General features: G+C 68.3%; 51 protein-coding genes and 1 CRISPR repeat array (2 of these 52 running past the window's edge). Of the genes, 17 read left to right on the top strand and 34 right to left on the bottom strand.

What is annotated here, in order from left to right; genetic code table 11:
• A CRISPR array of direct repeats spans window positions 1–2,134; the repeat unit is 36 nt; unit sequence GATGAGCAGCAGACCCGATGAAAAGGGGATCAAGAC (it extends 893 nt beyond the left edge of the window).
• A 328-nt stretch (window positions 2,135–2,462) separates the two neighbouring features.
• Window positions 2,463–2,882 (top strand): hypothetical protein, encoded by a 420-nt coding sequence (locus tag FHP25_RS03035; RefSeq protein WP_147845405.1) that lies wholly within the window; start codon window positions 2,463–2,465, stop codon window positions 2,880–2,882.
• A gap of 327 nt (window positions 2,883–3,209) precedes the next feature.
• Here the strand turns inward: FHP25_RS03035 and FHP25_RS03030 are convergent, their stop codons facing one another.
• The 12 genes from FHP25_RS03030 to FHP25_RS02975 all read right to left on the bottom strand — a co-directional run bounded on the left by FHP25_RS03030 (window position 3,210) and on the right by FHP25_RS02975 (window position 15,660).
• A complete protein-coding gene (locus FHP25_RS03030; protein ID WP_147845404.1) occupies window positions 3,210–4,223 on the bottom strand; it encodes a branched-chain amino acid ABC transporter permease in 1,014 nt (337 codons plus the stop codon).
• Window positions 4,224–4,228: 5 nt separating this feature from the next.
• Window positions 4,229–5,098, bottom strand: a complete 870-nt coding sequence (locus FHP25_RS03025) for a branched-chain amino acid ABC transporter permease (RefSeq protein ID WP_147845403.1) — start codon at window positions 5,096–5,098, stop codon at window positions 4,229–4,231.
• 300 nt (window positions 5,099–5,398) lie between these two features.
• Window positions 5,399–6,103 (bottom strand): ABC transporter ATP-binding protein, encoded by a 705-nt coding sequence (locus FHP25_RS03020; RefSeq protein ID WP_147845402.1) that lies wholly within the window; start codon window positions 6,101–6,103, stop codon window positions 5,399–5,401.
• Entirely contained in the window at window positions 6,100–6,831 is a 732-nt protein-coding gene (locus FHP25_RS03015; protein WP_147845401.1) for an ABC transporter ATP-binding protein, read from the bottom strand. Before FHP25_RS03015 ends, FHP25_RS03020 begins: the two co-directional genes overlap by 4 nt.
• A gap of 138 nt (window positions 6,832–6,969) precedes the next feature.
• Window positions 6,970–8,238: an ABC transporter substrate-binding protein gene (locus FHP25_RS03010; RefSeq protein ID WP_147845400.1), complete on the bottom strand. Its 1,269-nt coding sequence runs from the start codon at window positions 8,236–8,238 to the stop codon at window positions 6,970–6,972.
• Window positions 8,239–8,265: 27 nt separating this feature from the next.
• Entirely contained in the window at window positions 8,266–9,330 is a 1,065-nt protein-coding gene (locus tag FHP25_RS03005) for a maleylacetate reductase (RefSeq protein ID WP_218578142.1), read from the bottom strand.
• A gap of 118 nt (window positions 9,331–9,448) precedes the next feature.
• Entirely contained in the window at window positions 9,449–10,918 is a 1,470-nt protein-coding gene (locus FHP25_RS03000; protein ID WP_147845399.1) for an aldehyde dehydrogenase family protein, read from the bottom strand.
• Window positions 10,919–11,086: 168 nt separating this feature from the next.
• On the bottom strand, window positions 11,087–12,070 hold the full coding sequence (locus FHP25_RS02995) for a hydroxyquinol 1,2-dioxygenase (RefSeq protein ID WP_147845398.1): 984 nt from the start codon (window positions 12,068–12,070) through the stop codon (window positions 11,087–11,089).
• Between the two features lie 12 nt (window positions 12,071–12,082).
• Window positions 12,083–12,589 (bottom strand): cupin domain-containing protein, encoded by a 507-nt coding sequence (locus FHP25_RS02990; RefSeq protein ID WP_147845397.1) that lies wholly within the window; start codon window positions 12,587–12,589, stop codon window positions 12,083–12,085.
• Window positions 12,590–12,734: 145 nt separating this feature from the next.
• On the bottom strand, window positions 12,735–13,619 hold the full coding sequence (locus FHP25_RS02985; RefSeq protein ID WP_147845396.1) for an AraC family transcriptional regulator: 885 nt from the start codon (window positions 13,617–13,619) through the stop codon (window positions 12,735–12,737).
• Window positions 13,620–13,703: 84 nt separating this feature from the next.
• Window positions 13,704–14,468 (bottom strand): alpha/beta fold hydrolase, encoded by a 765-nt coding sequence (locus FHP25_RS02980; RefSeq protein WP_147845395.1) that lies wholly within the window; start codon window positions 14,466–14,468, stop codon window positions 13,704–13,706.
• 10 nt (window positions 14,469–14,478) lie between these two features.
• Entirely contained in the window at window positions 14,479–15,660 is a 1,182-nt protein-coding gene (locus FHP25_RS02975; protein WP_178133237.1) for an LLM class flavin-dependent oxidoreductase, read from the bottom strand.
• Between the two features lie 149 nt (window positions 15,661–15,809).
• Between FHP25_RS02975 and FHP25_RS02970 the strand changes: the two genes are divergently transcribed.
• The 9 genes from FHP25_RS02970 (at window position 15,810) to FHP25_RS02930 (ending at window position 24,563) form a co-directional block, all read left to right on the top strand.
• A complete protein-coding gene (locus FHP25_RS02970) occupies window positions 15,810–16,670 on the top strand; it encodes an IclR family transcriptional regulator domain-containing protein (protein ID WP_178133236.1) in 861 nt (286 codons plus the stop codon).
• A 229-nt stretch (window positions 16,671–16,899) separates the two neighbouring features.
• The gene (locus FHP25_RS02965; protein ID WP_178133235.1) at window positions 16,900–18,108 is read left to right on the top strand and encodes an amino acid ABC transporter substrate-binding protein; all 1,209 of its coding nucleotides are present in this window, start codon (window positions 16,900–16,902) and stop codon (window positions 18,106–18,108) included.
• Between the two features lie 273 nt (window positions 18,109–18,381).
• Complete coding sequence (locus FHP25_RS02960; protein WP_178133234.1) at window positions 18,382–19,251, top strand: branched-chain amino acid ABC transporter permease; 870 nt, start codon at window positions 18,382–18,384, stop codon at window positions 19,249–19,251.
• Complete coding sequence (locus FHP25_RS02955) at window positions 19,244–20,146, top strand: branched-chain amino acid ABC transporter permease (protein ID WP_147845391.1); 903 nt, start codon at window positions 19,244–19,246, stop codon at window positions 20,144–20,146. Before FHP25_RS02960 ends, FHP25_RS02955 begins: the two co-directional genes overlap by 8 nt.
• On the top strand, window positions 20,143–20,877 hold the full coding sequence (locus FHP25_RS02950) for an ABC transporter ATP-binding protein (protein WP_147845390.1): 735 nt from the start codon (window positions 20,143–20,145) through the stop codon (window positions 20,875–20,877). The genes FHP25_RS02955 and FHP25_RS02950 overlap by 4 nt, the downstream gene beginning before the upstream one ends.
• Window positions 20,870–21,577: an ABC transporter ATP-binding protein gene (locus tag FHP25_RS02945; RefSeq protein WP_147845389.1), complete on the top strand. Its 708-nt coding sequence runs from the start codon at window positions 20,870–20,872 to the stop codon at window positions 21,575–21,577. The genes FHP25_RS02950 and FHP25_RS02945 overlap by 8 nt, the downstream gene beginning before the upstream one ends.
• Window positions 21,578–21,671: 94 nt before the next feature.
• Window positions 21,672–22,730: a TauD/TfdA family dioxygenase gene (locus FHP25_RS02940; protein WP_231712188.1), complete on the top strand. Its 1,059-nt coding sequence runs from the start codon at window positions 21,672–21,674 to the stop codon at window positions 22,728–22,730.
• A 221-nt stretch (window positions 22,731–22,951) separates the two neighbouring features.
• On the top strand, window positions 22,952–24,181 hold the full coding sequence (locus FHP25_RS02935) for an MFS transporter (RefSeq protein ID WP_178133233.1): 1,230 nt from the start codon (window positions 22,952–22,954) through the stop codon (window positions 24,179–24,181).
• 157 nt (window positions 24,182–24,338) lie between these two features.
• Window positions 24,339–24,563 (top strand): hypothetical protein, encoded by a 225-nt coding sequence (locus FHP25_RS02930; protein ID WP_147845386.1) that lies wholly within the window; start codon window positions 24,339–24,341, stop codon window positions 24,561–24,563.
• Window positions 24,564–24,687: 124 nt separating this feature from the next.
• Here FHP25_RS02930 and FHP25_RS02925 read toward each other — a convergent pair whose 3' ends face one another.
• Both FHP25_RS02925 and acs read right to left on the bottom strand, forming a co-directional pair.
• Window positions 24,688–25,674, bottom strand: a complete 987-nt coding sequence (locus tag FHP25_RS02925; RefSeq protein WP_178133232.1) for a CPBP family intramembrane glutamic endopeptidase — start codon at window positions 25,672–25,674, stop codon at window positions 24,688–24,690.
• 119 nt (window positions 25,675–25,793) lie between these two features.
• The gene (acs, locus tag FHP25_RS02920) at window positions 25,794–27,734 is read right to left on the bottom strand and encodes an acetate--CoA ligase (RefSeq protein ID WP_147845384.1); all 1,941 of its coding nucleotides are present in this window, start codon (window positions 27,732–27,734) and stop codon (window positions 25,794–25,796) included.
• 703 nt (window positions 27,735–28,437) lie between these two features.
• On the opposite strand from acs, the gene FHP25_RS02915 reads away from it, so the two are divergent.
• Complete coding sequence (locus FHP25_RS02915; RefSeq protein WP_147845383.1) at window positions 28,438–29,310, top strand: hypothetical protein; 873 nt, start codon at window positions 28,438–28,440, stop codon at window positions 29,308–29,310.
• A gap of 26 nt (window positions 29,311–29,336) precedes the next feature.
• Here FHP25_RS02915 and FHP25_RS02910 read toward each other — a convergent pair whose 3' ends face one another.
• The 7 genes from FHP25_RS02910 to FHP25_RS02880 form a co-directional block, all read right to left on the bottom strand.
• Window positions 29,337–30,143, bottom strand: coding sequence for a heme ABC transporter ATP-binding protein (locus FHP25_RS02910; protein ID WP_147845382.1), 807 nt, complete (start codon window positions 30,141–30,143; stop codon window positions 29,337–29,339).
• Window positions 30,140–31,219, bottom strand: a complete 1,080-nt coding sequence (locus tag FHP25_RS02905; protein ID WP_147845381.1) for a FecCD family ABC transporter permease — start codon at window positions 31,217–31,219, stop codon at window positions 30,140–30,142. Before FHP25_RS02905 ends, FHP25_RS02910 begins: the two co-directional genes overlap by 4 nt.
• A gap of 130 nt (window positions 31,220–31,349) precedes the next feature.
• Entirely contained in the window at window positions 31,350–32,288 is a 939-nt protein-coding gene (locus FHP25_RS02900; RefSeq protein WP_147845380.1) for a heme/hemin ABC transporter substrate-binding protein, read from the bottom strand.
• A 127-nt stretch (window positions 32,289–32,415) separates the two neighbouring features.
• Window positions 32,416–33,453: a hemin-degrading factor gene (locus FHP25_RS02895; protein WP_147845379.1), complete on the bottom strand. Its 1,038-nt coding sequence runs from the start codon at window positions 33,451–33,453 to the stop codon at window positions 32,416–32,418.
• A 122-nt stretch (window positions 33,454–33,575) separates the two neighbouring features.
• Window positions 33,576–33,776 carry a hemin uptake protein HemP gene (locus tag FHP25_RS02890; protein WP_231712187.1) on the bottom strand — a complete coding sequence of 67 codons (201 nt, stop codon included), beginning with the start codon at window positions 33,774–33,776 and terminating at the stop codon, window positions 33,576–33,578.
• A 115-nt stretch (window positions 33,777–33,891) separates the two neighbouring features.
• Window positions 33,892–35,916, bottom strand: a complete 2,025-nt coding sequence (locus FHP25_RS02885; RefSeq protein ID WP_147845378.1) for a TonB-dependent hemoglobin/transferrin/lactoferrin family receptor — start codon at window positions 35,914–35,916, stop codon at window positions 33,892–33,894.
• A 196-nt stretch (window positions 35,917–36,112) separates the two neighbouring features.
• On the bottom strand, window positions 36,113–37,507 hold the full coding sequence (locus FHP25_RS02880; RefSeq protein WP_147845377.1) for an alpha/beta fold hydrolase: 1,395 nt from the start codon (window positions 37,505–37,507) through the stop codon (window positions 36,113–36,115).
• 63 nt (window positions 37,508–37,570) lie between these two features.
• On the opposite strand from FHP25_RS02880, the gene FHP25_RS02875 reads away from it, so the two are divergent.
• Entirely contained in the window at window positions 37,571–38,104 is a 534-nt protein-coding gene (locus FHP25_RS02875; RefSeq protein WP_147845376.1) for a methylated-DNA--[protein]-cysteine S-methyltransferase, read from the top strand.
• A gap of 8 nt (window positions 38,105–38,112) precedes the next feature.
• Here FHP25_RS02875 and FHP25_RS02870 read toward each other — a convergent pair whose 3' ends face one another.
• The 4 genes from FHP25_RS02870 to FHP25_RS02855 form a co-directional block, all read right to left on the bottom strand.
• Complete coding sequence (locus tag FHP25_RS02870) at window positions 38,113–39,009, bottom strand: hypothetical protein (protein WP_147845375.1); 897 nt, start codon at window positions 39,007–39,009, stop codon at window positions 38,113–38,115.
• Window positions 39,010–39,016: 7 nt separating this feature from the next.
• Window positions 39,017–40,198, bottom strand: a complete 1,182-nt coding sequence (locus FHP25_RS02865; RefSeq protein WP_147845374.1) for an alpha/beta hydrolase — start codon at window positions 40,196–40,198, stop codon at window positions 39,017–39,019.
• A gap of 6 nt (window positions 40,199–40,204) precedes the next feature.
• Entirely contained in the window at window positions 40,205–42,880 is a 2,676-nt protein-coding gene (locus FHP25_RS02860; RefSeq protein WP_178133231.1) for a hypothetical protein, read from the bottom strand.
• 288 nt (window positions 42,881–43,168) lie between these two features.
• A complete protein-coding gene (locus FHP25_RS02855) occupies window positions 43,169–43,930 on the bottom strand; it encodes a protein-L-isoaspartate O-methyltransferase family protein (protein WP_218578141.1) in 762 nt (253 codons plus the stop codon).
• A 362-nt stretch (window positions 43,931–44,292) separates the two neighbouring features.
• On the opposite strand from FHP25_RS02855, the gene FHP25_RS02850 reads away from it, so the two are divergent.
• Window positions 44,293–45,297 (top strand): Bug family tripartite tricarboxylate transporter substrate binding protein, encoded by a 1,005-nt coding sequence (locus FHP25_RS02850; protein ID WP_147845373.1) that lies wholly within the window; start codon window positions 44,293–44,295, stop codon window positions 45,295–45,297.
• A 12-nt stretch (window positions 45,298–45,309) separates the two neighbouring features.
• On the opposite strand, the gene FHP25_RS02845 is transcribed toward FHP25_RS02850, so the two are convergent.
• Together FHP25_RS02845 and FHP25_RS02840 are read right to left on the bottom strand one after the other, a co-directional pair.
• Window positions 45,310–46,137 (bottom strand): SDR family NAD(P)-dependent oxidoreductase, encoded by an 828-nt coding sequence (locus FHP25_RS02845; protein WP_147845372.1) that lies wholly within the window; start codon window positions 46,135–46,137, stop codon window positions 45,310–45,312.
• A 316-nt stretch (window positions 46,138–46,453) separates the two neighbouring features.
• Window positions 46,454–47,689 carry a phenylacetate--CoA ligase family protein gene (locus FHP25_RS02840; RefSeq protein ID WP_147845371.1) on the bottom strand — a complete coding sequence of 412 codons (1,236 nt, stop codon included), beginning with the start codon at window positions 47,687–47,689 and terminating at the stop codon, window positions 46,454–46,456.
• Between the two features lie 214 nt (window positions 47,690–47,903).
• Here FHP25_RS02840 and FHP25_RS02835 point away from each other — a divergent pair, with 214 nt between their 5' ends.
• The 3 genes from FHP25_RS02835 to FHP25_RS02825 are packed head-to-tail and all read left to right on the top strand — an operon-like array spanning window position 47,904 to window position 48,742.
• Window positions 47,904–48,272, top strand: a complete 369-nt coding sequence (locus FHP25_RS02835) for a DUF883 family protein (protein WP_147845370.1) — start codon at window positions 47,904–47,906, stop codon at window positions 48,270–48,272.
• A gap of 15 nt (window positions 48,273–48,287) precedes the next feature.
• A complete protein-coding gene (locus tag FHP25_RS02830; RefSeq protein WP_147845369.1) occupies window positions 48,288–48,554 on the top strand; it encodes a hypothetical protein in 267 nt (88 codons plus the stop codon).
• Window positions 48,555–48,577: 23 nt separating this feature from the next.
• Window positions 48,578–48,742, top strand: a complete 165-nt coding sequence (locus FHP25_RS02825; RefSeq protein WP_147845368.1) for a DUF1328 domain-containing protein — start codon at window positions 48,578–48,580, stop codon at window positions 48,740–48,742.
• Here FHP25_RS02825 and FHP25_RS02820 read toward each other — a convergent pair.
• Window positions 48,739–49,920: an AraC family transcriptional regulator gene (locus FHP25_RS02820; protein ID WP_218578140.1), complete on the bottom strand. Its 1,182-nt coding sequence runs from the start codon at window positions 49,918–49,920 to the stop codon at window positions 48,739–48,741. The two genes, FHP25_RS02825 and FHP25_RS02820, sit on opposite strands and share 4 nt — an antisense overlap.
• Here FHP25_RS02820 and FHP25_RS41265 point away from each other — a divergent pair.
• On the top strand, window positions 49,891–50,982 hold the full coding sequence (locus FHP25_RS41265; RefSeq protein ID WP_218578139.1) for a DUF3047 domain-containing protein: 1,092 nt from the start codon (window positions 49,891–49,893) through the stop codon (window positions 50,980–50,982). The genes FHP25_RS02820 and FHP25_RS41265 overlap by 30 nt on opposite strands.
• A 22-nt stretch (window positions 50,983–51,004) precedes the next feature.
• Here FHP25_RS41265 and FHP25_RS02810 read toward each other — a convergent pair whose 3' ends face one another.
• The 6 genes from FHP25_RS02810 to FHP25_RS02785 all read right to left on the bottom strand — a co-directional run.
• On the bottom strand, window positions 51,005–51,841 hold the full coding sequence (locus tag FHP25_RS02810) for an ABC transporter ATP-binding protein (RefSeq protein WP_147845367.1): 837 nt from the start codon (window positions 51,839–51,841) through the stop codon (window positions 51,005–51,007).
• A 173-nt stretch (window positions 51,842–52,014) separates the two neighbouring features.
• Window positions 52,015–53,337: an ABC transporter substrate-binding protein gene (locus FHP25_RS02805; RefSeq protein WP_147845366.1), complete on the bottom strand. Its 1,323-nt coding sequence runs from the start codon at window positions 53,335–53,337 to the stop codon at window positions 52,015–52,017.
• A 142-nt stretch (window positions 53,338–53,479) separates the two neighbouring features.
• On the bottom strand, window positions 53,480–54,565 hold the full coding sequence (locus FHP25_RS02800; RefSeq protein ID WP_147845365.1) for a branched-chain amino acid ABC transporter permease: 1,086 nt from the start codon (window positions 54,563–54,565) through the stop codon (window positions 53,480–53,482).
• A gap of 16 nt (window positions 54,566–54,581) precedes the next feature.
• Entirely contained in the window at window positions 54,582–55,730 is a 1,149-nt protein-coding gene (locus tag FHP25_RS41260; protein ID WP_231712191.1) for a branched-chain amino acid ABC transporter permease, read from the bottom strand.
• Window positions 55,731–55,791: 61 nt separating this feature from the next.
• Window positions 55,792–56,583, bottom strand: a complete 792-nt coding sequence (locus FHP25_RS02790; protein WP_147845364.1) for an ABC transporter ATP-binding protein — start codon at window positions 56,581–56,583, stop codon at window positions 55,792–55,794.
• 5 nt (window positions 56,584–56,588) lie between these two features.
• Window positions 56,589–56,712: the final stretch of an AMP-binding protein gene (locus tag FHP25_RS02785; protein WP_147845363.1), read on the bottom strand. The gene runs 1,838 nt beyond the window's last position; the window shows 124 of its 1,962 coding nt (coding positions 1,839–1,962); its start codon lies beyond the right edge, outside the window; its stop codon occupies window positions 56,589–56,591.

The raw sequence follows: 56,712 nt of genomic DNA, 5'->3' as shown, positions 1-56,712 counted from the left end.
GGTCGGCGCGGTTGGGGATGAGCAGCAGACCCGATGAAAAGGGGATCAAGACCGCCCACTTGGGCGCAATGCCGATTCGGAAGTGGATGAGCAGCAGACCCGATGAAAAGGGGATCAAGACGTCAGCGATTACGCCATGCCTCAATCGCTACCGATGAGCAGCAGACCCGATGAAAAGGGGATCAAGACCACGGTAGCGCCATGGCCTATGCCTCCTGCCCCGATGAGCAGCAGACCCGATGAAAAGGGGATCAAGACGCCAAGCGTCGTACGGAGAAAGTTTCCACGTACGGATGAGCAGCAGACCCGATGAAAAGGGGATCAAGACCCGGACAGAGCGAACATGTCCGCGGCGAGCGATGAGCAGCAGACCCGATGAAAAGGGGATCAAGACGCTTGTGGTCACCGCGTGCGATGGCGCGGAGATGAGCAGCAGACCCGATGAAAAGGGGATCAAGACCCCAGCCATTGTCCACGAATTGGTGGATCGACAACGATGAGCAGCAGACCCGATGAAAAGGGGATCAAGACTGAAGGTGGGCATGGTCATCACTCCGCTGCCGATGAGCAGCAGACCCGATGAAAAGGGGATCAAGACGGCAGGCGAGGCCGCGCATGCTCTGCTTGGGATAGGATGAGCAGCAGACCCGATGAAAAGGGGATCAAGACTCCGCGGACTCCGCAACGACCTCGACCCAAGGCGCCGATGAGCAGCAGACCCGATGAAAAGGGGATCAAGACCCCAGACAGGGCGAACATGCTCGCTGCGAGCTTGGATGAGCAGCAGACCCGATGAAAAGGGGATCAAGACCGCGCGACCCTACGCGTCGTCGTCGACTTGCTCGAGATGAGCAGCAGACCCGATGAAAAGGGGATCAAGACGCCGTCGCGAATGTTGTATGTGTAGCCTCCCAAGATGAGCAGCAGACCCGATGAAAAGGGGATCAAGACGCCTCACGATACCCCATGCTACTCCTGCGGTGAGATGAGCAGCAGACCCGATGAAAAGGGGATCAAGACGCCGTCGCGAATGTTGTATGTGTAGCCTCCCAAGATGAGCAGCAGACCCGATGAAAAGGGGATCAAGACTTTTCTCGCCGTTGTAGCGAATTTCGTCCGCAAGGATGAGCAGCAGACCCGATGAAAAGGGGATCAAGACGCGGGTTAGGCGAACGTCGCGTGTTGCCCCGCCGATGAGCAGCAGACCCGATGAAAAGGGGATCAAGACATCGTGCCGAGGCACATACAGTCTAGTCATGTTGGATGAGCAGCAGACCCGATGAAAAGGGGATCAAGACCTGGTGAGCGGCGTGCAGCCGATGGGTGCCCTCAGATGAGCAGCAGACCCGATGAAAAGGGGATCAAGACGCATTCACGTCTGGCTGGACCTTCGCCTCCGGATGAGCAGCAGACCCGATGAAAAGGGGATCAAGACGTCAGTACTGCCCGGCATCGAACCGGATGCAGGATGAGCAGCAGACCCGATGAAAAGGGGATCAAGACTCCCGAAGCCGAAGGACGGCGAGCCGGGTAAGGATGAGCAGCAGACCCGATGAAAAGGGGATCAAGACTCAATGTACTGACGCACCTTCGCAACCATGGGGTGGGATGAGCAGCAGACCCGATGAAAAGGGGATCAAGACCCAACCAGCGCGGTCGCCAGTGCAACGCCACCACCGATGAGCAGCAGACCCGATGAAAAGGGGATCAAGACCTGACCCTGATCTTGAGGGTGGGGCCGCAGGTGCGATGAGCAGCAGACCCGATGAAAAGGGGATCAAGACGGATCGCTTGCCGGGCATGGCACTGGAGCGCCAGATGAGCAGCAGACCCGATGAAAAGGGGATCAAGACATGTGGTGGCGGGCAAGGGACTTGAACCCTTGATGAGCAGCAGACCCGATGAAAAGGGGATCAAGACTAGAGCGGTCCGAATGGGCTGTCGTAGCTCACGAAGATGAGCAGCAGACCCGATGAAAAGGGGATCAAGACTGTAGCGGCCTCCAGGAGGCAGTAGATCTCCGGGCGATGAGCAGCAGACCCGATGAAAAGGGGATCAAGACTACGGGTCAGACGGGACTTCTTAGGGTCAACCGACTGATGAGCAGCAGACCCGACGAAAAGGGGATCCAGACTGTGCGATATCCGCGATCTTGTCGAGCGTGTACACGGATGAGCAGCAGACCCGATGAAAAAGGGGATCAAGACGTCCGGGCCGTAGCCCTTGAAGATCACGTTCTGGATGAACAGCAGACCCGATGAAAAGGGGATGGACGCCCGCCAAGGGAGCGGTTCTGATAGGTGACGAAGTTCGTCCACAAGCTTGTGGCCGTTCCCACGTGAGAGGCGGACCCGATAAAAGGATGCCTCGATTCATGCCCGTCGGTCGGCTCAACCACCGGCATGAATCCCAACCCTGCGTTCGCCGCCAAGAACCGCCCGTGCTTTCGACGATGGTGCGAGATGAGCTTGTTCGACTGGTTCCGGAGAAGGAAGCCGACGGCCTGGGAGGCGCTGCAGCAGAATCCAATTTTCCAGGAGCAACGGCAACTGTTTGAGATGTTGAGCCGCCTCTGCGAGGCGGTCGGTGTCGACGCCGATGAATTGCCGAACGGCCACGGTGAATTTGGCCTAAGCCCTTCCAACCCCATCCCGTGCAAAACGGTCTTTGGCAGCATCGCGTATCTTGCTCGTCTTCGAGCCGCAGACGGAGGCAAGGTCGTCTATGAGCGTGCCTTTTCTGTCGTGTCCGACACGGTTGCATATCCGGTGGATGCCTACGAGATATCTCATCCGAACGGCGGGAAGCTAGCGACGCTGTACATATCACCCTATCAAAAGCGCATCTCGGGCAAGGCACCGTCTGGTTTCAAGCTGGTCTGAGATATGACCGTCGCGCCGGCCTGCGAAAGCTCGCGCGGCTCCGCATGCCCGGGCAGGTGCGTTCCTGTCGTTCCGAGAGGACGAATCGGAATGTGATTGCCCTGCTCATTGCGATGTCTTGTCTTGACTTTTTCTTGAATTCGTGACAAAAGAAGCGATCCTCACCACAGTCGAATCCGTCGTCGGCGCAGTCATCGCGCCGGCCAGTCTGTGCATGCTCACATCGTTACACGCGAGGAGGAGCCGAATTTCCGTATTTTCCGACGTTTGCGTCACGCCTTCCCGAGGGTGAAAATCCGTATGTGCCTGAAATACCGACATCTTTTCTTACGGGGTCGGCCCGCGCACCAGGCGGCGCACCGGGAAGAAGTCGAGGTCGAAGCGGTCGGCGACCAGGCCCCACAGGCCCTGCGGCGCCTTGAGCATGACCACGACCGCGACCGCCCCCAGCACGATCATGTACCAGGTGCCGTAATCGGCCAGCAGCGCGCGCAGCGCGAAGAAGACGAGGGTGCCGACGATCGGTCCTTCGATGCGGCCGATGCCGCCGATCACCACGATGAAGATCACGTTCGCCGTCCAGTCGCCGACGCTGAAGGCGGCATCGGGCGAGATCCGCAGCTTCTGCAGGAAGATCAGTGCGCCGATCATGCCGGTGCCCAGCGCCGCCACGATGTAGACCCACAGCCGCGTGCGGAAGCTGTCGACGCCCAGGCTCTCGGCCGCGCCTTCGGCGTCGCGCAGCGCCGTCAGCGCCAGGCCGTGGCGCGAGCGCAGCAGCAGGAACACCAGCGCCGTGGCGCCGACCGCCAGCGCGATGCCGGTGAAGTAGATCAGCCGGTCGCGGCCCTCGGCGCTGGCGGCGATGGCCCGCACGATCGCCGCCGGCAGGCTCTGGCCGGTGCCGCCGCCCAGCGCCGTCACCTGCGCCAGGCTGAGGCGGAACACCTCGGCCACGACCCAGGTGCCGATGGCGAAGTAGGCGCCGCGCAGGCGGAACACCACGAACGCCGTCGGCACCGCCACCAGCGCCGCGATCAGGCCGGCCAGGGGCAGCGCCAGCAGCGGCGGCACGCCACCATGCATGGCCAGCGCGAACAGCGCGTAGCCGCCGATGCCGACATAGGCCTGCTGGCCGATCGAGACCAGGCCGGCATAGCCCGCCATCAGGTTCCACATCTGCGCCAGCGCCAGGAAGCAGGCCATCTCGACGATCAGGCGCATGTCGGCGCGGCCGGCCCAGAACGGCACGCTCAGCAGGCCCAGCAGGGTCGCCGCGCCGAGCAGGGCGCCGAGCCGGCCGGCGCGCGTGCCGGCATGCACCGTGTGCGGGCTCGCCATCGCCTTCAATCCACCGCGCGCGGGAAGAGGCCGCGTGGCCGCATCACCAGAACCAGCAGGAACGCGACATGACCGGCCAGCAGCTGCCAGGCCGGATCGATGCGGGCACCGACGCTCTGCGCCACGCCCAGGATGATGCCGCCGGCGAGCGTGCCCCACAGGCTGCCCAGGCCGCCGATGATCACCGCCTCGAAGGCGAACAGCAGCCGCGCCGGCCCGACGGCGGGATCGAAGTTGGTGCGCACCGCCAGGAACACCGCCGCGATCGACACGACCGCCAGCGCCAGCGCCATGGCCAGCGCGAACAGGTGCCGGTTGTCGACGCCGTAGAAGCGGGCCGCCTCGGGATCGTCCGACACGGCGCGGAAGGCGCGGCCCAGCCGGGTGCGGTAGAGCAGCGCCTGCAGGCCGGCGATCACCGCCACGGCCGTCACGAAGATCAGGAGCGGGAACCACCCGACGGCGAGGTCGGCGCCGAGCCGCAGGCTCGCGGTCTCGAAGGCGCCGGCCTGCAGCTTGCGGCTGTCGGCGGAGAAGCCTTCCAGCAGCACGTTCTGGATGATGATCGACAGGCCGAAGGTGACCAGCAGCGGCGGCAGGATGCCGCGATCCAAGGTCAGGTTCAGCAGCCCGCGCTGCAGGACATAGCCGATCGCGAACATGACAGGCACCACGACCGCCAGGCTCTCGATCGGCCCGATGCCGGTGGCCTGCACCACCACCAGCGCGATGTAGGCCGCCAGCACGATCAGGTCGCCATGCGCGATGTTGACCAGGCGCATGATGCCGAAGATCAGGCTCAGCCCGGCCGCGAACAGGGCATAAAGCCCGCCCAGTAGCGCGCCCTGCAGCACCGTGTCGATCGCCGCGGTCATGGGTTTCGTCTCCTCCGTGTCGTTCTGAGCGCAGCGAAGGACCTTGCGGTGCGTCGATCGAACGCGCTGGTGCGTTTGAGAGAGGAAGGCTTCACCACAGAGACACAGAGGTCACCGAGGTACACAGAGAGAAGAAATGATTGCGCGCCGCAGGCGCGCGACAAGCCGTTCTCTGTGTCGCTCTGTGACCTCTGTGTCTCTGTGGTGGAGTCTTTCAACGGTGCTTCACCCGCACCACCGCGGACAGTTGGCGCACCGCAAGGTCCTTCGCTTCGCTCAGGACAACAGAGAGTCACAACGCTACATCCCGAAATAGGCGGCGCGGATCTGCTCGCGCGACAGCTCTTTGGGCGTGCCGCTCAACGTCACGCGCCCTTCCATGAAGCAGTAGACCCGGTCGGCCACCTGCAGCGCCTGGTTGATGTCCTGCTCGACCACGACGATCGCCGTGCCCTCGGCGCGGATCGCGGGCAGGGCGGCGTACAGGTCGCGGATCACGACCGGCGCCAGGCCCAGCGAGACCTCGTCGCACAGCAGCAGCTCGGGGTTGGTCATCAGCGCCCGGCCGATCGCGGCCATCTGCTGCTGGCCACCCGACAGCGACGTGGGCGCGGCGCGGCGCCGCTCGGCCAGCACCGGGAACAGGCGGTAGAGCCGCTCCAGCGACCATGGTCCCTGGCGGCCGACATCGGCGCCGATCCGCAGATTCTCCTCGACGCTGAGCGAGCTGAAAAGCCGGCGCCCCTCGGGCACCATGGCGATGCCGCGGGCCACGATCCGGTCGGGCGGCATGCCGCCGATCGCGCTGCCGCGATGGCGGATGCGGCCGGGCTCGGCGGCGAGCACGCCGCAGACGGCGCGCAGGAAGGTCGACTTGCCGGCGCCGTTGGCGCCGATGATGGCGATGGTCTCGCCCGGCGCGATCGCGACATCGATGCCGAACAGCGCCTGGAAGTCGCCGTAGAAGGCTTCCAGCCCATGCGTCTCCAGCAGTGCCGCCCTCACGCCGCCGCCTCGTCGATGCCCATGTACACCGACTGCACGCGCGCATCGTTCATCACCGCCTGCGGCTCGCCGTCGGCCAGCAGCCGGCCGAAATTGATCACCACCAGGCGGCTGGCCACCGACAGCAGCGCATGCACGACGTGCTCGATCCAGATCAGCGACACGCCGCTGCGGTGCACGGCGCGGATGGTCTCGACCAGCGCCTGGCATTCGCCCTCGGTGAGGCCGCCGGCGATCTCGTCCAGCAGCAGCACCTTGGGGCCGATCGAGAGCGCGCGCGCCAGCTCCAGGCGCTTGCGCTCCAGCAGGGTGAGCGAGCCGGCCAGCCGGTTGGCCTTGCCCAGCAGGCCCGTTGTCTGCAGCACCGCGATGCACGAGTCGTGGCAGTGCCGCTCGGGCCGCCCGCCGCCGAACGTGGCGCCGACCAGCACGTTCTCGAACACCGTCATGCCGGCGAACGGCTGCGGGATCTGGTACGAGCGGCCGATGCCCAGCCGGCAGCGCGCCGGCGGCGCCAGCCGCGTGATGTCGCGGTCCGCGAACAGGATGCGTCCGGCGCCCGGCGCCACGCCGCCGGTGATCAGGTTGAACATCGTGCTCTTGCCGGCGCCGTTGGGCCCGATCACGCCCAGCGCCTCGCCTTGCGCCAGGCTGATCGACAGATCGTCGATCACCTTGAGCGCACCGAACGATTTGGAGACGCCGTCAAGCCGCAGGATCGTGGTCATGGCTTTCTTCCTCCCCAGCTTTGCTGGGGAGGTGCCCCGAAGGGGCGGAGGGAAGCCAAGGTGATCTTGGTTGCAGAGATCACGTCGGATCCCCCTCCGGCCTTCGGCCACCTCCCCCAACTTCGTTGGGGGAGGGATTCACCCGATCGCTTCCATCTTGCCCGCGATCGGGATGTTGGGCGCGGTCTGGTTGTCGGTGATCACCAGGTCGTACTTGAAGGTGCCGCCGCGGCGCCATTGGCCGCCTACCAGCGGCGTCTTGGCGACGTTCTTCACCGGTCCCGCGCCCCAGGCGATGGGGCCGACAATGGTGTCGAGCCTGGTCTTGGCGGCGGCGTCCAGCACGCTGGCGCGCTCGCCGGCGCCCTTGGAGCGCTTCATCACGTCGACCGCGACCTCGAACAGCGCATGCACGAAGCCGATCGGCTGCGTCCACTGCTTCTTGCTCGCCTGGGTGTAGCCGTCGGCGAGCTGCTGGGCGCGGGCGCCGGTCAGCGACGACTTGAACGGATGGTGCGGCGTCCACCACACCTCGGTCGAGAGGTTGTGCCCGGCATTGCCCAGGCCCTCGAGCACGACCGGGAACAGCAGCGCCTTGCCGATCGACACGGCCTTGGGCTTGAAGCCCTGCTGCTGCGCCTGGTTCCAGAACGTGGTGAGGTCGGGCGGGATCACGACGCCGGTGACGACCTCGACATTGGCCGCCTTGAAGGCCGAGATCTGGGCCGAGAAATTGTCGTTGAGGTTCTGGAAGCGGCCGGGATCGGTGAGCTTGTAGCCCAGCTTGCCCAGCACCGGCGGGAAGCCGCGCTCCTTGTCGCCCCAGGCGTTGCCGTCGCCGTCGTTGGGGAACAGCCCGCCGACCGACTTGTTGGTCGGCACCTGGCCCCACATGTTGGTGTAGACCGCGATCACGTCCTCCAGGCCCCAGAAGAAGTGATAGGTGTACTTGAAGCCGGTGTCGGGCTTGCCGCCGCGCGCGAAGAACCAGGGCTGCCACGGCGCCACCGACGACACGCACGGCACCTCGTTGACCTCGCACTGGTCGCATACCGGGTTGGTGGTCTCCGGTGTCGAGGCCACCAGCATCAGGTCGACCTCGTCCTTCAGGATCAGGTCGCTCGCCACCTCGGCGGCACGGTTGGGGTTGGACTGGCTGTCCTTGACCAGGATCTCGAACGGCTGGTTGCGGCCGCCGATCGACAGCCCCGCCTTGGTCGCCTCGCGCACGCCCGCGATCACGAAGTTGTCGGCCTCGGCGAACGGCGCCAGCGGCCCGGTCTGCGGGCTGACATAGCCGATCTTGATGCGCCTGGCCTGGGCGATCGCCGGCGCGCCGATGACGCCGGCCGCGGCAAGGCCGGCGGCGGAGCCTTTGAGCGCCCCGCGGCGTGTGATCTCCCTCATCGTGTCCTCCCTTGTTATGTACGTTTCTCAGGCAGACGGCGGCGCGCCCGACCAGGCGTCCTGCAGCAGCGCCCGGATGGCGGCGCGATCGATCGGGCGCGGGTTGGGGTAGGGCTCGCGGCTGGCGATGTCGGCGGCGCGGTCGAGGTCGGCTTCCTGCACGCCCAGGGTGCGCAGCGCCGTCGGCGCGCCCAGCCGCTGCGCCAGCGCGTGCAATCCCAGCGCCGCGTCATCGGCGCCCAGGGCGTGCGCGATGCGGGCCATCGCCTCGGGCGCCGCGTCGCGGTTGTAGGCCGTGGCATGCGGCAGCACGATCGTGTGCGTCTCGGCGTGCGGCAGGTTGAAGGTGCCGCCCAGCGTGTGGCACAGCTTGTGGTGCAGCGCCATGCTGACCGCACCCAGCGAGGCGCCGGCCAGCCAGGCGCCATAGAGCGCATCCGAGCGGGCGGCAAGATCGTCCGGCCTGGCCATGATGGCGGGCAGCGCGGCGGCCAACGCGCGAATGCCCTCCGCCGCCCACATCGACACAATCGGATTGGCGTCGACGGCGTAGAGCGCCTCCACGCAATGGGCGATGGCGTTCATGCCGCTGGTGGCCGACAGCGCCGCCGGCAGGCTCAAGGTCAATGTCGGATCGTAGATCACGGTGCGCGGCAGTACGCGCGGATCGCGGCCAGTCTTCTTCAGGCCACCCTCGGTGAGGCCCCAGATCGGCGTCATCTCCGAGCCGGCGTAGGTGGTGGGCACCGCGATGATCGGCAGGCCACTGTCGAGCGCGATCGCCTTGCCCAGCCCGGTGGTCGAGCCGCCGCCGACAGCGATGGCGCAGTCGGCGTTCAGGCGCCGCGCCTCGGCACGCGCTTCACGCGCCGTCTCGATCGGCACATGCATGACGGCCTTGGGGAAGATTCCGGCGCTGCGCGCGCCGAGATGGCGAGCGACGTTCTGCGCCACGGCGGTCTGCTCGGGCGTCGACAGCACGATGGCGCGCTCGGCGCCCAGGCGCACGACCTCGTCCGGCAGGCACGCAAGCGTGCCGGCGCCGAACACCACCCGGCCGGGCAGCTGGTCATAGGTGAAGGGACGGATCATGGTTGATTCAATCCATCATGCCAGCTGTGCAAACTGTCATCCCGAGCGCAGCGAGGGATCTCCTGCGAAGCGAGACCCCACTCGCGGGAGATCCCTCGCTGCGCTCGGGATGACGGGATCATCGCGGGTACCAGGGCGGCAGGCGGGCGTCGACGTTGACCCACACCGACTTGGCATCGGTGTAGTCGTGCATCGCCTCGAAGCCCATCTCGCGGCCGTAGCCCGAGGCCTTGACGCCGCCGAACGGCGAGCCCGGATTCACGCGCTTGTACGAGTTGATCCACACCATGCCCGCCTGCATGGCGCCGGCGACGCGGTGGGCGCGCTGCAGGTTGGCCGTCCACAGGCCGCCGCCCAGCCCGTAGTCGGTGCTGTTGGCGATGCGGATCACCTCGTCCTCGTCCTTGAAGCGTGTGACGCTGACGAACGGGCCGAACACCTCCTCCATGCAGATCCGGTCCTGCGGCTGTGCCGTCACCACGGTGGGCTTGACGTAGTAGCCCTTGCTCAGCGCCGCATCCGCCGGTGGCCCGCCGCCGGTGAGGATCTCGCTGCCGGCCTGGTGCGCGATCTTGCAGTAGGCCAGCACCCGGTCGCGATGGCCGGCCGAGGTCAGCGGGCCCATCTCCGTCGCCGGGTCGAGCGGATCGCCCACGCGTATGGAGCTGGCGAGCTTCACGAAGCCGTCGAGGAACTGATCGGCGATCTTCTCGTGCAGCAGCAGGCGGGAGCCGGCGATGCAGGCCTGGCCCTGGTTGTGGAAGATCGCGAAGGCCGAGCCGCCGATCGCCGCCTGCAGGTCGGCGTCGTCGAACACGATGTTGGCGCCCTTGCCGCCCAACTCGAGCTGCACGCGCTTGAGATTGCCGGCCGACGCTTCGACGATCCGCCGGCCGGTGACGGTCGAGCCGGTGAAGGCGATCTTGGCGACGGCCGGATGCTCGGCCAGGCGCTGCCCGGCCGTGGCGCCGTAGCCGGGCACGATGTTCACCACGCCCTCGGGGAAGCCGACCTCGGCCATCAGCTCGGCGATGCGCAGGGTCGACAGCGGCGTCAGCTCGGCGGGCTTGAGCACCACCGTGTTGCCCGCGGCTAGCGCCGGGCCCATCTTCCAGCTCGTGAACATCAGCGGGAAGTTCCAGGGCACGATCTGGCCCACCACGCCCAGAGGCTCGCGCTGCACGTAGTTCAGGAACCCCGCCTCGACCGGCACCACCGAGCCCTGGACCTTGTCGGCCATGCCGCCGAAATAGCGGAAGGTCGCGGCCGTGCGCGGCACGTCCAGCACGTGCGCGTCCTTCAGGGGGTGGCCGGTGTCGATCGCCTCCAGCCGCGCCAGCGCGTCGACATTCTCCTCGATCTTGTCGGCCAGCTTCAGCAGCAGCCGGCCGCGATCGGCCGCCGGCATGTCGCGCCAGGCCGGGAATGCCTTGCGCGCCGCCGCGACGGCGCGGTCGACATCGGCGGCCTTCGCTTCCGCCACCTCGGCGATCACCGACCCGTCATGCGGGTTGAGCGTCGGGAACGTGGCGCCATCGAGCGCCGGCACGAAGTCGCCGCCGATGAAGAGCCTGGTCTGGTAGCCCATCGCGTTTTCTCACTCTTGATCTCCTCTCCCGCAAGCGGGAGAGGAAGGGGCCCATCGCGTCAGCGATGGGAAGGTGAGGGCGTCACACGGGGGTGCCGTGCGTGAAGCCCTCACCCGCCGCGCTTCGCGCGCCAACCTCTCCCGCTTGCGGGAGAGGTTGGGAACGGCTCAGAACTTCACCGGCGTGACCGGCGCCTTGCCGCTGGCGATCAGCTCGGGGATCTTGCCGGAGTTGTTCTCCCACACCAGCAGCATCGAGCGCTTGGCCGAATAGCCCTGGTGGCGGATGTCGGCCGGCATGGCGGCGATGTCGCCCGCCCGCATGGTGACGTTGGCGCGCGGCGCGCCGGTCTCCTTGTCCTTGACCACCCAGGTGATCTCGTCGGACATCTGCAGGAACCATTCGACGCGGTCGTTGCCATGCTCGACCGGCAGGATGAACTCCTCCGAGGTCGGGCAGTACAGGCTCTCGCGCACGACGGAGCAGACGCTGGGGTTCCAGGTCACGTCCGAGCGCGAGAGGTAGCCGAACAGGTTGAAGGCCCGCACCTCGTCCTCGAAGCCCTGCTCGGCATGGATCTCGGGCTGGTCCTGCGGCACGTCGGCGAAATGCCGGTTCACGGGATAGCCGTTGGCGTCGGTGCGGACCGGCGTGTCGCCGGCGCAACCCACCATGCGCTGCGCCGTCACGCGCTGGCGGCTGATGGCGTCGACGTTGCTGCCGTTCTTGCGGCCGTAAGGGTTGGCCGTCTCCTCCGGCGCCGCGAACGGGTCGTAGCCCTTGTTGGTCCAGTCGTCGAGGACGGCCTTGAACGTGGCCATCAGGTCGTCCGACGAGAACGTCTCGACGTAGTCGAGGCCGGCATTGCGGTAGGCGTCGTTGAAGCGGCCGGCGAACATGTCGACCGTGCCGTAGTGGTTCAGCGTGCCGAAGACATGGTCGAAGTTGACCGTGCCGTAGAAGAAGTTCCAGGCCACGTCGCGCTGCAGGGCGCGCAGGAAGACGTCGGCCGGCATCAGGTGGCTGCCCTTGGGCCACTTCACCTTCACGAAATACTCGTCGCGGCTGAACTCGAACTTGCCCTTCTTGAAGCTGCGATAGCCGTAGTAGTTGTCCGGCTCGGAGGCCTGGACGGCGATGGCGCTCGACATCTCGGATCTCCTTCAGATCGACCTGGTCTCGCAGATCTCGGCCCAGCGCTCGATGGTGAGCGGGCCGTGCACGGTCTGGATGGTGATGACGCCCGGCGCGTCGGCGTGGAACTGGTAGGCGGCGCCCTTGGGCAGCAGCGCCATGTGGCCGCGCCGGCAGACCATGCGTCCCATCCGGGGGCCGCCCGGCGCGTCCTTCATCTGGATCGCGCCGTCGCTGCCGGCCGGCGCCGCCTGGCCGGCACCCGGCTTCTGCAGCCGCACCTCCACGGTGCCGTCCATGACCAGGGCGAACTCGTCATGGTCGCAGGTGAACCAGGGCGAGGTGCCCTCGGCGCGCAGGCACTCGATCACGTACTCGAAGTTCTTGCCGACGGCGATCCGCTCGTAGGGCCTGGCCTTCGACGCCACCTCGAAGACGTTGGAGAACACATAGTTCCGGGGGTCATCGTTGATGACCTGGATGCCGCCCTTCTGGTAATCCGCCAGAGAGCCGAAGACGGTCTTCACATCGGGCATGGTTTCCTCGTGGGCTCTTGTTCTTGAACGCCATGCTATCCGGACGGCGGCCGTGCGGCCTGCACGAAACCCGGACGGTTCTGCACGAAATCGAGAAAACGTTGCGCCAACCCCACCTGCCATCCCGAGCGCGGCGAAGAGCGCCTCAGCTGCCGTCGCGCCGATAGCGGCCGGGTGTGCTGCCTGTGAAGCGGCGGAACATCCGGCTCAGGTGCTCCTGGTGCGAGAACCCGCAGCGCGCGGCGATGTCGGCCAGGCTCGAGCCGGCCTCCTCGGTCAGCAGCCGCTTGGCCCGCTCGACGCGGCGGGTGAGGACGTACTGGTACGGCGAGACGCCGGCGGTGGCCTTGAACGTGCGCAGGAAATGATCGGGGCTGACGCCGCAGGTCCGGGCCATGGCGTCGAGACGGATGTCGGCGCCGATATTGGCCTCGACGAAGTCGTGCACGCGGCGCAGCTGCCGGCCGGTCAGCTGGTAGCGCCGGCGCGGCTCGGCCGGGCGCTGCCTGAAGTTCATGTCGATGAAGCGCCCGGCAAGCGCGGTGGCGATCGGGTCGACCGCCAGCGAGGGGGCCGCTTCGGCGATGATCGTGCCGACCGCCCCGGCCAGATGCTCCAGGACGGGATCGCGCTCGCCCAGCAGCGGTGCCAGGCCCGTCAGGGCGGCGATCGGTCCGTTCTCGCGCTCGAACAGCGACGCGCGCAGGTAGATATGCGTGGTGTCGAGCGGGCCGCGCAGGTGGACATGGCACTCCTGTCCCGCCGGCAGGAAGAAGACGCCGCCTTTGGGGATGTGCCGGGACACGGCGTGGCGTCCCGTGTTGTAGATCATGTCGACGGGACCGCCGCGATGCAGGACCATCAGGCAGTCGGCATGGGCGTGGAAGCGCGCTTCGAAGGGCTGCTCGCGCTGCGTCGACGCGAACGCGGATGTCCACCCCAGCCCGTCGCTGGAGGCGCTCACCTGCGCGCCGACCTGCTGCAGGATTCCGTGCGTTTCACCTGCCCCGAAGACCGACCTTGCTTGCATCGTGTCTGACCATGATGAGACAGACGATGGTCGCCCAGTGAACTCCAAAGCCCCGGTCAATTCAATCGCCGTGTCGGAAGGTTGTCACTGCAGGAACTGCTGCACCGCCTTCACCGCCTCCGGCTTCTCGTCGAGGACCAGGTGGCCCGCCTCGGGGAAGGTCCTGACCGTGGCGCCCGGGATCAGCCTGGCCCAGTGCGGGCCCTGCGCCGCCGGCACGATACGGTCCTGCTCGCCGTAGACCAGCATGGTGGGCACGGTCACCCGGTGCAGCCAGCGCGGCAGCTTGGGGTCATGTGACCGCTCCCAGGCCACGCGCGCCACGGTCGTGATCTCGCGGAAGCGGTCGACCGTAAAGTCGACGTCGAAGCCGGCCGGGAGGTGCGGCTTGATGACGTCGAAATTGTGCACCAGCATGGCCGGGACCTGCTCGCCGGGGATGCGGAAGAGGTCGGCCGTGGGCGCCTCCTTGACGCGCAGCCCGGCGGGCGCCACCAGCACCAGCTTGCGGATCCGCCGCGTGTGCTGGGTGGCGAAGCTCGCCGCCAGCCAGCCGCCCAGCGAGAAGCCAACCAGGTTCACCTTGTCCAGGCCGAGCTGGTCCAGCAGCTCGATGTAGTGCATCACGTAGTCCTGCATGGACGACAGCCCGGGATCGTCGTCCGATTCGCCGAAACCGGGGTGGTAGGGCAGCAGGACACGGAAATGCTCGGCCCAGGGCTTGGCGAACTCGAAGCCGTGGAACGTGCCACCGCCATGGAGGAAGAGCAGCGGCTCGCCCTTGCCGGCCGTCAGGTAGACGGTCTTGACGCCGCCGACGGTGATTTCCTCGCGCGTGAAAGCGGTCATGGCGGCGCTCCTACTCGGCGGCCTGCGGCAGGGACTGGCGCATGTCGGGCGCCTTGCTGCGCAGCCTGGGGATCACCTCCTCGGCGAACAGCGTCATGTTCTTGACCGTCATCCAGTGCGGCATGGTGCCGAGGTGAAGGAAGCAGTTGATGCGGCTGGAGTGGGCCTGCTCGGACCAGGCCGCGATCGATTCGGCCACCATGTCGGGCGTGCCGCAGACCACGAAGAACTGCTCGGTGAGCCCCTCCCAGGTCAGCTCGCCATGCAGGTTGGGGCCGGAGATGCGCTTGCGGAACTCGGCCGGCGTCACGTAGCCGGGCGGCACGAGATAGCGCGGCGTGGTGCGCAGCGCGTCCTTGAAGAAGAAGAACAGGTGCTCCATCCACTCCTGCTCGGCCTTCTCCTTGGTCTCGGCGACATAGGCCATGATGCCGATGATCGCCTTGTCGCGCGTGAAGGTGTGGCCGTATGACGGCGAGCGCTCGCGCAGCTCGGCGAAGGCCTGCATCTGCTTGCTGATCGGCACGAACACCGACGAGTAGCCCAGGCCCAGCTCGGCCGCGAGCTGCACCGTCTCGGGGCTGCCGGTGCCCACCAGGTACATCTTGGGATGCGGCTTCTGGTAGGGCTTGGGCCAGACGTTGAGGTAGCGGTAGGTGTAGAAATCGCCCTCGTAGGCCAGCGGCCCGTCCTCGCGCCAGGCCTTGAGCAGGATGTCGATCGATTCGCGGAAGCGGGCGCGGGCGGTGGCGGGGTTGATCGGGTTCACCCAGTACTCCATGCCGGTGCCCAGCGGCAGCGCGACCTCGAGGCGGCCGCCCGACATGACATCCAGCATGCCGTACTCCTCGGCCACGCGATGCGGGTACTCGAGGTTGAGCGGCGTGCCGAAGACGCACAGCTTGGCGCGGCTGGTCTGCGGGATCAGCGCCGCGGCGATCAGGCTCGGCGCCGGCATCATGCTGTAGCTGGTCGAGTGGTGCTCGTTGACGACCAGCCCGTCGAAGCCCAGCTTGTCGGCCAGCGCCATCTCGCGCAGGTAGCGCGTGTAGAGCTGGTTGCCTTTCACCGGGTCATAGATCGTGTTGGGGAAATCGACCCACACCGACTCGTATTTCTTGTGATCCTCCGGCAAGTGGATGTACGGCATGAAATGGAACATATTGAACTGCAGGTCGTCCGGCCTCGGCATTGCGTCCTCCATCCCGGCGCTGGTGCCGTCGACATTCGTGCCGCGGCCTCTTTGTGCGCATTGCGAACATTTGTACGATTTTGCATAATATGCTCTGCGGCCCGAGATCGAGTCAATATCGGCGCCGCCGCGGTCCAGGAGAGAAGCACATGTCGGGCGTCGTCGAATTCGTCAGGCCGGCCGCTGCAGCGGCCAAGCGTCGTGCCGCTTCGGGCGCGCGCCGGCAGCCGGACAGCGGGCGCTATTTCGTGCAGGCGCTGGCGCGCGGGCTGGCGGCGATCGAGGTGTTCCACGATGCCCGGGCGCTGACGCTGAGCGACGTCGCCAAGCGTGCCGGCATCACACGCGCCACGGCGCGGCGCCTGCTGCTGACCTTGTGCGATCTCGGCTATGCCGCCACCGATGGCAAGCTCTTTACCTTGCGGCCGCGGGCGCTGCGGCTGGGCTATGCCTACCTGTCGTCGATGGGCTGGTCGGAGGTGGCGCTCACGCACCTGCGCGAGCTGGCCGAGATCCACGGCGAGACCTGCTCGGTGTCGGTGCTCGACGGTCACGACATCGCCTATGCGGTGCGCGTGCCCGCGACACGGCACGGCGTGATGCTGGTGCCGGCCGGCGGCCGGCTGCCGGCCTACTGCACCTCGCCAGGCCGCATCCTGCTGGGCGGGCTGCCGCCCGACGCGCTCGATGCCTATTTCGAGACGGCGGTGATGCGGCCGCTGACCAAGCACACGGTGCATACGCCGGCCGGCGTGCGCAAGCTCGTCGACCAGGCGCGGCGCGACGGCTACGCCTTCACCGACGAGGAGCTCGACTACGGCGTGAACTGCATCGCCGTGCCGATCCGCGACGCGACGGGCGCGGCGGTGGCGTCGCTCAATCTCAGCGCGCCCAGCAGCCGCCTGCGCCGGCGCGACGCGGTGGGCAAGATCCTGCCCGACCTGCGCGAGGCGGCTCGCAACATCGAGATGGCGATCCGCAATCTGCCCGGTCGTCCCATGGCGCGGTGATCTTGGGCACGTACCCGTCATCCCGAGCGCAGCGAGGGATCTCCCGCGATTGACGCACCGTGCATCATGTCGCGGGAGATCCCTCGCTGCGCTCGGGATGACGGGCGCGTCGATTGTTTGATTTCAACCATTCATTGACAGGAGGCGACGGCCACAGTTACGCTCTTGTGCGTGCGCAATGCGAACAATTGTTCGACAAAACAAACAAGCGCAACGTGGGAGAGACGCCATGCAGAGGCGAACCGTTCTGAAGGGTGGAGTGTCCCTGCTTGCCGCTGCCGGCGCGCCGATGGTCGCGCGGGCGCAGGCGCCGAAATCGATCCGCATCGGCTATGCCGTGTCGCTGTCGGGCCCTTATGCGCCCGGCGCGCAGTCGACGACCTGGTCGCAGTACAAGCTCTGGGCCAAGGACGTGAACGACGCCGGCGGCATCTTCCTGAAGAAGCATGACCGCAAGGTCCCGATCGAGCTGATCGACTACGACGACCGCAGCCAGATCGAGGAAGCGATCCGCCTGGTCGAGCGCCTGATCCTCAACGACAAGGTCGACCTCGTGCTGCCGCCCTGGGGCACCGCCACCAACCTCGCGACGGCGCCGGTCTTCAACAAGCACGAGTACCCGGCGATCCACTACACCGCCTCGGCGATGCGCGTGCGCCAGCTCGGCCCCCGCTGGCCCTATTCCTTCTGGGCCCTGGTGCAGCCCGACAACGGCACCGAACCGCTGGCGGCGATGTGCGCGCAGCTGAAGAAGGAAGGCAAGATCAAGGGCCGCATCGCCATCATGCATGTCGCCGACCAGCTCGGCGTCGAGATGGCCACCGCCATGGTCGACGCCTGCAAGAAGGCCGCTGTCGAGGTCGTCTACAACAAGAGCTACCCGCTGGGCGTGTCGGACCTGCAGCCGCAGATCCGCGAGGTGATGGCGCTCGAGCCCGATGCCTTCTTCTGCTTCAGCTATCCGACCGACACCTTCATGGTGACCGAGCAGGCGCAGGTGGTGGGCTTCAGCCCGCCGATCTTCTACACCGGGGTGGGCACGCCGTTCCCGGCCTATGTCGCCAAGTTCGGCGCCAAGAAGAATGGCGTGCTGCTGTACGGCGCCGTCGACACCACGGCGCCGGGCCAGAAGGAGTACATCGAGCGGCACAAGGCGATGTTCAATCGCGGCGTCGAGATCGGCTCCATCGGCACCTATGGCACCCTGCAGATCCTGCAGAAGGCGATCGAGCAGGTGGGCGAGATCGACCGCAAGAAGATCCGCGACGCCATCGCGTCAGGCACGTTCGAGACCATTGCCGACGTGTACACGTTCAAGGACCAGGTCCATCAGACGGCCTGGGCCGTCGGACAATGGCAGGGCGACGAGGTGGTTGGCATCTATCCTGCCGACAAGCGCGGCGCCAAGCCGCTGATGTTCCCCAAGCCCAAGTGGTGATTTCGCGCGTCCCGCCTTCCCCCGGAGGGGGAAGGGCGATCACATATGAACGCGCTGCTGCCGTCTCCTCGCCCCGCGGCAGCGGGGAGAGGAAGGGGCCCATGCCGAAGGCATGGGAAGGTGAGGGGTAGGGACGATCGAGCCATGCGGCAAGAACAGGGACTGACCGCGCGTACCCCTCACCCTCCCATCGCTTCGCGATGGGCCCCTCCCTCTCCCCGCTGCCGCGGGGCGAGGGGGGAACAGGAAGGACTCGGTTAAGGGCGCCGCGCCGTGGTCCTGTTCGAAGCCATCCTGAGCGGCGTGCTGGTCGGCGGCATGTACGGCCTGATCGCGCTGGGGCTGAACCTGCAATACGGCATCGCGCGCATGATGAACCTCGCCTATGGCGAGACGCTCATGGGCGGCGCCTTCACCGCCTTCTGGTTCCTCACGCTGTGGCGCATCGATCCCCTGGCCAGCCTGCTGTTCAGCGTGCCGGTGGCGTTCTGCGGCAACTGGCTGATCTACCGCTATCTGCTGACGCCGCTGGTGCGCCGCGCCGCCAACCGGGACGTGCTCGAGGCCGACACCATCCTGGTCACTTTCGGCCTGCTGTTCGTCTTCCAGGGCGTGGCGCTGGTGCAATGGGGCGGCGAGTACCGCGGCTACACCTACCTTGCGGTGCCGGTGCATGTGCTGGGCGCCACCGTGGCGCTGAACCGCGTGCTGGCATTCGTGGCCGCGGTGGCGCTGGCGCTGGCCCTGTACTGGCTGCTGCGCGCCACCAGGCTTGGCGGCGCATTGCGGGCGATCGCGATCGATCCCGTCGCGGCGCAGCTTGTCGCCATCGACGTGCCGCGCCTGTCGGCGCTGGCCTTCGCCGCCGGCGGCGCGATCATGGCGGTGGCCGGCACGCTGGTCAGCATGTTCCTGTCGTTCAATGCCTCGATCGGCATCGTCTACACGCTCAAGGCGCTGATCGTGGTGATCATGGGCGGTGTCGGCCGCATGCTGGGCTGCCTGGCCGCGGGCCTGATCCTGGGGGTCGCCGAGGCGCTGGGCGCCTACCTGGTCGACCCCGGCCTGACACTGGCCATCAACTTCGCGCTGTTCCTCCTGGTGCTGCTCGTGCGCCCGCAGGGGCTCTTCAGCCGTGGCTAGGCTCGCGCTTGTCGCCGTGGGCGTGGCCGTGCTGGCGGCCCTGCCGCTGGTCGTGTCGGCCTACACCGTGTCGCTGCTGATCAGCATCCTGGCCTATGTCTCGCTGGCCACGGCCTGGGCCTTCTTCTCCGGCCGCACCCGCTATATCTCGCTGGCCACTGCCGCCTTCGTCGGCATCGGCACCTATACCGTGGCCCTGCTGGGCGACCACCTGCCGCTGCCGCTGGTGCTGGCCATCGCACCGGTCGTGGGCTTCGCGGTGGCGTTCGGCGTCGGGCTCTCGACCCTGCGGCTGAGCGGCGTCTACTTCGTGATCTTCACCTTCGGCCTGGCCGAGCTGATCAAGCAGCTGGTGATCTGGTTCGAGATCAACCAGACCAAGACCCTGGCGCGCTACATCTTCGTCAATGCCGGCGGCACGCTGATCTACGAGCTGCTGCTGGCCATCGCGGCGGTGGTCATCGGCGGCGTCTGGTGGCTGTCGCAGGCGCGGCTCGGCTACGCGCTGCGCGTCATCGGCGAGGACGAGATGGTGGCGCGCCATGCCGGCATCGACACGACGCGCGTCAAGGTGCTGGTCTTCGCCGCGACCTCGGCGGTGATGTCGCTGGTAGGCGCCGTGCTGTCGCTGCGCTACACCTATGTCGATCCCAATATCGCCTTCAATTCGCTGGTCGCCTTCCAGGTCCTGATCATGGCCTTGCTGGGCGGAGTCGGCCGGCCCTGGGGGCCGGCGCTGGGCGCCGTGCCGCTGGTGCTGCTGTTCGAGCTGCTGTCCGGCACCTTCCCGCATCATTTCGGCATCGCCTTGGGCCTGTGCTTCGTGATCATCGTCTACTATCTGCCGGGCGGCCTGATGGGCCTGGTGGACCGCGTGCGCGGGAGGGCACCGTGACGGCCGAGCCGCTGCTGGCGATCCGCGGGCTTCGCAAGTCGTTCGGCGGCCTGCAGGCCGTGCGCGGCGTCGATCTCGACGTCGCCGACGGCGCGATCGTGGGCCTGATCGGTCCCAACGGCTCAGGCAAGACGACGGTGCTGAACCTCGTCACCGGCGAGATCGCGGCCGACGGCGGCTCGGTCCGCCTTGCCGGCCAGGAGATGATCGGCCTGCCGGCGTTCCGCGTCTGCCGGTCGCGCATCGCGCGCACCTTCCAGCTCGTGCGCATCCTTCCGGGCATGACGACGCGCGAGAACGTCATGGTCGGCCGCCTCTTCGGCGCCGAGCCGACGACGCCGGCACGGGCCCGGGATGAGGTCGGTGCGCTGCTGGAGTGTGTCGGGCTGGCGGCGCGGGCGGACCAGGCCGGATCGCAGCTCACCTATATCGACCAGAAGCGCGTCGAGCTCGCCCGTGCGCTGGCGACGCGGCCGCGAGTGCTGCTGCTGGACGAGTGGCTGGCGGGCCTCAACCCCAGCGAGCTGCAGATCGGCATCGCGCTGATCCGGCGCCTGCGGGACGAGGGCGTGACGATCGTCATGATCGAGCATGTCATGGAGGCGATCCGGGCGCTGTGCGACCATGTCGTGGTGATGAGCGCCGGCGCCTTGATCGCATCCGGCGCCCCCGATGCCGTGCTCAGCGATCCTGAGGTCGCGCGCGTCTACCTGGGAGAGGACGATGCTTGAGGTCGAGAACCTCAGCGTCGCCTACGGCAAGCACGAGGCGCTGCGCGCGGTGTCGCTGCGCGTCGAGGCCGGCCGCACGGTGGTGATCCTCGGCGCCAACGGCGCCGGCAAGACGACCTTGCTCAACGCGGTTGCCGGCATCATCCCAGCCCAGCCGGGCGCCCGCATCACGTTCGACGGCGCGACGCTGCAGGCCGCGCCGCCGCATCGCATCGTCGAGCACGGCATCGCCCTGGTCCCGGAGGGCCGCCGGCTGTTCGGCGAGATGAGCGTGCTGGACAATCTGCGCCTGGGTGCCTATGCGCGGCGCGCGCGACAGGCGGAAGCGGCCGGCCTGGAGCGCATGCTGGCGCTGTTTCCGCGCCTGGCCGAGCGGCGCCATCAGCTTGCCCGCACCATGAGCGGCGGCGAGCAGCAGATGCTGGCGATCGCGCGCGCCTTGATGTCGTGCCCGCGCCTGCTGCTGCTGGACGAGCCGTCGCTGGGCCTCAGCCCGCGCCTGGCCAAGGAGCTGTTCGCCACCCTGCGCCGCCTGGCGGCCGAGGGCCAGTCTATCCTGCTGGTCGAGCAGGCTGTCCATCTCAGCCTCGGTCTCGCCGATTGGGTCTATGTCCTTGAGAACGGCGGCATCGCCCGATCCGCGGCGCCGGGCGACATCCGTGGCGACGACAGTCTGCGCAAGGCCTATCTCGGGCTGTGAGGCGCGCCGGCCCAGGGTTGGCAGCCGGTCCCCGGCGGTGTACGACACCTGCGAAACTGCGTTGCAGCGTTCCACCGACACGAGGCGATGCGTCATGACAGGGCGCGCTCCATTGACCGGTGCCAGCGTCTGGCTCGGTCCCGAGATGGCATCTTCCACCCGCTGGATCCGCGACCTGCCAGCAGGCGCGGCGGATGAGATCGACGCGGCGCTGCAGGCGGTGCGCCGCAAGGGCCTTGCCTGGCATCAGATCACGCGCGCCGACTTCCCTTTGCCGACGCTCGACGCGCTGTTCGAGGACATTGCCGAGGAGCTCGAGAACGGCTGCGGCATGGTCAAGCTGCGCGGCGTTCCGGTGGCTCGGTACGATGAAGCGGCGCTGCAGCAGATCTATTTCGGCATCGGCACCCATGTCGGCGCACCCGTCTTCCAGAACCGGCGCGGCGAGCTGATGCGCGGCATCCGCGACGAAGGCGGCGACCTCGGCCAGCGCTACGGCCAGATCGAGGGCAAAGGGGACGGCAAGCCGTTCCTGTCATCCTACGCCCGCACCCTGAGCAACGGCCGCCTGCGCTTCCATACCGATCGCACCGACGTCGTGTCCCTGCTGTGTGTGCGTCAGGCGAAATCGGGCGGCGTCAGCAAGATCTGCAGCTCGGCCGCCGTGCACAATGCCTTCCTGCAGCGGCGACCCGATCTGCTCGAGGTGATGTTCCAGGATTTCTGGCGCAGCCGCCTGGGCGAGGAATCGGACAAGGCCGAGACCGTCTACCCGCTGCCGATCTTCGGCGTGCGCGACGGCCGCTTCACCAGCCACTACTCGTTGACCTACATCGAGGCGGCCGAGCTGGTCCCCGGCGTGCCCAAGCTGACGGCGGCGCAGCGCGAGGCCATCGACATGCTGATGGCGCTGTCCGAGGAGCTGTGCTTCGAAATGACCCTGGCGCCGGGCGATATCCAGTTCCTCAACAGCCATGTCACCTACCACGGCCGCACGCCGTTCGAGGATGACAAGGCCGCCGGCCAGGACCGGCTGCTGCTGCGTCTGTGGCTGTCGATGCCCAACAACCGCGCCCTGCCGGCCGGCCACGAGGTGCTGTGGGGCAGCATCGATGCCGGCGTGCGACGGGGTGGTATCGCTCAGGTGACCTGACGGATACGTCGCCACAGTCATCCCGAGCGAAGCGAGGGATCTCCTGCGAATGGCGTACCATGCGTCATTCCCGGGAGATCCCTCGCTGCGCTCGGGATGACAGCGTGACGCGATAGCTCGACCTCTTCGGCAATCTCAGGGCTGGCGTGCTGCGGCGAGGCTTGTCGCCAGCATCGGTCTCGGCCAATTTCAGAACACGACAACGGCGAGAAGTGGTGCTCGTGGCCGAGGAAACGGGTTCGGCGTGGCGGCGCGACGCGCGCGTGATCGGTCTGATCAGCGCCGCGCATTTCGTCAGTCATTTCTACATCCTGCTGCTGCCGCCGATCTTTGGACTGGTGAAAGCGGAGTATGGTGTCAGCTATACCGCGATCGGCCTGGCGCTGACGGCCTTCAACGTCGTTTCCGCGGCCCTGCAGACGCCGACGGGCTTCCTGGTCGACCGGGTCGGGCCGCGCGCCATCCTCACAGGCGGCCTGCTGCTGGGTGCCGGTGCGATCGCGGTCGCGGCCCTGGTGCCGGGCTATTGGCTGCTGGTGGTCGCGTTCGCCCTGCTGGGGCTGGCCAACACCGTCTACCATCCCTGCGACTACGCCATCCTGTCGGCCACGATCGAGGGCAAGCGCATCGGCAAGGCGTTCTCGATCCACACCTTTGCCGGCTTCCTCGGCAGCGGCATGGCGCCGCCGATCATCCTTCTCTGCGCCGCGATGTGGGGGTGGCGCAGCGCCTTCCTGCTGGCCTCCGCGATGGGCATCGCCGTTGCGCTGCTGCTGATGCTGCAGGGCCAGGTGCTGATGCGCCCGGCGACGCCGGCGGCCCGCCCTGGGGCCGCGACCGCGACGGCCGGCTCCGATGGCTGGCGCCTGCTGTTCTCGGCGCCGATCCTGCGCAACCTGGTGTTCTTCGCGCTGCTGGCGATGGCCAATGGCGGCTTGCAGAATTTTTCGGTGGTGGCGCTGGGATCGCTGCACGGCACGCCGGCATCGACGGCGAACTTCGCCTTGTCCGGCTTCCTGCTGCTGAGCGCGGTGGGGGTGCTGGTCGGCGGCATCATCGCCGATCGCACGTCGCGCCATGAGCGCGTGGCGGCGCTGTGCTTCGCCGCGACCTCGACGATGGTGGCGCTGGTCGGCTGGGTCGACCTGAACGCCGTCCTGCTGATCTGCACCATGTCCATCGGCGGCCTGCTCAACGGCATCATCCAGCCGTCGCGCGACATGATGGTGCGCGCGGTGACGCCGCCGGGCGCTTTCGGCAAGGTGTTCGGCTTCGTGTCCACCGGCTTCAATATCGGCGGCATGGTATCGCCGCTGCTCTATGGCTGGCTGATGGACCGCGGCCAGCCGCACCTGATCTTCGCCCTGATCTGCGGCTTCATCCTGCTGTCACTCCTCACGGTGATCACGCGGCCGGCACCGGCGGCGCCTCGACCTGTCGCCGCCGAGTGAGGCTGGCACGCGATCGCGTGCGGCGGTCTTTTTTCGTGGTCGTGCATGCGTCCACGGGATGTCGACGCGCCCGTTGCGGTACGTGCACATCACCGGCAAGCTGGGCTATCATGGTAGGGTAGCCTTATGTATCAACCCGTCTCCCCGAAGCGGAGCTATGAGCCTCGGTATGTGGAAGGTGCAGGTCAAAGGTATTGTCAGCCGCTGGGTCGAGGGCGGGCGCTATCCCGTGACTGAAGCGGAATGGAAGATGGAGAAGCTCGAGGGCGACAAGTTCCGCTTCACGCGGTTCGGCGAGGACACGTTCGAGCTCGCCGGCAGGGAAGTCAGAACCTATGTCTATGCCAAGACACTGGTGATCGTCGAAGGCGAATGGCCGTGACATCGCCCTGTCAGTGATCGCCTGCATCGAAGGATTTCACCAATCGCCGCGGCGCCTTGATGCGCCACACCCGTTCCAGTCGATGCGCCAGCATTCGTCGCGCCATGCCGCCGCTTCCGGTGTGTCACCGCCGATGTGTCGCGCGGTAGGCGGCCAGCCGGGCCTCGGGCGTCATCGCGGGCGCCGGCGCCGGGATCCGCGCGCCCAGGCCGCGCCATAGCGCCACCCAGACGGTGGCGCCGGCGAGCACGGCCGTGGCCAGCAGGCCGCCCTCCGGCCCCCAGGCGCCGCCGGTCAGCACCGCCGGCCCCGACAGGTGCCAGGCCATCGCCGAGCCGCCTTCGGGCTCGATGCCGCTCAGCGGCACGCCCCACAGGTTGGACAGCGACCAGTTCCAGCCGGCGTGCCAGGCGCAGCCAGCCCACAGCCCCCCGGTGCGCAGCGTCAGCAGCGACAGGAACACGGCGAACAGCACCAGGTTCACACCCGGCAGCAGGCTGAAGCCCGGGTTGCGCGAATGCGCCCAGGTGAAGGCCACGGTCACGATGAGGATGGCCAGGAACGCCCCCTGGCGCACGGCGATGACGTTCTGCATCCAGCCGCGATAGAGCATCTCCTCGGTCGAGGCCTGGACCCCGAACATCACCGCCGCGACGACGATGCCCTGCATCGCGGCCATGCCGATCGGGTCGTTGCCCGGCGGCCGTGGCGTCGCCATGCCGAAGGCGCTCAGCCCGCCCATGATCAGCGTGGTGAACAGCAACGCCAGCCCCAGCCCCAGCGGGATGCCCAACAGGGCGCCGCGGATGCGGAAGCCGATGGTGTGGAAGGGCCTGCCTTCGACCAGCCGCACCCACAGGAACAGCACCAGGGCGGTGAAGGCGAAGGCAAGGATCGTCACGATCGACGAGAAGTAGGTCGCGTAGACCGGCTCGGATAACGCCTTGAGCAGCCGGCCCAGCGGCGGCACCGCCAGCGGCGCCAGCAAGGCCGTGACCACGATCAGCAGTCCGCCCCCTAGGGGGATCGCCAGCCACAACGGGGTGATCAGCCGGGCCTGGCGCACGTCGGCCACCAAGCTGTTGTCGCGCGACAGGTCAGTGCGCAGCATGTCCCCCTCGTGGCACGCCGGCCTGTCCGGCCCACGTATCTTGCCCCGAGGGTGGATCATATACATGAAGTGAGCGTCCGCGCGACTCCCTTCCGGTCCATCGCAGACCAACCCCCGTGTCAGGCGCTGCGGTTCATGCGGTTGCTGACCAGGTCATCGACCACGGCCGGATCGGCCAGTGTCGAGGTGTCGCCCAGGTTGCCGTGCTCGTTCTCGGCGATCTTGCGCAGGATGCGGCGCATGATCTTGCCCGAGCGGGTCTTGGGCAGGCCGGGGGCCCACTGGATCAGATCGGGCGCGGCGATCGGGCCGATCTCCTTGCGCACATGAGCCACGAGCTCCTTGCGCAGCTCCTCGCTGGGCTCGATGCCGGCCTTCAAGGTGACGTAGGCATAGATGCCCTGGCCCTTGAGGTCGTGCGGATAGCCGACCACCGCCGACTCGGCGACCTTGGGATGCGCCACCAGCGCCGATTCGACCTCGGCCGTGCCCATCCGGTGGCCCGAGACGTTGATCACGTCATCGACGCGGCCGGTGATCCAGTAATAGCCGTCCTCGTCGCGCCGGCAGCCGTCGCCGGTGAAGTAGCAGCCTTTGTAGGTCGAGAAGTAGGTGTCGATGAAGCGCTGGTGATCGCCGTAAACCGTGCGCATCTGGCCCGGCCAGCTGTCGGTCAGCACCAGGTTGCCGGTGCCGGGGGCCTGCAGCTCGGCGCCGTTGGCGTCGACCACTGCCGGCTTGATGCCGAAGAACGGCAGGGTGGCGGAGCCGGGCTTCAGCGGCGTGGCGCCGGGCAGTGGCGTGATCAGGATTCCGCCGGTCTCGGTCTGCCACCACGTATCGACGATCGGGCAACGCCCATCGCCCACCACGCGGTGGTACCACAGCCAGGCCTCCGGGTTGATCGGCTCGCCGACCGAGCCCAGCAGTCGCAGGCTGGCGCGGCTGGCCTTCTTCACCGGCGCCTCGCCCTCGCGCATCAGGGCGCGGATGGCCGTGGGCGCGGTGTAGAAGGTGTTGACCTTGTGCTTGTCGATGACCTGCCAGAAGCGCGAGCTGTCCGGCCAGTTAGGAATGCCCTCGAACATCAGTGTCGTGGCGCCGTTGGCGAGCGGGCCGTAGACGATGTAGGAGTGGCCGGTGACCCAGCCGACATCGGCCGTGCACCAGTAGACGTCGCCGTCGTGGTAATCGAAGACGTACTGGTGCGTCATCGCGGTGAAGACCAGGTAGCCGCCCGACGTGTGCAGCACGCCCTTGGGCTTGCCGGTCGAGCCCGAGGTGTAGAGGATGAACAGCGGATCCTCGGCGTTCATCGGCTCGGGCGGGCAGTCGGCGGCGGCCTGGGCGCAGACCTCATGGTACCAGAGGTCGCGGCCGGCGACCCAGTTGATCGCGCCGCCGGTGCGCTTCACAACGATCACCGTCTTGACGCCCGGGCACTTCTTCAGCGCCGCGTCGGCGTTGGCCTTCAGCGGCACCTTGCGGCCGCCGCGCAGGCCCTCGTCGGCCGTGATGACGATGCTCGATCCGCAATCCTCGATGCGGTTCACCAGCGAATCGGGCGAGAAGCCGCCGAACACCACCGAGTGGATGGCGCCGATGCGGGCGCAGGCCAGCATGGCGTAGGCGGCCTCGGGGATCATCGGCAGGTAGATGGTGACGCGGTCGCCTTTCTTGACGCCCTGGGTCTTGAGCGCGTTGGCCAGCCGGCACACCTGCGCGTGCATCTCGCGATAGGTGATGTGCTTGCTCTCGGCCGGATCGTCGCCTTCCCAGATGATCGCCGTCTGGTCGCCGCGCCTGGCCAGGTGCCGGTCGATGCAGTTGGCCGCAACGTTGAGCACGCCGTCATGGAACCAGCGGATGTGCACGTCGCCTGTGAAGTCGACGTCCTTCACCTGGGTATAGGGCTTGATCCAGTCGACACGCTTGCCGTGCTCGGCCCAGAACGCCACCGGATCGTCGATCGACGCCTGGTACATCTGCCGGTATTTGGCTTGGTCGACATAAGCCTTGGCCGCGAACTGCGGCAGCACGGGCAGTACTTGCTCGCTCATCCTTCCCTCCCGCTGGGCATCCATGTCAGCGCGCTGCTTGTTGCTCCGGTTGTAGCGAGCGGGGGAGCCGCCTGCCAAGCTGTGTTGCGCCACAGCAGGAAAATGTCGCACGACGACGGCAACGAGCACACCCATCGCGTGGCGGCCCGGAAAAGGCCACGGCACCCCGCGACCCCGGAAAAACCGGCCGTGGCGCCGGCAACGGATTGAAGTCGCTGATCATTTCCGGCCCGGCAAGGGCAGGGGGCGAGGCGCCGCCTGGGCCGCATGAACTGCGAGCATGGCGCGGCCCGGATCGTGTCGGATTCGGAGCGTGCCTGCGCCTATTACGGACTGGTGCCCGGCACCCCGCGCTACGAGCGCTGTGTGCGGCACGAGAGCGAGCTGCGTTCACCGCAATAGCCACTGCGTCCGCACCTTCATGGCGAGACATCCGTGTTGCGCCATGAAGGTGGGGTTGATCCTGATGCCGGAAGGGTTTCGGCATCATTTCGCCCTGTACAAGCCACAGTGATTTCGCATTAGATGCCGAGCATAAAGACGTGTCTGTCGGACGTCTCGCGAGGGCGCGGTTGCTTGCGACAAGCATTGCGCGGCGGGCATCCCGCGTTGGCACGCACTATTTATTCACTCCCAGGCGCCTCGCGCCTGGCCGTGCATCCCCGATATTCCGGTGCGCGGGCAAACATTGGGACGGGATGTCGTGGGCGAGGCCGCCGCAACTTTGCAATCGGATTCAGTACTGGAGTCTTTTGTCGAGGACTGCGCCGCGATCTGGCGCAGCTGGCTGCAGGACGGCTCGCCGGGCAGCGCCGCCAGCCGCAAGCAGCGACGGGAACGCCGCTTCAGGGCCACGGTGGGCCGGCTGACGACGTTCATGGTACGGCCCAGCGTCGAGTTCGCGACCAGCGGCGGCTGGGGCGCCTTCAACTGGACGCGTTGGAAGCTGCGGATCAACCAGTGCTACACCGGCCAGGATGCGATCCGCTACAACGACTTCGTCGAGCTGTGCAGCACGGTCTATCACGAGACGCGGCATGCCGAGCAGTTCTACCGCATCGCCCAAGGCCTGGCCGCCGGCAATCTGCGGTTGCCGGACGCGCGGGCGGTGGAGGTCACGCAGCGGCTTCCGGCCTGGGGCGCCATCAAATCGTGCGTCGTGACCTCGTGCATGGACGCCATCGACGACGATCCACGGTACCTGACGGCGACGCAGCGGGCGCATCTTATCGCCGATCGCATGCGCATTCCGCTGGCGGTCGCGCAGCATGCCGACCGGCAGCGCGACGGCTTCGCTTGCTATCTGCAATCGGCCACGCCCGCGTGGTTCCGGCGCCTGCCGCTCGACGAGGTGAACGACTGGCTGCGCGCCACCTACGGCCAGCGCTTCTCCGAATCCGGCGCCTGGATGCAGCGGTCTCCCGGGGTTTATCGCGGCCACCGCAACCGGCCCGAGGAGAACGACGCGCGCAGCCTCGAGGAGCTGGTGCAGGCCGCCCTCTATCGGCGCATCGGGCACGACACGCCGCGCAACCGGCGCAAGCGGCGCACGGACATCGTCCTGTTCGGCGCCTGAGGCGCCGCCGCGCCCGGCGGGTCGCGTCATGGCGCTGCCGGTGCGGCGGGCGCGCGGACGACAAAATGCGGTCCGCCCTGGCCGTCGTCGATCGCGGCCAGCGACACACCGTACATCGCCGCCAGGCGGTCGGCGACGAGCGTCTGGCGGGTCGGGCCGCAGGCGATCAGCGCGCCGCGGTCGAGCAGGGCGACACGGTCGCAATAGGCCGCCGCCAGGTTGATGTCGTGCAGCACCACGATGGCGCCCACGCCACTGCTGACGAAACGGCGCACCGCGTCGAGCAGCCCATGCTGATGGCGCAGGTCGAGGCTGGCGGTGGGCTCGTCCAGCATCAGGAAGCGGCAAGGCGCGTCGTCGGTGGCCATCCATAGCTGTGCCAGCGCCCGCGCCGCCTGCACGCGCTGCTTCTCGCCGCCCGACAGGCTGGGATAGACGCGGTCCGCGAGATGGGGCACATCGGCCAGCTCGAGCGCCGCGGCCACGACGCGCCGGTCCTCGGCGGCGCTCGAGCGGCCGGCGTGCGGCAGGCGGGCCAGCGCCACCACCTCGCGCACCGTGAAGTCGAAGCCGACGCTGGCCGACTGGGTCATCACGGCACGGACGCGGGCCAGGGCTTCGGCCGGCCAGCGCCGCGGATCGCGCCCATGCAGGCGCACCGAGCCCGAGTCGGGCCGCCGGTCGCCGGCCAGCAGCGACAGCAGCGTCGACTTGCCGGCGCCGTTGGGGCCGAGCAGGCCCAGCACCTCGCCCGGCTGCGCCGCGAGCGACACCGCCCGCAGCAGCGTCGCGCTGCCGACATGCACCGATACGGCATCGGCGGTCAGCGTCATGAGTCGGCAAGCCGCAGGCGGCGCACCAGCAGCCACAGGAAGAACGGACCGCCGACCAGCGCCGTGACGACGCCGATCGGCAGCTCGGCCGGCGCCACGGCCAGGCGTGCCGCCAGGTCGGCGGCGGTCAGCAGCGCCGCGCCGAGCAGGGCGGCGCCGGGCAGCACCAGCCTGTGGCCCGGACCGCACGCCAGCCGCAGCAGGTGCGGCACCACCAGCCCCACGAAACCGATGATGCCGCACACCGACACCGAAGCGCTGGTCGCCAGCGCCACCAGGATCAGCAGGCGGCGCTTCAGGCGCTCGACGTCGACGCCGAGATGAGCGGCCTCGCGCTCGCCCAGGGCGAAGGCGTCGAGCGCCCGCGTCGTGCGCATGATCAGGATGGTGGGGATCACGATCAGCGGCAGGGCCAGCGGCAGCGCCGTCCAGGTCGCGGCACCCAGGCTGCCCATGGTCCAGAACACCAGGCTGCGCAGCTGCTGCTCGTCGGCGACGAAGGTGAGGAAGCCGATGCCGGCGGCGCACAGCGCGTTGATCGCCACGCCGGCCAGCAGGATGGTGGCCACCGACGCTTGCCCGTCGCGCAGGCCGAAGCGGCGCACCAGTTCCGTCGCCGCGAGTCCGCCCACAAAGGCGGCCGCCGGCAGCGCCCAGGATCGCGCCGCGGCATCGAGCAGGTGCAGCACCTTGTCGCCCAGCACGATGGTGGCCACGGCCGCCAGCGCCGCGCCGCTCGACACGCCGACCAGGCCGGGATCGGCCAGCGGGTTGCGGAACAGCCCCTGCATGGCAGCGCCCGATGCCGCCAGCGCCGCGCCGACGGCCAGCGACAGCAGCACGCGCGGCAGGCGGATGGCGAACAGCACCGCCTCCTCCTGCGGCGCGACGCCGGCATCCGCCAGGCCAAGGCGATGGGCGACGGCCGCCAGCATGTCGGCGAGCCCGATGCGCAGCGGGCCCAGCGCCAGCCCGACGAGGCCGGCCACGGCGGCCAGCACCGCCAGCGCCAGCAGCACGGGCACGACGCCCGGCCGCCGCGCGCCGCCACCCGCCTTCAGCACCGCGACGGTCATGGGCTGAATTCCCTGCCGTCTTTACGCATCTCGTCATCCCGAGCGAAGCGAGGGATCTCCCGAGGGTCGAGGCTCCGTTCGCAGGAGATCCCTCGCTTCGCTCGGGATGACAGTCCTGACCGCGGGTCCTTCATGGCGCCTGCGCCGGGCCGTGCCCGGGATGCAGGAAATCGGCCAGCCGCCGTGCCGCCTCGGGCGTGCGCGGGCCGAAGCCCAGCAGCAGCAGCGCATCGAGCGCGAAGACACGCCGGGCCTTGCCGGCGGGCGTGAGCGCCAGCGACGCGGCCCCCAGCAGGCCGTCGAACCCGCCCAGCGCCTCCAGCGTCTGCGCTGCGACCATGAGCGCGTCGGGCGCCAGCGCCAGCGCGCCTTCGGCCGTGATCGGCCGGTAGCCTTCGTAGCTGGTGATGGCATTGACGCCGCCGGCGAGCCGGATGATGCCCTCGGCGGCGGTGATGCGTCCGGCGGCCTGCGGCGGCCCCTGCGAGACCGACAGCAGCGACAGCACCTTGGGGCGCCCGCCGATGGCCGCCAGCTTGCCGGCGAGGTCCGCCATCTCGGCGCGGCGCGCCGCGATCAGCGTGCGTGCCGCCTCGTCGCGGCCCAGGGCGTGGCCGATGCCCTCGATCTTGCGCAGCACGCTGTCGATATCATAGTCGTCGGCCAGCACCAGCGTCGGCACCCCGGCGCTGCGCAGCTGGTCGAACGCCGCGGCCGGACCGGCGGCCGTGGTCGATATGATCAGCGTCGGGCGCAGCGAGAGCACGCCTTCGGCCGAGATCTGCCGCATGTAGCCGACCCGCGGCAGGCGCGTCGCGGCCTCGGGGTAGAGGCTGGTGGTGTCGGCGCCGACCAGCCTTCCGCCGGCATCCAGCGCATAGATGATCTCGGTCACCGAGCCGCCGACGGCGATGACGCGCGAGGTGTCGCGGATCTCGACCATGCGCCCGGCATGATCGGCCACCGACACCTGCGCCGCCGCGCGGCCGGCGATGGCGATCGTTGTCGCCGCCGCCAGCGACGCGACGAACGGCCGCCGGCGCAAGCTCACGCTCCAGGCGGCCTTCATGGTGAGCCCGTCGAACCATGAAGGCTTCGCACGACGATGGTGCGAGCCGCTTCATGGTTCGACTCGGTAAATGCGCAGCATTTACCTGTGCTCACCATGAAGCGGTTTGCCGTGGGTGCCACCCGCCTCATGCCGCTGCCCGCGCCTCGGCGATGTCGCGCCAGGCGCCGCGCTCTGGCTGTCCCGGTTTGCGGGCGCCGAAGAACAGCGCGATGGTCCGCCCCGCCGTGTCGAAGGCCTCGACCGACGTCACGACGCCGTCATCGGTGGGCTTGCGCACGATGAAGGTGTGCACGATCGCATCCTCGCGCAGGTGCAGGTTGAAGGTCGGGTCGAGCACGTTGAACCACGGCCCGGTCGGCACCAGCTTCTGCACCGGCCCGGTATGGATCTGGATGCAGCCGGGGCTGCCCACGAACACCATGATCGGCGTTTCGCTGGCCGCCGATGCGTTCAGCACCGCGCGCACGCTGTCCGTCGGCAGCGCCTGCGCCAGGTCGTCGCCGGCCAGCCGCAGGGCCTGCACGCGGCCCACCTTGTGCTTCTGCAGGATGCCGAAGAACTCGTGCGTGTCGCGCATGCCGCGCCAGGCGCTGCGCAGCGCCTGGCGATCGATGTCCGCGTCAGGGCGGTCGGTGGCGGCGGCCGGGCGCGCCGTCACCGCGAGCTCGGTGCTCTGCGCCGCGGCGCGGAATTGCGCGATCAGGGCATCGAAGGCCGCCATGTCGGTCTCGGCGGTGGCGTAGATCTTGTGCACCGCGGTGCCGTGCGCATCGAAGAACTGCAGGCTGCGGCGCGGGCCGCTGCGAGTCTCCTCGGCGACCGCGAAGCCGGCATGCCATTGGCCGAAGAAGATGCGCAGGTCGATGTCGGGGCCCAGCACCAGCCCGTGCGGTCCGTTGGCGCTCACCTGCTCGAAGCGGCCGTGGCGCTCGTGCACGCAGTGGTCATTGCGCGTCAGGCACATCACGCGGCCCAGTGTCGGCATCGCGCCCAGCATGTCGCGCCAGGCCGTGCTCAGGCATGTCGCGGTCTCCTCGACGCCGCTGGCGACCAGCTCGGCCTCGCTCACGCCCAGCGCCTGGGCGGCATCGCGGGCGCGCACGCCGGGCTGCCCGGCACGCAGATCGCGCAGCCGCTGGCGCAGATCGGAAGCCTTCGTCATGGTGATCTCCTGGAATTCGTGGCGGGCTGGCTGGGTGCCGCGAGAGGAAGCAAATGTGCGGCGACCTGGCTGACTGGCCACGCGACCGGCAAGGGATGTCGGCCGCTTGCGGACCTCGGGAACTACTTGGTGAGGATCAGCTTGCCCTTGCTGGTGACGCGCAGGCGGTAGTCGTCGCCGGCATGCCGGATGATGAGCTGGCCGCTGGGGCCCATCAGCTCGCGGCTGCCGATGCGTCGGATCTGCGGCGCCCGCGGCGGGCGTCCCTGATAGCCGCCGCCACGCGATGGCGGCGCGCTCATGGGCGGGTTGCCCTGGTGCATGCTGTCGTCCTCTCGATGCGAGTCTTGCGCATCCATGCGTGCGGCGCGGCCTCTGAGGGAGAGCTCCGGTTGCCGGTCGCCTGCGTGCATGGTGGTTCTCCGTGCGTCCGTCGGCCTAGAACTGGAAGCTTGCGGCCAGCTTGAAATTGCGGCCGGGATCCAGGTTCGGGGTGAGATGGTCGCGGTAGCGCTTGTCGGTCAGGTTATCGATGCCGAGATCGAAGCGGGCGCCGCGCAACGGACCGTCCGACGGCTGCCAGCTCAGGAACAGGTCGAACAGGGCATAACCGTCGGTCTTGCGGACCCCGGTGGGCACGCGGTTCTGCGCTGCCACGAGCTTGCTGCGGCCGCCGATCACGAGATCCCATTCCGGGAACTGATAGCCGACGGTGAGCGCCACCTTGTCGCCCGGGATCGAGGCCAGCGGCTGGTGCGTCGACTTGTTGTCGCCGCGGATGATCGATGCGCCCAGCGTGCCGAACCAGTTGCCGCTCATGTAGCCGCCTTCGAGCTCCACGCCCCAGATGGTGGCGCGGGTGACGTTGACCGGCGTCGTGGTCGTGGCGGTGACAATGAGGTCGATGAAGTCGCGGTAATTGGTGTGGAAGCCCGAGACCCGGAAGCGCAGCTTGTCGCCGGGCTGCACCGCGTCGTCGAGCTTCAGGGTGACGCCGACTTCCTTGTTCTTGCCGATCTCCGGCTTCAGGTTGGGATTGGGGATGAAGCGGTTGCCGGGAAAATGCGTGCCCGAGACGTAGAGCTCCGACAGCGACGGCGCGCGGAAGGCCTCGGCGTAGAGCGCATAGGCCGAGAACCACTTGGTGGCATCCCACTGCACGCCGATCCGCGGCGAGACACGCGATTCAGACAGCGACGGGCCGACGGCCGCTGAATCGGGCTTGCGGTAGTAGTAGTCGAAGCGCAGCCCCGGGGTCAGGCTGACGCTGTCCCACAACCGGATCTCGGGCTGCACGAAGGCGCCGGCGACCCGCCCATGCGCGTCGGGGAACTCCGGACGCGGCACGTTGTTGCGCTCGCCGTCGGTCGACTCCACCCGGCCGTCGACGCCGTAGGTCAGCGCCACCGCCACAGCATCCGATATGGCGAACCGGCTGGTGTTCTGCACGTCGGTGCCTGAAGTGCGCATCGCCGTCTCATCCAGGCGCGGGCCGGTGAACGGCGACGGCCGCAGCAGCTTCTCGCGGATGTAGACGCGGTTGTGATAGGCGACCGCCTTCAGGTCGAGCCAGGGCAGGTTGGGATCACGATGGTCGTAGGTGACCGACCCGGTGAGCTGCTGGGTGGTGCGGTCGGCCGGCGCCGTCGTGGCGGCGGTGTTGGGCGCCGTCGTCGAGATGTCGCGGTCGTCGAAGGCGATCAGCGACAGGCCCAGCCGCTGCCCCGGCTGGAAGGTGTAGCCGCCCTTGACCAGGCCGCTCACCACCTCGGCGCCCGAGTTGGCGAGGTGGCCCTTGCCGCCGAACGAGTAGTCGCCGCTGTTGCGATAGGTCAGCCCGCCCAGCAAGTCGAAGCCGGCGACATTGGCGAAGCCCACGACCTGCGCCATCACCATGTCGTTGACCGACTGGAAGCCCGTCTTGACGCGGTAGCCGGCCTTTTCGCCGGGGCGCAGGAAATCGGTGGCGTCCCGCATCGTGATGTTGATCACGCCGGCCAGCGCGCCCGACCCGTACAGCACCGAGTTGGGGCCGCGCACGACGTCGACCTGCTTGATCAGGTCGGGGTCCAGGAAGATGCGGCCTTTGTGGCCCGACTGGAAGTCCTGCCGCGCGCCGTCGAGGCGGATCAGCACCCGCTCGCCCTCGAGGCCGCGCACATTGGGCTCGCCGGCGCCGGGCCGCGGGCCGCCGCTGATCTCCACGCCGGGAAGGTCGCGCAGCAGGTCATCCAGCCGCTGCGGCTGGCGCTGGTCCACGGTCTGCCTGGTGACGGTCGAGGCCGAGCCGGGCACATCGTAGAGGCTGCGCTCGGTGCGCGTGCCGGTCACGGTGATCGGATCGAGCGGCGCGATCGGCACCTGCGCCTGGTCCGGCATGCCGGACGGCGTCATCTGCCCAAGCGCTTCGCTGGCCGACATTGCCGCCATCACCATCACCACGGCCGAACCACACCGCGCCATCCCCGAACCCCAACCTTGTCGCGTGGCGCCGTTCTGGCGCCGACTTGGCTGGCGGGAAGGTTTCCCGGCTGGCTCTGCTTCGGCTCTAGCAGACGGCTGTCGGCAAATCAATGCAATTGCGAATCATTATCATGATTGAGGCAGGGCGATGGGACGACCGGCTCGAGCTCGGCCGCGCAGCAGGCAGATGCCGCGGTCAATTGTGGAATTCGGCCAGCACCAGCCGGTTGTCCTTCACCGGCCAGGTCCGCGTCGGGATGGTCTCGAGGTTGAACGCCGCGACCACGGTGCGGGCCGGCCCTTCCGGCAGCAGCAGCTTGCCGGTCGAGGTGCCGGGCACGCCCTCGTTGATGCCGGAGGGCACCTTGCCGTCGAGCGTGAACTTGTCGCGCCCGTGGCCGAAATAGCCGCGCGGGCGGGTCATGACGACGACCGCGCCGGCCTTGTCGTCGTCCTTGCCGAACACGCCCGGGCGCAGGTGGATCACGTCGCTGGAGCGCAGGAAGGGCGAACGGTAGATATGCGTGATGGGGCTGCCGCTGACGGCGATCACGAACTCATAGTAGGCATCCTGGCGGCCCTTGAACGGCCCCCAGACGCCGTCGGCACCGGTCGTGCGGCGATGCACCGGCCCCAAGGTCTTGCGCTCGCCGGTGCGGCCGTCGACCTCCCAGACCTCGACCGTGGTGCCCGTCACCGGCAGGTTGGTGTAGACGCCTTCGTCGGCGACGCCCGTGACACGCCCGTTCAGCACCGGCTCGCGCTCCGGCGCGATGAACAGCGTCGTGGGCGGACGCCCGATGATGAACTCGTACGTCTTCTGGAACGCCAGCTTGTCGAAGGCGATCTCGCGATGGTCGAGGCCGGGCAGCACCAGGTTGGTGGCACCCTTCAGCGCCGGCGCGTCGTAGGAGATGCCGGTCGGCTTGCCGGGCATGCCGATGAACTGGCCGTCGGGCTGGGCGTACTTGTCGAGCTTGTCGCTGCGCAGGGTCAGGAAGGCCACGCCGGGCACGGTTTCCGTCGGCCCGTCGTTGAGCTGGCGCAGGAACGGCGCCGCGCCGTTGAACTCGCTGCCCTTGAGCACCGTGTCCGAGATGATCACGCCGTGGTTGGTGCAGCCGCACAGCACGGCATGCGACGTGACCTCGGCGCCGCCGCCGTTCTTGAGAAAGTTGCGGATCGGGTTGCCGCCGCGCGAGCTGCCGATCAGCACCACCTTGCGCCGCCGCGTCTCCGCCAGCGCCTTCTTCACGAAGGCGGCCAGCTCCTCGCGCTGGTCGCTGGTCGACGAGCGGAAGGGCTGCGGCCGCGAATCGTCGCTGCGGGCGGTGGGATAGCTGAAGTCGATGGCCTGCAGCAGGTTGCGCGGCCAGCCGTTGGATTCAAAACGCCAGATCGTGGTATGCCACAATGCCGCGGTGTCGCCGTTGCCGTGCACGAACACAACCGCCGGCAGCTGCGACGCCGGCGGTGCGCCGCGCTGCTGCTGGCGTTGCTGCGCCTGCGCCGTGCCTGCGACCGCGGCTGCGAAGCCCGCGGCCACCACGCTGCGTCGGCCGATTCGAAAGGGCGTGTCTGCGCCGGCCATGACTCCTCATCTCCTGTCGCGGCCATGTTGGCAAATCGCGACCGTCCAAGCTAGCGTTGTGGCATGACATCGCTTCCGGATCGCCCTGCGGCACCGACAGTGCTGCAGCCCGCGCCACAGATCGACGTCGCTGCCGGCACGCAGCGCGTGCGCGTCGGCAGCCCGGTGGGTGGCCTCGAGATCGAGGCCACCTCCGATGCCATCATCGCCGTGCGCTGGGTCGATGACACAGCCGACGCCGTTGCCGCAAGCGGCCTGCTGGCCGAGGCGCGGCAGCAGCTTGTCGCCTATTTCGCTGGGCGCTTGAAGGTCTTCGATCTGCCGCTGGCACCTGCCGGCTCGCCCTTCGAGCGCGACATCTGGCGGCTGATGTGCGACATCCCCTACGGCCAGACCATGACCTACGGCGAGATGGCCGATGCGGTCGGCGGCGTCGCGCGCGCCGTGGGCACGGCCTGCGGCTCCAATCCGATCCCGCTCATCATCCCGTGCCATCGCGTGCTGGGCGCCGGCAACCGCATGGTGGGCTACTCCGGCCGCGGCAGCGTCGAGACCAAGCGCTGGCTGCTCGTGCACGAGGGCAAGCTGCTGCTGTGAGGCCAGCTCTACACGCCGCCGAATCCGGCCACGCGTGCCAGCAATCGCCGGACCGGGCGATCGAAGCGCGGCCAGCCGTCGGCGACGAGGTCGAGATGCAGGCTCGGATCGCCTACATGGCGGAAAGCGGCGACGCCGGCGCGCAGGCGTCGCGGCAGCGTGTCGCTGACGCGCACGCCGGCCAGCCCCAGGGCGCCAAGCGAGCGGGCCAGCGCCTGTGTCACACCCGCCGACGCATGCGCATGCTCCCGTCCGCCGGTATAGACGGCGGCGATGAAGGCGTGGCGGTGATGGGCCGCGAACCACGCGGCGAACGCGTCGGTCTCGCCGTAGATCGTGTCCAGGCCGATGAACCCGATCAGGCGATCGGCGACGCCGCCCACCGTCAGCACCTTGGCCGCGGCGCGATAGCCGCCGCTGAACGACATCAGCAGGAGCGGCGCGCGCCGGTAGGCATCGACGCCGTCGCCGCGTCGCTGCGCGATCTGCGTCAGCGCCTCGTCGAGATAGCGTGCGAAGGCGCCGGGCACGGCGAACCCGCCGGGATGGCCCGGCATCGCGGCGATGGCCGTGTCGGCATCGCGCGCCAGCTGCGGCGCGACCACGACGGCGTTGAGGCCGGCGGCGTCGACCTGCTCGATCAGGCGATAGGACTCGACGACGTGATAGCGGTGCCCGCCGATGCGCCGGGTCAGGGTGGCGCACCAGCCGTGCAGGAAGGCGATCGCCACGAACGGCCGGGCCGGGTCGAAGCGCGGCGTCACATGCAGCAGCGTGCGCGCATCGCCGAACACGCCGTCAGGGCCCTCGACGCCGGGGCAGGGGAACGGCCCGTGCCGCAGCACCTCGATGCGTGGCCAGGGATGTCCCGGAACCAGCGCGCCGACGAAATCGCTCTCATCCATGGCGCGCCTACCGTGACCGGGGCTTTGCCGCCGCAGGTCTCTTGACGGGCGGGCGCGCCTTGCTGGTCGTGGCCGGCGGCTTGCCCGCGGCCGGCTTGGTGGCGACCGGCGGCTTGGGCGGCAGTGGCGGCGGACGCGTCGCCGTCAGCACGACACGCATCGGATCGTGCGGCGGCCCGTCCAGCACGAACCGGCCATGCCGCATGATCGAGCCGCAGGGCACGAAGGCAGCGGTGCCTGCCTGCACCGTGGCCGGCAGGGCGGTGCCGATGCCGACGCCGCGCTGGCGCAGCCTGTCGATCAGGATGGCCTGCCGCGGCGCGGTCGAGTCGGTGTACAGGCTCACCAGGAAGCCGCGCCGGCGCGCCGCCCCGAACCAGCGGGCGTAGCGGTCCTCCTCGTCATAGAGCGCATCCAGCAGCAGCACCCCCACGATCCGGCCGGTGGCGCCGCCGCGGTCGAGCACGAAGGCCGCCGGCTTGTAGCCGCCGCTGAAGGCCACCAGGATCACCGGCGCGGCGCGCAGCGCCGCCGCGACGACCGGCCGGTCGGCGGCATTGACGGACGCCGCGTCGGTCAGGCGCACCGCCGCCTCCTCCAGGAAGCGCGCCAGCGCGCCGGGCTGCCAGAACTTGCCGGCGCTGGAGTCGGCGGCCAGGCGTGCGAACTGCGGCGCGATCAGCACGGCGTTGATGTCGGCCTGCGTGACCTGCCGCACGATCTCCATGTCCGACACCACGCGGTCAATGGAGCTGCCGTGGCCATGGAAGAACACGACCAGCCGCACCGGCTTGCGCGGGTCGAACGATGCCGGCACGTGCAGCAGCACGCCGGCATCGGCGTAGGTGGTGTCCTCCCACAGGACCTCGCCGCTGGCCATGCTGCGGCCGCGCCGCCTGCCTTGCGCGACGTTGAAGAACGGCGAGCGGCCGTCCTCGCCCGGGCCGCGATAGGGAAAGGGCGCGGTGCGGAACGGCAGGATGCGGGTGATCGCCTGGCGCGGCGGCGCCGGCGCCGGTGGTGGCGGCTTGGGCCTGGCAGAAGCCGGCTTGGGGCCGGTGGGCGCCTTCGAGCGCGACGGCGTCTTGGTCGGCGGCGCCGCGAGCGCGCTGGCGGGCAATGCCGCCAGCCCGATCAGCAGGCGCACAAGGCCGCGTCGATCCAGGATCGCCCGCGGTCCCCCCGGCATCGCGCCCTACGCTGCGACCGGCTTGCCCGGCAGGGGCAGCAGGACGCGGAAGAACGCGGGGATGGCCACCAGGTAGGCGATGCCGCCCACCATCAGCACGGCCGGCAGGCCGAACGAGGTGGCCACGACCGGCACCAGGGCGGCGCCCAGCACCGAGAACGAGCCGTTGATGCCCCAGGCCCACAGGAACATGTGGTCCTTGCCCAGCCGGCCCAGCATGGTCATGCCCGTGGGCATGGGGAAGCCCATCAGGAAGGCCGGCGGGAAGATGATCGCCAAGCAGGCGGCGATGCGCACCAGGTAGGGCAGCGTGCCGATGGCATCCAGCACCGGGTCGAGCAGAAAGCCATAGCCGATCAGCAGCGCGCCGATCGCCAGGAACACCTTGGGCATGAAGCTGCGCGTGCGGTCCAGGAACCGTTCGGACATGAAGCTGCCCAGCCCGGAGAAGACCAGCATGCCGGTGATCAGCACCGAGGCCGAGACCGTGGCGTTGCTCAGGGCCAGCATGAAGTGGCTGATCAGGCCGACCTCGGTCACGATGTAGCCCAGCCCCAGGCACAGGAAGTAGATCATGGCGCCGAACTTGCCGGGGTAGCGGCTGAAGATCGTGCGCCAGCCGAACACCACCGGGAACAGCACCAGCGCCAGCGCCGCGACCCCGGCGATCGCCAGCGTCGCCCAGATCAGCAGGAAGCCCCACTCGTCCTGCACCAGCTCCAGCCGGTCGGTGAAGCGCAGCAGGTCATGCACCTTGATGTAGGCGGCGAAGTAGGGCTGGTGGTTGGTGAGGATCCGCGAATCGAAGACGTAGCGGTCCGCCACCTTCTCGATGCCGCCGTTGATCAGGTGGTGCCACCACAGGCGCCCCAGGTCGGTGGCCGGCACCTTGGGCCTGGCCGGCCCGGCATCGCTGGCGCCCTCCTGCTTATCGTCGGCGGGCGCGCCCGGCGGCGGCGAATCGCTGGCCTCCTTCTCCTCGGCGCCGGGGCCGGTCGGGTCGGGTGGCGGCCCTTCGTAGAAGAACTGGTCGTGGTAGCCCTGCAGCGTCGGCTCCAGCAGCGACAGGTCGGCCTTGAAGCCCGGCGAGTAGATCTCGTCGAACGACATGGCGGCGGTGTGCTTGCGCAGAGTCTCGACCTCGGCCGCCGTGAAGCCGTCCTTCTTGAACAGCACCGTGGCGGTCGACAGGTAGTTGGCGCCGACGAAGAAGCGGTTGGCGACGTCCTGGCCCTCGACGTCGCGCGCCGCCGCCACCATGGTCGAGTACAGCTTCAGCACCGACTTGGGCGGCTCCTCCTTGTTCCACAAGGTCACCGCCAGCACGCCGTCCGGCTTCAGCGCCCGCATGTAGTTGCGCATCGCCTCGCGCGTGTAGCTGAACTTCTCGACGATGGCGAAGCCGCCGGGCTGCGACAGGCCGGCCGAGTCGGCCAGCGCCAGGTCGATGACGTCGAACTTGCGCTGGGTGCGCGCGGCGTAGAGGCGGCCGTCGTAGTCGATGACCTCGACCCGCTTGTCGCCCAGGATGTCGCCGGTGAACGCCTTCAGCTCGGCATCGGTGAGGAAGGCGTTGAGCACCATCGGGTTGCCTTCGGCAACGGTGACGCTGCTGGCGCCGGCGCGCAGCGCGAGGGCAGTCGACAGGCCGCCGCCGAACTGCACGACGAAGGTTTCCGGGTTCTTCTTCAGGACGTACGGGTAGTACATCATGAGGTAGCGGAAATAGGCGGTCTGCGTGTCCGGCAGCGTCTTGATGATGCCGCTCGGGCCGTCGCTGTCGATGTACAGGCCGCGATAGGCCCGGCTCGGCATCTCCTTCAGGTTGAAGGCGGCGTTGTCGGACTGCCCGGGCGCGAAGTGCAGGTAGGAGCTGTCGTAGATCTCCATGTACCCGAACGGTGTCGCGCGCTCGTAGACGCGCTTGGCGTCGGGGAACTTGCGGGCATAGGAGACGCCCTTGTAGTCGCTGACCGCGAGCTTGGGGATGCCCAGCACCGGCGGCAGCGCGAAGTGGCCGGCCACGGCCAGGGCGGCGACGATGATGGTCTGCGCCAGGCCGCGGCGGTCCGACACGGCGACGAACCACAGCAGCGTGCCGGCCAGCCACAAGAGCAACGGCGCCACGATCAGGTCGTCGGGCTTGAGGACGTACATCGCCAGCAGGAACAGCAGGCCGCAGGCGCCCGAGCCGGCGAGGTCGGCGAAGTAGACGCGGTTGAAGGTCTTCTGCGCCTTCAGGAACACGACGCCGAGATAGAGGGCGCCGCACAGGAAGGGCAGGAAGTAGAGCACGAAGTTGGCGAACAGCCGCCATTTCTGCGTCGGGTCGGAGACCAGGAAGATGGCGTTGAACGGCACCTGTTGCGCGATCAGGTTCGACGCCACCATCACCGGGCCGAACAGCAGCAGGGCGGCCTTGACGGCGCCGCGCCAGCGCTTCTCGAACCACGTCTTGCCCACGCACATCACGGCGCTGGTCAGGCCGAAGCCGAACATCGCCAGGCTCACCACCAGCGAGCCGAAATGCGCCCAGCTGCCCACCGAGAAGATGCGCATGATGCCGATCTGCAGCGCGATCACGCTGCCGGCGATCAGCGCCACCGAGAGATAGAAGCTCAGGGTCGGGCTGTTGTCGAAGTCGACGTCCGGCAATGCGCCGGCGGCGGCCTTGAGTGCCATGCGAGGGGGATCCGTTTTTCAGTGGCGGGGGATGGCCCCGCAAAAGCAGAGTGTATGGCGGGAATGTGGAAAGACAAAGGCCCCCAAAATGCCTTCTCCCCGCGCAGGCGGGGAGAAGGTGGACGCCGCGTAGCGGCGGCCGGATGAGGGGCTTCGCGGTGCTGAGGCAGGCAATGCTTCAGGACCATGTGCACCTATGGCATCGATTTCCATATTTCTTGGATGAGGGAAGCCCCTCATCCGCCCCTTCGGGGCACCTTCTCCCCGCCTTCGCGGGGAGAAGGACAATTACTTGTTGTGCGTGCCCTTGACCTCGCCGTCCACCAGCTTGGTGAAGGGCACGAACGGCACGATCTTGCCGCCGTAGATGTCCTCACGGGTCACCGACACGGCGCCGTCGGCGGCGACCTGCTTCACCACCTTCAGCACGCGCTGCGCGCCGGGCGGGCCGACCGGGATCACCATGATGCCGCCGGGCTTGAGCTGCTGCAGCAGCGGCGGCGGAATGTGGTCGATGCCGGTGGTGACGATGATCTTGTCGAACGGCGCGGCTTCCTGCCAGCCGTAGTAGCCGTCGGCGTGCTTGGTGTTGATGTTCTTGAATTCCTCGTAGCCGGCCGCGATCGCCTTGTCGTAGACGCCGCGGGTGCGCGCGGCCAGCGGCGCGATGATCTCGATGGTGTAGACCTTGTCGGTCAGCTCCGAGAGATAGGCCGACTGGGTGCCTGAGCCGGTGCCGATCTCCAGCACCTTCTCGCCGCGCTTGACGTCGATCACCTCGGTCATGCGGCTCTGCAGGTGCGGGCCGGACATGGTGACGCCGTAGCCCATGTCGAGGAAGGCGTGCTCATAGCCGCGTGCCGCCACGGGCGGGTTGGCGGCCGCGAACACTTCGCGCGGCGTCAGCAGGAAGGCGCGCTTGGTCTTGTCGGTCCACAGGTCCTTGTTGCGGACGACGTGCACGAAACGGTCCCAACGCTGGCCGAGCCACTTGTCGCTCTCGCCGCGGTTGGCCTTCATCCAGGCGATGTAGCTTTCCTTGGAATCCATCGGCGGACTTTGGTCAGGCCGCAGGGGCTTGAACTGAGCCAGTGCCGGAACTGCGAGCAGGGCAACGAAGAGGGCTGCCACCCCGCCTTTGATAGCGCGCCGCATGGGCGGGCCTCCGTGACAACGGGTTGCGTGAACTGACGGCAATCTGCGCGATTTATTGTGATTAAACGGCACCATCAGCATAAGTTTATTTACGGGAGAGGGCTGCCCGGCGCCAGCGCAATTGCGCCGCATCACGCGAATTCCATGCCGGCTGGGTCGGCTTCCGTCGACTGCGCGGGCGTGCGAGAATCCGGTGTCGGCTTGCCGGCGCAAGGGCGTCGCGACAAGCGCCCTGCTTGTTCTTGGAGGTAACGTCCATGGTTCGTTCATCGCGCGTGTCGCGCCGGCTGGTCCTGGCCGGCGCGGCTGCCTTGCCGTCGCTGGCGGCGCCATCCCTGGCAAGGGCAGACGGCTGGCGGCCCAAGCAGGCGCTGCGCATCGTCGTGCCGGCCGCGCCTGGCGGCACGACCGACATCGTGGCCCGCCTGCTGGCCAGCCATCTGCAGCAGCGCTGGAGCCAATCGGTGGTGGTCGACAACAAGTCGGGCGCCGGCGGCGTGGTCGGCTCGACCGAGGTCGTCAGGGCTGCGCCCGACGGCCTCACGATGCTGATGGGCAACATCGGGCCACAGTCGATCGCCTATTCCTTATACCGGAACCTGCCCTACAAGCCGGAGAACCTGATCCCGGTGTCCAACGTGATCACCGCGCCGAACGTTCTCGTGACGCATCCCGCCGTGCCGGCCAAGACCGTGCCGCAGTTCGTGACGTGGCTGCGTGGTCGCAACGGCGAGGCGTCCTATGCCTCGTCAGGCACCGGGCAGTCACCGCATCTGTCGGGTGCGCTCTTCCTGCAGCTGGTCGGCGCCAAGGCGACTCATGTGCCGTATCGCGGCGCGGCGCCGGCGCTCAACGACCTGGTGGCCGGCGTCACGCAGTACTTCTTCGACAACCTGACGACGGCGATCGAGTTCGTGCGTGCCGGCAAGCTCAACGCGCTGGGCCTGACCTCGGCGCAGCGCAACCCGATGGTGCCCGACCTGCCACCGATCCGCGAGACGATGCCTGAGCTGAAGGATTTCGATGTCTCGACATGGTTCGGCGTGTTCCTTCCGGCGGGAACACCCAGGGACGTCGTCGACGCGCTGAACGGCGAGATCAAGAACTTCCTCGAGCAGGACGCCACCAAGGAGCGCTTCAGGACCATGGCCGGTTTCCCGGCCTACGGGACTCCGGCCCAGTTCAACGACTTCGTCCGGCAGCAGATCGCGCGTTGGCGCGGCGTGATCGAGAAGGAAGGGCTGAAGCTCGACGTGAACTGACGCGGCCGTGTCTCAGGCCGCGGGCATGCCGTCCAGCAGCGCCGCCGTGCGCTGATTGATCCGCTGCGCCATGCTGCGGTCCGTCAGCACGTAGAGCCGGTCGTTCTGGACGGCGTCGAGCACCATGGCGCCGACCGCGTCCGGCTGGACGCCGTCGGCCAGCAGCTTCGTCATGACGGCGCTGCGCGCGATTGCCCTTTCCCGCTGCTCGGCGCTCATCGACCTGACCACGCTGGGCTGCAGGCGCCGTGTCCGGGCAATGATGCCCGTCGCCACCGGGCCGGGGCACAGCACGGTCACGCCGATCCCCTGCGGCTTGAGCTCGGAATGCAGCGCCTCGGACATGCCGACCACGGCGAACTTGGCGGTGGCGTAGAGCACGCCCGATGTATCGCTGCCCACCAGCCCGGCGCCCGAGGCGGTGTTGACGATGTGTCCGCCCTCGCCGCGCTCGACCATGCGCGGCAGGAAGGTCTGCACGCCGTTCACCACGCCCTCGAGGTTGATTCCCAATCCCCAGTCCCATAGCTCGTAGGTCAGCCTGGCGGCGGGCGCGCCGCCGGCCACGCCGGCATTGTTGACGACCAGCGACACCGGACCCAGCCGGGCCTCGATCCGGTCGGCGACACCGGCGAACGCGGCGCGATCGCGCACGTCGAGGACCACGGTCTCGACCTCGGTGGTGGCCGCGAGCTCGGCCTTGGCGCGCGCCAGGGCCTCTTCGTCCTGGTCGATCAGCGCCAGCCTGGCGCCGGCCCGGGCGAAGGCACGGGCCATCCCAAGCCCGATACCGTTGGCGCCGCCGGTGATGAACGCCGTGCGGCCGGATACGTTGGTCATCGCAGCTCCCTCGCGTGGCGATCATGCGCCTATGCGAAGCAGCGTGGCCGACGCCCGGTATCGCCGCAATGCGCGCGCCGCGCGCCTGTTTCACATGGCGGGAAGGATGCGTTTTTCGACGCCGGCGCGACAGTCTCTTCTGCCTTTGCAGCCAAGGGGACCTGCGGTGGTTCGGCCAGTTGTGAGCGGGGCTGGTGACGGCTGGGACCGCGCCGCTCCTGCGGCGCTCATGATTCTTGAGCCGGCGCTACGCGCCGGTGCGTCGCTGGAGCGACGCGGTCCGACCCGTCACCAGCAGCAGTTCCGGCGCTTGGCCCTACGTGTACTTGCGCACGTCGTCGATCACCTTGCCGTCGTTGGGCAGGCTGCCGGGCGCCACGAGCTCCACCTTGCCGCGCACCTTGCACATGTTCTGGACCGTGCCTTCGACGGTCTTGGCGAGGTCCGCCGATCCGCCGGCCAGCTCGGCCTTCAGGGTCATCACGTCCTGCTGGTCGATCCAGTCGATCACCAGCCGCAGGCGGCCGAGCTCGGGATGGCGGCGGGCGATCTGCGCGATCTGCTCGGGGTCGACGAACATGCCCTTGACCTTGGTGCGCTGGTCGGCGCGTCCCATCCAGCCCTTGATGCGCATGTTGGTGCGGCCGCACGGACTGGTGCCGGACAGCACCGCCGACAGGTCGCCGGTGCCGAAGCGCACCAGCGGGTAGGCCTTGCTGAAGGTCGTGACCACGACCTCGCCGACCTCGCCCTCGGGCACCGGATCGCCGGTGCCCGGCCGCACGATCTCCACGATCACGCCCTCGTCGACGATCATGCCTTCCAGCGCCCTGGACTCGTAGGCGATGGTGCCGAGATCGGCGGTGCCGTAGCTCTGCTGGGTCCTCACGCCGCGGTCCTGGAACATCTGGCGCAGCGACGGCGGCAGCGCCTCGGCGCCGACGAACGCCTTCTTGACGGACGAGACGTCCTTGCCCAGCTCGGCACCCTTCTCCAGCAGGATCTTCAGGAACGACGGCGTGCCGACATAGCCGGCCGGCCGGATGGCCTCGATGGCATCGAGCTGCAGCTCGGTCTGGCCGACGCCGGCGGGGACCACGATGCAGCCCAGCGCCCGGGCCGCCGTCTCCATCATGATGCCGGCCGGCGTCATGTGATACGAGAAGGTGTTGTGCACGATGTCGCCGGCGCGGAAGCCGGCGGCGTGCATGGCGCGGGCGCCGCGGAAATAGTCCTTGTCGGCGGTGTCGACCTCGAAGATCGGCCCCGGCGACATGAAGATGTGCAGCGCCTGCGACAGCGGCACGGCCAGCAGGCCGCCCATCGGCGGGTTCTTCTTCTGAACGGCGCCGAGGTTGCTCTTGCGCAGCACCGGCAGCCTGGCCAGCGCCGCGCGGCTGCTCACCGCCGTCGGATCGACGTCCTTCAGCCAGTCGGCGAAGAACGGCGCGTTGGTTTTGGCGTGCGCGATCTGCGCCGGCAGGGCGGCGGCCAGGGCCTGTTCGCGCTCGTCGGCTGAGCGGGTTTCCAGCTGGTCGTAATGCTCGGACATGTGCGTTCCCCCCGGGGAGCCGCCGCAGGTGGCGGCAGGCATGGCTGCTCGTCATGATTCAGCACGCCGCGATCGTGCTGCGCAAGCCGGTCGGCCGTGCCGGGACCGCACCGCAGGGGCGCGCGGCGGACGCCGCGGCGATTGCCGGCTCGGCAATGGAACCCTGGGACGGCAGCGCCGTTGTTGCAGGCGAGACAGCCTGGAGGAGGGAGCCATGGCGTTACGCCGGAGCGCGGCGACGGACGATTTCACAACCGAGGTGGCGGCGCTGAAGAAGCAGCTGGCGCAGCTTGCGGCCTCGATCGAGGCCTCGGCCAAGTCCGAGGGCGGCGATGCCGTGCGGGCGGTCGGCGATCGGGCGCGCGATTTCCTGGCCCAGGCGACGTCGTTCGTCGACGGCTTCGGCCGTGACGTGCGCGACATGGCCAGCGATTCGGCGCATGCCGCCGCCTCGCATGTCAGGACGGCGGCCCGTGAGGGCACGGAACGCCTGGAGGACACGATCCGCGATCGGCCGCTGACGTCGGTCGCCGTTGCCCTGGGGATCGGCTGTCTGGTGGCGCTGCTGATACACCGCCGCTGACGGGCGGCGTCAGCCATGCTGCTGAGCCTCGCCCGTTCGGCCAGCCTCTACGGCCTGGCCATGGCCGCTGTCGCCGCGCGGCGCACGGCGGCGCGGATTTGCCTGTACCTGGTGATCGTCGTCCTGGCGCTCGTCGGGCTGGGATTCCTGACGGCCGCCGCCTTCCTGGCGCTGGCCCAGTCACTGGGTGCTGTCTATGCGTCGCTGATCGTCGGCTGCGTCTACCTGGTGGGGGCGTTGATCGCCTTGCTGGTGGCGCAGATGCGCCGGCGGCGCTGGTAGCATCCCGCTCAAGGGAGGATCTCATGCTCAGATGGACCATCGTCTTCCTGGTCGTGGCCATCGTCGCCGCCTTGTTCGGCTTCGGCGGCATCGCTGCGGCGGCGACCGATTTCGCCCGCATCCTGTTCTTCATCTTCCTGGTGCTGTTCGTGATCAGCCTGGTGATGGGGATGATGCGGCGAGGCTAGTGCAGCACCGCTCGAGCGGATACGCCTCTCCTGAGGCCCTGCCGCCACGCGCGTGGCGACATGCCTTTCCACGCCAGGAACGCCCTGGCGAAGTGCGCAGGATCGCCATAGCCGAGATCGTACGCGATCTGCGATATGGAGCGATCCGCGTTGGCGAGCAGCGCTTCGGCGCGGCGCTCGAGTGTCGTGCGCATGACGGCGTCGAACGTCGTGCCGCGCTCCGACAGGCGACGCTGGAAGGACCGCCGTGACAGGCCCAGCCGGTGGCTTATCCAGTCGATCGAAGGACGGTTCTCCAGGAGCTTCAATTGTATGAGGTGCTCGACGCAGGCGAGGAAGTCGTCGGCGATCGGGCCGTTGTCGGCGCAACCGTCGTTGGGGCATGCGGATCTGGCCGGATTTGGCGTCGCCAGCTGCGGCGCCGGAAAGCACAGGCCCGCGACGGCGTCGAGCGACAGGTCGGCGCCGAGGGTCATCTCCAGCGTTGTCCTCGCCTGCAGCATCGGGCCCGACACGACGCCGCGGGTCGGCGCCCATGACCGACCCATGAACTGCCGCCCCAGGTCGAGCATGTAGCCCAGGGCGAGGATCTCGTTCTTCTGCCGTCCGACGGTGCAAGCGTCGGTGACGACGTAGCTCCACTTCGCCACGCCGCCACGGACGGTGAGCTGCAGATGTGTCGAGGATTGCAGTAGTGAGCTGATCAACACATTTGCCCATGAGATCGCGGCGTCGAGCCGGGCGGCCGACAAGACCCGCTGGCCGTAGAGCCCCAGTCCCGCGATCCCGCAGTCGAGCGACAGTCGCGCCGACAAGGCCGGATCGCCGATCTCGCGGGCCGCGTGCTCGACGAGGCAGAGCTGGTCGCGCAGCGGGATCAGCTGGTCGGGCTGATCGATCAGCTGGAGCGGCAGATCGGCGTGCCGGAACACGCGGGCGACGTTGCCGCCGGCCCGCTCCACCGCGTCCGCGACCGGTCCCATGGACCGCACCTTGGTCAGGCCCAGCATCGCGCTTCCTGTTTCACCAGGAAGGATCGGGCAGCTGGCACCAAATGGCAAGCAAAGCGCAGCGGCACGTCCGACTATCCGGCGGCGAGGACGCACGGCCGCGAAGGCCGCCGCGGTGCCGATCCGGGAGGAATGCCGATGAACACGCTGATCGAGCTCGAGGACCACGACAGGGTCGAGGCTGCTCTGGCACACGCGCTGGAGCGGGCACGCGATGGCGTCAGAGCCAGCGTGATCACGCGGCTGCCCGCCAAGGATGCCGACTGGCGCGAGACCGGCATCTACCTGCTCAAGGGCCAGAGCGTTTCGCTGCTGTCATGTGGCGTGCTCTGGATTTCGCGTGACCTCGATGTCGGTGTCCAGGGCAACCTGGCGCTGTGGTATCGGGTTGGCGATGGGCCGATCGCGAAGGCGCTGGGCGCCACCACGAGCTTCACGGCCGACCGCGATGGCCCGCTCCGGCTGATCAACCACCTCGCCGGGCAGTGGGAAGACGACAGCGGACGCTTCGATCCGGCGTCGGTGCTCGATGACGGCGCCCTGTCGGTTGCCGTCGTCGTGTGGGTCGGCGATCCGGTGGTCGGCCTGAGCGCGCTCGCGCGCCAGGACGCGAGCGGCTTGGCTGCGGCCGAAGCAGCGCGCCTCGCCCAGGCGCGCCCAGTGCCGAAGGGATGGTCCGCGCTGTGGCGCGTCGGCCAGACCGGCATCTTCAGCGAGGCCGCCGGAAACGGCGAGCCGGCGCGCATCGTCTGCCGCTGCCGGGCGGATGCAGGCATCCTGAAGCACCCGGTCGACCTCGCCCTGGGTGACGGCGTCGACCTCGCGTGGGCATGGCGCGTCCAGGAGCTGCCATCCGGCGTCGCCGAGGACCAGGTGCCGACGCATGACTACCTGTCCATCGCCGTCGAGTTCGACAACGGCCAGGATCTCACCTATTTCTGGAGCTCCAGCCTGCCGGTCGAGACGGCTTTCCGGTGCCCCCTGCCATGGTGGGACAGGCACGAGACCCATGTCGTCGTGCGCTCGGGAACAGGCGAGCTGGGCCGCTGGCTCGAGGAAAGGCGGCCGATCCTTCAGGACTATCGCCGGACGGTCGGCGGGGATGACCCCAGGCGGATCGTGGGTGTCTGGCTGATCGCGCTCAGTCCGTTTCAGCGTGGCAACGGCGCCTGCGACTTTGCCCGCATCCGGTTCACCGGGGGCGGCGCCGACGTGGTGATCGGTCCATGAGGCGAGCCGCGGCGGTCGACAGCTAAAGCCAGCGCTTGCGGCGGCGGTAGTGCTTGACGTCCTTGAAGCTGCGGCGGCCTTCGCCCGCCATGCCGAGGTAGAACTCCTTCACATCCTCGTTCTCGCGCAGCGCCGCCGCGTCGCCGTCCAGCACGACGCGGCCGTTCTCCAGGATGTAGCCGTAATGCGCGAACTTCAGCGCGACATTGGTGTTCTGCTCGGCCAGCAGGATCGAGACGCCCTGCTCGGTATTGAGCCGCTGCACGATCTCGAAGATCTCCTCGACCAGCTGCGGCGCCAGGCCCATCGACGGCTCGTCGAGCAGGATGGTGCGCGGCCGGCTCATCAGGGCGCGGCCGATCGCCGTCATCTGCTGCTCGCCGCCTGACGTGTAGCCGGCCTGGCTGGCGCGGCGCTGCCTGAGCCGCGGGAAGTAGTGATAGACCTTCTCGAGGTCCTCGGCGGTCTGCCGGCGGTTGTTGCCGTGGATGAAGGCGCCGGTCAGCAGGTTCTCCTCGACCGTCAGGTGGCCGAAGCAGTGACGCCCTTCCATCACCTGGATCACGCCGCGGCGCACCAGCTCGTTGGGCGTCAGCTGGTCGACCCGCTCGCCGCGATAGGTGACGGTGCCCTTGGTCACGTCGCCGCGCTCGGCGCGCAGCAGGCAGGAGATGGTCTTCAGCGTGGTCGACTTGCCGGCGCCGTTGGCGCCCAGCAGCGCCACGATGCCGCCGTCCGGCACCTGCAGCGACACGCCCTTCAGCACCAGGATGACGTGGTTGTAGATCACCTCGACATTGCTGACCGCCAAGATCGGTGTTGCGGCGTCGGCAGCGGGCGATGCTTGGGCGACAGTCATGATCCACTCCAATTTCCTCGCCCCGCGGGAGAGGGGAGAGGAAGGGGCCCATCGCGAAGCGATGGGAAGGTGAGGGGTACGAAAGACCAGACTCCGTTGCCGTGAGCAGAGCCTGGTCGTTCCTACCCCTCACCCAGCCTCTCCCCGCTGTCGCGGGGAGAGGGGCATGATGCTCAGTTCTCCTTCGAGCAGTCGCGCGGTGTGATCTTCTTCTCCTCGGCGTATTTCTTGGCCGCCGCCTCGACCATCGGCTTGAGCACCTTGTCGTCCGACTCGTACCAGTCGGAGACCACCTTCCACTCCTTGCCGTCCCATTGCTGGATGCGGCCGGCGCGGGTGCCCTCGTGGTCGGCGCACGACACCTTGATCGGCCGGATCAGGCCTTCGAAGCCCAGCCGCTTCACGTCCTCGGCGGTCAGCGTGAGGTTCTCGAGGCCCCAGCGCGCCTGCTCGCCGGTCATCGGCTTGTTGCCGAACTTCTTCTGGGCGATGCGCAGGGCCTCGATGTTGAGCATGGCGTTGATCATGCCGCGGTTGTAGAGGACCTCGCCGACCTCATCCCACTTCGTGGCGCCCTTGCCCTTGTCGTACACGAACTTCTTGATGTCGTCGTGGATGGCGAACTTGCCGGCGCCGTGCTGCAGCATGGCGGCGTTGTAGCCCTTGGCGCCGTCCTCCGCCGGCCGCACGTCCGGCTCGGCGCCCGACCACCACACGCCGTACATCTTCTCGCGCGGGAAGCCCACGGCCGCCGCCTCCTTGATCGCGGTCGAGTTCATCACGCCCCAGCCCCACAGCAGCACGTAGTCGGGGCGGCTCTGGCGGATCTGCAGCCACGTCGCCTTCTGCTCGACGCCGGGATGCGTGACCGGCAGCGGCGTGAACTCGAAGCCGTGCATCTTGGCGCGTTCCGTCAGCAGCGCGATCGGCTCCTTGCCGTAGGGCGAGTCGTGGTAGACCAGCACGATCTTCTTGCCCTTCAGCTTGTCCAGGCCGCCTTCCTTCTTGGCGATATGCTGCACGATGATGTCGGCGGCCGACCAGTAGGTGCCGAGCAGCGGGAAGACCCAGGGGAAGACGCTGCCGTCGCGTGATTCCGAACGGCCGTAGCCCATCGAGATCACCGGGATCTTGTCGACCGGCGCCTTCTCGATCAGCGCGAAGGTGATGCCCGTCGACAGCGGGTTGACGAAGGGTGCGCCGCTGCCCTTGCCCTTCAGGCGCTCGTAGCATTCCACGCCGCGGTCGGTGGCGTAGGCCGTCTCGCACTCCTCGTAGAGGATCTTCACGCCGTTGATGCCGCCGTCGCGCTCGTTGATCAGGTTGTAGTAGTCGGCGACGCCGTTGGCCCACGGGATGCCGTTGGGCGCGTAGGCGCCGGTGCGGTAAACCAGGCCGGGGATGAACTGCTCGTTCTGCGCGCTGGCCGGTCCGGCGAACGTCAGGCCGCTGGCGGCCAGCGCCGCGCCGACGAACGCCAACTTACCCCATCTCATCACGTTCCTCCTTTGGTACGCCTGACGGCTGGGCCGTCCTGCCGGTACGGTACTGCGCTCCGATGCTGCCCGCCAGTCATCAGCACAGGCGTGCAACAATCCTTGGTGCCGGCGCGGGCCGCCGGACTGTCTTGCCCGCGTCTCAGTGCGGGAACGGCCACAGCCGCAGCTTCTCCTTGGCGATCGCCCACAGGCGGGCCAGGCCATGCGGCTCGACGATCAGGAAGAAGACGATCATCACGCCGAAGATCATGAACTCCAGGTGGCTGATCAGCGCCGTCGACATGTGCAGGCCCAGCCAGCCGGGCAGCTGGTTCAGCATGATCGGCGTCAGCACGATGAAGGCGGCGCCCAGGAAGCTGCCCAGGATAGAGCCCAGCCCGCCGATGATCACCATGAACAGGATGGCGAAGGAGCGGTTGATGTCGAAGGCCAGGGGTTCCCAGGCGCCCAGCCGCAGGAAGCCGTACATGGCGCCGGCGACGCCGACATAGAAGGAGCTGACGGCGAAGGCCAGCAGCTTGGTGCGCAATGGCCGGAAGCCGATGATCTCGGCCGCGATGTCCATGTCGCGGATCGCCATCCACGACCGGCCGATATGGCCGCGCACCAGGTTCTTGGCCACCAGGGTCAGCACCACGACCACGGCCAGGATGACGAGGTAGCGCGCCATCGGCGTGTCGATGGGGATGCCCAGGACGGTGAGGTTGCCGACGGCGACCGAGCCGGACGACGAGTAGTTGGTCAGCCATTTCACGCGCGCGACGATCCAGTCCAGGAAGAACTGGGCGGCCAGCGTGGCGACGGCGAGGTAAAAGCCCTTGATGCGCAACGACGGCAGGCCGAACAGGATGCCCACCGCGGCCGCCATCAGGCCGCCGAACAGGAACACGATGATGAGGTCGTTCACCAGCGGCACGCGCAGCCACAGGTTATAGGCGGCGTAGGCGCCCACCGCCATGAACCCGCCGGTGCCCAGCGAGACCTGGCCGCAATAGCCCACCAGGATGTTCAGGCCGACGGCGGCCAGCGAGAAGACGAGGAACGGGATCAGGATCTCAGTGAAGAGGTATTGCGCCAGGCCCGGCGCGGCGGCGGCGAGGGCCACGGGAGCCAGGAACGCCAGCACGATGAGGGCGATCACGAACAGCCGGTCCTGCAGGATCGGGAAGATCGCCTGGTCGGCGCTGTAGCTGGTCTTGAACTGGCCGGCTTCGCGGTACAGCACGATACGACTCCTCCGCTCAGACCCGCTCGATGATCCGCTCGCCGAACAGGCCCTGCGGCCGAACCATCAGGAAGACCAGGGCCAGCATGTAGGCGAACCAGTTCTCGATGCCGCCGCCGGCGAGGTCGAAGGTCTTGGCCAGCACCGGGCTGAGGAAGACTTCCGACAGCTTCTCGCCGGCGCCGATGATCAGGCCGCCGATGATGGCGCCCGGCACCGACGTGAAGCCGCCCAGGATCAGCACCGGCAGCGCCTTCAGCGCGATCAGCGAGATCGAGAACTGCACGCCCAGCTTGGCGCCCCAGATCATGCCGGCGACCAGCGCCACCAGGCCCGACACCGTCCACACCACCAGCCAGATCTGGTTCAGCGGGATGCCGACCGACTGGGCGGCGGCGTGATCGTCGGCCACGGCGCGCAGCGCGCGGCCGGTGCGCGTCTTCTGGAAGAACAACGCCAGGCTGATCACCAGGGCGCCGGCGATGCCGGCGGCGATGAGGTCGGTGGGCTCGACCAGCAGCCCGCCCTCGAACACGCCCGACAGCAGGAAGATCGGATCCTTCGGCAGCCCGAGATCGACCTTGTAGATGTCGCTGCCCCAGATCGTCTGGCCGGCGCCGTCGATGAAATGCGCGATGCCCAGCGTCGCCATGAACAGGATGATGCCTTCCTGGTTGACCAGGCGGCGCAGCACCAGGCGCTCGATGCCGTAGGCCAGCGCCACCATGACCAGGGCGGTGGCCGGCAGCGCCAGCCACATCGGCCAGCCCCGGCCGCTGAAGGCGGCCGCCAGCACCCCGCCCAGCACGGCGCAGGCAAGGCCGATCGACACCTGCAGCCGGGCGCCGGGCGGTCGCGACTCGCGCGCCGCGCGGGCGCGGTGCCAGCCGGCCAGCGCCAGCAGCCCCGCGGTGCCGGCCACGACGGCGCCGGCGCCGACGAACGACGCCGTGGCCACGTCCTTGGCACCGGACAGCTGCGCCAGGGTCAATGCCGCGAACAGCACCATCGCGCCCTGGGCGAAGTTGAAGACGCCCGAGGCCTTGAAGATCAGGACGAAGCCCAGCGCCACCAGCGAATAGAGCACGCCGGTCAGCAGGCCGCCGAGCAGGGTTTCGAGCCAGTCCTGCAGCCGCACGCTGTCGCGCAGCAAGGGCGTCAGCATGAGCACGACGAGGGCGGCACAAAGCGCGGCGATGATGGTGTGTTCGCGCGAGGCTCTCATGTCAGTGGCTGGTCCCGAGATAGGCGGCGATCACGTCGGGGCTCGCCTTGACCTCGTCCGGCGTGCCGTCGCCGATCTTCTTGCCGTAGTCGAGCACCACGACGCGGTCGGAGATGTCCATCACCACGCCCATGTCGTGCTCGATCAGGCAGATGGTGGTGCCGAACTGGTCGTTGACGTCGAGCACGAAGCGGCACATGTCCTGCTTCTCCTCGAGGTTCATGCCCGCCATCGGCTCGTCGAGCAGCAGCAGCTCCGGCTCGGCCGCCAGCGCGCGGCCCAGCTCGACCCGCTTCTGCAGGCCGTAGGGAAGGCGGCCCACCGGCACCTTGCGGATATGCTGGATCTCGAGGAAGTCGATGATGCGCTCGACGAAGGCGCGGTGCTCGTTCTCCTCGCGCTGCGCCGGCCCCCAGTGCAGCGCCTGGGCCAGCAATCCCGTCTTCATGCGCAGGTTGCGGCCGGTCATGATGTTGTCGAGCGTCGACATGCCCTTGAACAGCGCGATGTTCTGGAAGGTGCGGGCGATGCCCTGCTCGGCGGCCTGGTGCGGGCGCATCTGCCGGCGCGTGACGCCCTTGTAGGTGATGCGGCCTTCCTGCGGGTGGTAGAAGCCGTTGATGCAGTTCAGCATCGACGACTTGCCGGCGCCGTTGGGGCCGATGATGGCGCGGATCTCGCCCTTGCGGATGTCGAAGCTGATGTCGGTGAGCGCCTTCACGCCGCCGAAGCGCAGCGAGATGTTCTCGAGCGACAGCAGGACCTCGCCGGTCGCGTGGGCGGCGCGCGCCATGGCGCTCAGGCCGCCCGTCGCGCCGGCGCCGGCCGGGCGGTGTCCATGTCGCGGATCGCGACATCGCCTTCGACCATGCCCTTGCGGCCGTCCTCGAACGTCACCTCGGTGCGGAAATGCACGGTCGTC

Source organism: Vineibacter terrae (assembly GCF_008039615.1).
Taxonomy (GTDB): Bacteria; Pseudomonadota; Alphaproteobacteria; order Reyranellales; family Reyranellaceae; genus Vineibacter; species Vineibacter terrae.
This window is presented reverse-complemented; position numbering and strand designations above follow the sequence as displayed.

Bases quoted from the DNA above. Each gene is read 5' to 3' on its own strand.
- FHP25_RS41265 (WP_218578139.1), top strand. From the start codon at position 49,891: ATGAACACGCTGATCGAGCTCGAGGACCACGACAGGGTCGAGGCTGCT.
- FHP25_RS02850 (WP_147845373.1), top strand. From the start codon at position 44,293: ATGGTTCGTTCATCGCGCGTGTCGCGCCGGCTGGTCCTGGCCGGCGCG.
- FHP25_RS02925 (WP_178133232.1), bottom strand. From the start codon at position 25,674: ATGCTGCGCACTGACCTGTCGCGCGACAACAGCTTGGTGGCCGACGTG.
- FHP25_RS03035 (WP_147845405.1), top strand. From the start codon at position 2,463: ATGAGCTTGTTCGACTGGTTCCGGAGAAGGAAGCCGACGGCCTGGGAG.
- FHP25_RS02805 (WP_147845366.1), bottom strand. From the start codon at position 53,337: ATGAGATGGGGTAAGTTGGCGTTCGTCGGCGCGGCGCTGGCCGCCAGC.
- FHP25_RS02930 (WP_147845386.1), top strand. From the start codon at position 24,339: ATGAGCCTCGGTATGTGGAAGGTGCAGGTCAAAGGTATTGTCAGCCGC.
- FHP25_RS02980 (WP_147845395.1), bottom strand. From the start codon at position 14,468: ATGACCGCTTTCACGCGCGAGGAAATCACCGTCGGCGGCGTCAAGACC.
- FHP25_RS02855 (WP_218578141.1), bottom strand. From the start codon at position 43,930: ATGGATTCCAAGGAAAGCTACATCGCCTGGATGAAGGCCAACCGCGGC.
- FHP25_RS02845 (WP_147845372.1), bottom strand. From the start codon at position 46,137: ATGACCAACGTATCCGGCCGCACGGCGTTCATCACCGGCGGCGCCAAC.
- FHP25_RS02835 (WP_147845370.1), top strand. From the start codon at position 47,904: ATGGCGTTACGCCGGAGCGCGGCGACGGACGATTTCACAACCGAGGTG.
- FHP25_RS03010 (WP_147845400.1), bottom strand. From the start codon at position 8,238: ATGAGGGAGATCACACGCCGCGGGGCGCTCAAAGGCTCCGCCGCCGGC.
- FHP25_RS02875 (WP_147845376.1), top strand. From the start codon at position 37,571: ATGACATCGCTTCCGGATCGCCCTGCGGCACCGACAGTGCTGCAGCCC.
- FHP25_RS02890 (WP_231712187.1), bottom strand. From the start codon at position 33,776: ATGCACCAGGGCAACCCGCCCATGAGCGCGCCGCCATCGCGTGGCGGC.
- FHP25_RS02790 (WP_147845364.1), bottom strand. From the start codon at position 56,583: ATGGCGCGCGCCGCCCACGCGACCGGCGAGGTCCTGCTGTCGCTCGAG.
- FHP25_RS02830 (WP_147845369.1), top strand. From the start codon at position 48,288: ATGCTGCTGAGCCTCGCCCGTTCGGCCAGCCTCTACGGCCTGGCCATG.
- FHP25_RS02945 (WP_147845389.1), top strand. From the start codon at position 20,870: ATGCTTGAGGTCGAGAACCTCAGCGTCGCCTACGGCAAGCACGAGGCG.
- FHP25_RS03015 (WP_147845401.1), bottom strand. From the start codon at position 6,831: ATGACCACGATCCTGCGGCTTGACGGCGTCTCCAAATCGTTCGGTGCG.
- FHP25_RS02840 (WP_147845371.1), bottom strand. From the start codon at position 47,689: ATGTCCGAGCATTACGACCAGCTGGAAACCCGCTCAGCCGACGAGCGC.
- FHP25_RS02810 (WP_147845367.1), bottom strand. From the start codon at position 51,841: ATGACTGTCGCCCAAGCATCGCCCGCTGCCGACGCCGCAACACCGATC.
- FHP25_RS02995 (WP_147845398.1), bottom strand. From the start codon at position 12,070: ATGTCGAGCGCCATCGCCGTCCAGGCCTCCGAGCCGGACAACTACTAC.
- FHP25_RS02910 (WP_147845382.1), bottom strand. From the start codon at position 30,143: ATGACGCTGACCGCCGATGCCGTATCGGTGCATGTCGGCAGCGCGACG.
- FHP25_RS02985 (WP_147845396.1), bottom strand. From the start codon at position 13,619: ATGCAAGCAAGGTCGGTCTTCGGGGCAGGTGAAACGCACGGAATCCTG.
- FHP25_RS02895 (WP_147845379.1), bottom strand. From the start codon at position 33,453: ATGACGAAGGCTTCCGATCTGCGCCAGCGGCTGCGCGATCTGCGTGCC.
- FHP25_RS02970 (WP_178133236.1), top strand. From the start codon at position 15,810: ATGTCGGGCGTCGTCGAATTCGTCAGGCCGGCCGCTGCAGCGGCCAAG.
- FHP25_RS02880 (WP_147845377.1), bottom strand. From the start codon at position 37,507: ATGGCCGGCGCAGACACGCCCTTTCGAATCGGCCGACGCAGCGTGGTG.
- acs (WP_147845384.1), bottom strand. From the start codon at position 27,734: ATGAGCGAGCAAGTACTGCCCGTGCTGCCGCAGTTCGCGGCCAAGGCT.
- FHP25_RS02885 (WP_147845378.1), bottom strand. From the start codon at position 35,916: ATGGCGCGGTGTGGTTCGGCCGTGGTGATGGTGATGGCGGCAATGTCG.
- FHP25_RS03025 (WP_147845403.1), bottom strand. From the start codon at position 5,098: ATGACCGCGGCGATCGACACGGTGCTGCAGGGCGCGCTACTGGGCGGG.
- FHP25_RS02900 (WP_147845380.1), bottom strand. From the start codon at position 32,288: ATGAAGGCCGCCTGGAGCGTGAGCTTGCGCCGGCGGCCGTTCGTCGCG.
- FHP25_RS02975 (WP_178133237.1), bottom strand. From the start codon at position 15,660: ATGCCGAGGCCGGACGACCTGCAGTTCAATATGTTCCATTTCATGCCG.
- FHP25_RS03030 (WP_147845404.1), bottom strand. From the start codon at position 4,223: ATGGCGAGCCCGCACACGGTGCATGCCGGCACGCGCGCCGGCCGGCTC.
- FHP25_RS02940 (WP_231712188.1), top strand. From the start codon at position 21,672: ATGACAGGGCGCGCTCCATTGACCGGTGCCAGCGTCTGGCTCGGTCCC.
- FHP25_RS03000 (WP_147845399.1), bottom strand. From the start codon at position 10,918: ATGGGCTACCAGACCAGGCTCTTCATCGGCGGCGACTTCGTGCCGGCG.
- FHP25_RS02860 (WP_178133231.1), bottom strand. From the start codon at position 42,880: ATGGCACTCAAGGCCGCCGCCGGCGCATTGCCGGACGTCGACTTCGAC.
- FHP25_RS02825 (WP_147845368.1), top strand. From the start codon at position 48,578: ATGCTCAGATGGACCATCGTCTTCCTGGTCGTGGCCATCGTCGCCGCC.
- FHP25_RS02990 (WP_147845397.1), bottom strand. From the start codon at position 12,589: ATGCCCGATGTGAAGACCGTCTTCGGCTCTCTGGCGGATTACCAGAAG.
- FHP25_RS02965 (WP_178133235.1), top strand. From the start codon at position 16,900: ATGCAGAGGCGAACCGTTCTGAAGGGTGGAGTGTCCCTGCTTGCCGCT.
- FHP25_RS03005 (WP_218578142.1), bottom strand. From the start codon at position 9,330: ATGATCCGTCCCTTCACCTATGACCAGCTGCCCGGCCGGGTGGTGTTC.
- FHP25_RS02865 (WP_147845374.1), bottom strand. From the start codon at position 40,198: ATGCCGGGGGGACCGCGGGCGATCCTGGATCGACGCGGCCTTGTGCGC.
- FHP25_RS02905 (WP_147845381.1), bottom strand. From the start codon at position 31,219: ATGACCGTCGCGGTGCTGAAGGCGGGTGGCGGCGCGCGGCGGCCGGGC.
- FHP25_RS41260 (WP_231712191.1), bottom strand. From the start codon at position 55,730: ATGCTGACGCCCTTGCTGCGCGACAGCGTGCGGCTGCAGGACTGGCTC.
- FHP25_RS02870 (WP_147845375.1), bottom strand. From the start codon at position 39,009: ATGGATGAGAGCGATTTCGTCGGCGCGCTGGTTCCGGGACATCCCTGG.